We start from the raw sequence: 53,688 nt of genomic DNA, 5'->3' as shown, positions 1-53,688 counted from the left end.
CCGGAGCGGCCGTAGGGCAGCACCGACATGCGGATGACCTCCCAGCGCGTGGCGCCGAGAGCCAGGGCCGCCTCCTCGTGCATCTGCGGGACCTGGCGGAAGATCTCGCGGCTCACGTTGGTGATGATCGGCAGGATCATGATCGCGAGCAGGATGCCGACGGTGAACATCGCGCGGGGCGCGCCGCCGTTCCACTCGAAGATCCCGGTCCAGCCGAGGTACTCGTCCAGCCAGCCGTACAGGCCGCTCATGTGCGGCACCAGTACGAGGGCGCCCCACAGGCCGTAGACGATGGAGGGCACGGCGGCGAGCAGGTCGATCACGTATGCGATGGGGCCGCCGAGCTTGCGCGGGGCGTAGTGCGTGATGAACAGCGCGATGCCGAGCGAGACGGGAACCGCGATGGCGAGCGCGATGATCGACGACACGATGGTGCCGAAGGCCAGGACGGCGATGCCGAACTCCGGCGGGCTGCCGGTGGGGTTCCACTCGAAGGTCGTGAAGAAGTTGGCCTCGTCCTTGCTGATCGCGCTCGCGGCGCGAATGCTCAGGAACACGGCGATGGCCGCCATGACGACGAGCAGGAAGATGCCGGATCCGCGGGAGAACGCGAGGAAGACGCGGTCGCCGGGGCGGGTGGCGGCGCGGGCTGCGCGCTTCTGCTCGGGCGGGGACGGCTGGGGTGCGGGGGGAGGGGTGTCGTTCTTTGTAGATATGTCCATGGGGTTCTCCGGTCTGCGGAGCCTCCGCGTGGGCGGCTCCTGGCGGCGGTGCACCGGACGGTGCGGCCCGCTCCGGGGAGCGGGCCGCACTCGGGTCAGCTCAGGCTGTTGATGGTCTCGCGGACCTCGCTGATGATCTCGTCGGGCATCGGGGCGTAGTCGGCCTCGGTCAGCACGCCCTGGCCGTCCTCGGACGCCATGTAGCCGAGGAAGGACTTGACGGCGGGCAGGGTCTCCGCCTTGTTGCCCTTGTCGCAGGCGATCTCGTAGGTGACCAGCGTGATCGGGTAGGCGCCCTCGGCCTTGGTGGCGTAGTCCAGCTCAAGGGACATGTCCTTGCCGGTGCCGACGCGCTTGGCGGCGGCGATGGCCTTGGTGGCGTTGTCGAGGGTGGCCTCGACCGGCTCGGCGGCACCCGTGTTCAGCTTGACCGTCTTGATGCCGCCCTTGGCGTAGGACAGCTCGAAGTACGAGATGGCGCCCGAGGTCTGCGTCACCTGCTGCGCCACGCCGGAAGAGCCGGACGCGGACTGGCCGCCCTTGGCCTCCCAGGACTTGCCCGGCTCGTACTTCCAGTCGTTCGGAGCCGCGGCGGCGAGATACTTGGTGAAGTTGTCCGTGGTGCCGGACTCGTCCGAGCGGTGGAACGCCTGGATCTTGAGGTCGGGGAGCTTCGCGTCGGGGTTGAGCTTCGCGATGGCCTCGTCGTTCCAGTTGGTGATCTTGCTGTCGAAGATCTTGGCGAGCGTGGCGGAGTCCAGGACGAGGCTGTCGACGCCCGGGACGTTGTAGCCGACCGCGATCGGGCCGCCGACCATCGGCAGGTCGATGGCCTGGCCGCCGTCGGTGCACGCCGTCTTCTTGGACTCGGTGACCTCCTCCGGGTCCAGGGCGGAGTCCGAACCGGCGAACGCGGTCTGGCCCTGGAGGAAGGCGGTGATGCCGGCGCCGGAGCCGGTCGGGTTGTAGTTCACCTGAACGCTCTTGCAGGCCGCGGTGTACTGCTTGACCCAGGCGTCGATCGCGTTCTTCTGCGCGGACGAGCCGGACGCCTGGAGCTGGCCGCTGGCGTCGCCGCAGTCGATGCTGCCGGCGGCCGGGGCGCTCGCGGAGGCGTCGTCGCCGTTGCCGCCGGTGTCGTCGGAGCCGCACGCCGTGAGGGCCAGGGCGCCGGAGACGGCGAGAGCGCCGAGAGCGAGGACGCGCCGGTTCTTGCGCTGAAACTTCACTTGAGGGAGTTCCTTCCAGGAGCCGCCGTCCTGAATTCGGCGGCGTGCGAGGACTGGGTGATGCGGACCCGTCTTCCGAGTGCGGCCCGTCATCGTGCACGGCCGAAATTAGGCAGAACAGGTGAAGGCGCCGATGGGCATAAATGAACGAGGGGTGAACCCCTGGGTACGGCTGGGTGAGGTAACGGAACGCTTACATTGAGGACACGGGTGTATTCCGAGACTTTGTCGGGGTTGAACGGGACTATGCCAGCCGCAGCGATTCCAGCAGGGCGTCCACCAGGTCCCGGTCCCTCGGTTGGGTCAGTCGGCTCCGGGCGGCCGTGGGCGTGAGCCACAGCAGGCGGTCCACCTCGGCGTTGGGCGCGAAGGCGCCGGGGCCCGCCTCGGCCGCCCAGTAGCGGACCACCTTGGGCCGGCCGTTGGCCGGATAACGCATCGTCGGCAGCTCGGCACCGGGCTCGGCGGAGTGCCCCGTCTCCTCCAGCACCTCGCGCAGCGCGCCCGCGAGGGGGGCCTCGCCGCGCTTCAACTTGCCCTTCGGGTGCGACCAGTCGTCGTACTTCGGTCGGTGGACCAGGCATATCTCCAGCTCACCGCCTACCGGCGAACGGCGCCACAGGACACAGCCGGCCGCTTGGACGGTGAGGTCGTCAGCGGAAGTCACCGGGGGTTGCCTCCTTCGGGATTGCCTGTGTTTCAGGGGTTCCCAGGGCGTGGATCAGGGGTGATAAGGGGTGCCCACGGTCTGCATCTGCCAGGACTGCTGGAACGCGAACCGCGCCGCCTCCACCTCGTGCCGCTGGTCGGCGTGCAGCACACCGAGGGCGTACGCCGTGGCGGGGGCGATGCGCGGGGTGCGGGCGGCCTGGGCCGCGGCGGCCGCCGCCTCGGAGGCGTCGCGGTGCCGGTTGAGGGCCTGGCCGGCCGCCAGCAGCCGTACGTCCACCGGAGCCGAGTCGCCGTGCAGGACCTCACGGGCGTAACGGTGCAGGCGCAGCAGCAGGCGGACCTGGTGCCAGGGCGCGTCCTGCGGATGCGGCGCCGGGTCGGGGGAGAGGCCGTGGATCAGGGCCTCGGCGTTGTACGGGTGGCCCGCGGTCACCAGCGGCAGCGCCGCCACCGCGTCGGTGAGCCGCTCCTCGGCCGCGCCCGCCAGGGGGCGCAGGTCGGCGGTGGCCGCGGCCGGGGTGAGCGGGACCTCGCTGGCCAGTACGGCGATGTTGTCGGCGACGGCGTGGAAGCGGGAGGAGCCGAGGGCCTGGAGGGCACTGGAGTGGGCGCGGGTCCGGGCGAGGGTCAGCTGGCGTTCGAGCAGGGCGCCCGCTTTGGCGGCGCCGACGGTGAGGTTGCCGCGTTCCGTGGTGGCCGCCGGGTGGGTGGCGGGACCGGCGTTGACCGGTGCCGCTTTCTGCGGGACGGGTGCCGCCCCGGCGGCACGACTGACCGCAGCCGCGCCGGCTGCGTCGGTACGCCCGCCTGCGGATCCGCCCTCACCGGCCGCCTCCCCGGCGCCGGGCACGCCGAGCACACCCGTCTGTGCCGGCACTGCCGCCGCCCCCGACAGCCGGTGCAGCGCCAGCAGCAGGCGCTCCAGGCGGGCCGCGTAGGCGTGCTCCATCGCCAGCGTGCCGGAGAGCCAGGCCAGTTCGGGACGGATGGCCTCCGACCAGTCGGCGTCCAGCAGCGGGCGGAAGGTGTGCAGGCTGGCGCTGATACGGCGGGCCGAGCGCCGCAGCGCCCGGGCCGCGTCGACGGCATCCTGCGAGCCGTTGTCCCCCGCGCGGGCCTTGGTGCGCGCCGGGGCACCTCCCTCGCCACCGGTCTCCCGGTGCAGGCGCAGGGCTCGCAGGAACTCCGTGGCCTGGGCGCGCAGGTAGCCCGCGAGGGCGTCCCCGGACACATCCCCGGCCGTGGGGTCCGTCGGGTCAAGGTGTTGCTGTGCCACGCCGGCGCCTCCGGGCGTCTATGAGCATCTCCTGGACGTTGCGCAGGGGCTGGCCCTCCGCGTCCGTCGCGTGCCTGGTCCACTCGCCGTCCGGGCCCAGGTGCCAGGACGCGGTGGTGTCGGACATACCGGTCTCCAGGAGCCGGTTCAGTGCGGCACGGTGGGCCGGGTCGGTGACCCTGACCAGGGCCTCGATACGGCGGTCGAGGTTGCGGTGCATCATGTCGGCGCTGCCTATCCACACCTCGGGTTCGCCGCCGTTGCCGAAGCCGAAGACCCGGGAGTGTTCGAGGAAGCGGCCGAGGACGGAGCGGACCCGGATGTTCTCCGACAGTCCGGCCACGCCCGGACGGATCGCGCAGATGCCGCGGACCCAGATGTCGACCGGCACGCCCGCCTGGGACGCGCCGTAGCAGGCGTCGATGAGCGCCTCGTCGACGATGGAGTTGACCTTGATGCGGACGTAGGCGGGGCGCCCGGCACGGTGGTGCTGGACCTCCTTGTTGATCCGTGCGATCAGCCCGTCGCGCAGGGACTTCGGGGCGACCAGCAGCCGCCGGTAGGTCTCCCGCCGCGAGTAGCCGGACAGCCGGTTGAACAGGTCGGACAGGTCCGCGCCGACCTGGGGGTCGGCGGTCAGCAGGCCCAGGTCCTCGTACAGCCGTGCCGTCTTCGGGTGGTAGTTGCCGGTGCCGACGTGGCTGTAGCGCCGCAGCGTCTCGCCCTCCTGGCGGACCACCAGCGACAGTTTGCAGTGCGTCTTCAGACCGACGAGGCCGTAGACGACATGGCAGCCGGCCTCCTCCAGCTTGCGCGCCCACTTGATGTTGGCGTGCTCGTCGAAGCGGGCCTTGATCTCCACCAGCACCAGGACCTGCTTGCCGGCCTCCGCGGCGTCGATGAGCGCGTTGACTATGGGGGAGTCGCCGGAGGTGCGGTACAGGGTCTGCTTGATCGCGAGGACGTCCGGGTCGTCGGCGGCCTGCTCCAGGAAGGCCTGCACGGACGTGGAGAACGAGTCGTAGGGGTGGTGCAGCAGCACGTCCCGGTTGCGCAGGGCCGCGAAGATGTCCGGCGCGGACGCCGACTCGACCTCGGCGAGATCGCGATGGGTGCCCGCGACGAACTTCGGGTACTTCAGCTCGGGCCGGTCGATGGAGGCGATGCGGAAGAGGCCCGTGAGGTCCAGGGGGCCGGTCAGCGGGTAGACCTCGGCCTCGCTGATCTTCAGCTCGCGCACCAGCAGGTCCAGGACCTCCTGGTTGATGTTCTCCTCGACCTCCAGGCGCACCGGCGGGCCGAAGCGGCGCCGCATGAGCTCCTTCTCCAGAGCCTGGAGGAGGTTCTCGGCGTCGTCCTCCTCCACCTCCAGGTCCTCGTTGCGGGTGACCCGGAAGGCGTGGTGCTCCAGCACCTCCATGCCCGGGAAGAGCTCCTCCAGATGCGCGGCGATCACGTCCTCCAGCGGGACGAACCGGCCGGGGGAGGCCTCCAAGAAGCGGGAGAGCAGCGGCGGCACCTTCACGCGGGCGAAGTGCGGCGTGCCGGTGACGGGGTTGCGTACGCGCACGGCCAGGTTCAGCGACAGGCCGGAGATGTAGGGGAACGGGTGGGCCGGGTCGACGGCCAGCGGCGTCAGCACCGGGAAGATCTGGTGCCGGAACAGCGTGAAGAGGCGGGCCTGTTCCTTCTCCGTCAGCTCGTTCCAGCGGACGAGGTGGATGCTCTCCTCGGCGAGCGCGGGCGCGACGTCCTCGTGGTAGCACGCGGCGTGCCGGGCCATCAGCTCGCGCGAGCGGGCCCAGATCATCTCCAGGACCTCGCGGGGCTGGAGCCCGGACGCGGACCGGGTGGCGACACCGGTGGCGATACGGCGCTTCAGTCCGGCCACGCGGACCATGAAGAACTCGTCCAGGTTGCTGGCGAAGATCGCCAGGAAGTTGGCCCGCTCCAGCAGCGGGGTGTTCGGGTCCTCGGCGAGTTCGAGCACGCGCTCGTTGAACGCGAGCCAGCTGCGCTCCCGGTCCAGGAACCGGCCCTGGGGCAACTGGACGCCTTCGATCTCGGTGACCTCGTAGGCGTCGAGATCGGCGTCGATGTCGGGTTCCAGATCGGAGACGACCGCCGAGGTGACCGTGTGCGGGCGGTGCGCCGCAATGGAGCCCACGGAGGGCTGCGCGTGCTGGACACCGGTCTGGGCATTGGAGGACTGGCTCATATGTCCATTGTTCCGCGCATCGAGGCCGATGGGCGCGTCGGAAAGCGCGGGCGGGAGCGTCGCGGGGAGGCGTCGTGCGTCCCCGTTCCTCGCGCTCCCCTGTGCGGGAAGCGAAGGCTCTGGCACGGCGGCGGTCATTGGCGCAGCGTCGCAAGTCCGTCTGAACCAATGGTTACGGAGACATGGCGTGCGGGATAGCGGGGGGCGGCCCGCGGGCGTCCACGTGCCCGGACCGCACGTCCCTCCCCCCGTGGAGGGACGTGCGGCGGAACCTACGGGGTGCGGCGGCGCAGCAGCCGGAACGCGACGAGGGTCGCGGTGGCCGCGACGGCGAGAAGGATGCCGGTCTCGACGAGCTGAAGCGGCCAGAAGTGTGACCGGGGGTGCACGGTCGCACGCGTGGGGGCCCCGGAGGACAGCCACCAGGCCGAACGAATCTGCTCCACGCCGCCCGCCTCGACAAGGGTGACCGTCGGCCACAGGTGCTCGCGGCTGCGCTCCAGCACGTTGTACAGCACGAGCGCGACCGCGAACCCCACCCCCGCGGCGGGCAGCGCCCGGCGCAGCAGCAGGCCGGCGAGCGCGCCGAGTGCGAGACCCGCCAGCGGGTAGGCGACGGCGGTCGGGCCGGTGCCCAGGAAGACGTCCGAGTGGTACCAGTCGCCGACCATGTCGTCGTCCCCCCGCGCCCACACGTGCGCGAGTGCGACCCCACCGGTTCCGGCGGTGATCAGCGCGGCCGGCACGGTGAGCTTGGCGGCCAGCCAGCGGGCCGGGGTGACGGACTGGGTCCAGGCCAGCCGCGCGGTGCCGTTCTCCAGCTCGCGCCCGACGAGCGAGCCGCCCGCCCAGGCGGCCACGCAGAAGATCGAGTACGACAGGCTCGTGGCGATCATGGAGATGACCGCCTGGTAGGTGTCGTCGACGGTGATCGCCTCGGCGGCCGCGCACGAGGGCAGGCCGTCGACGGGCGGCTCGGCGCATCCGATCATTCCCAGGCGGGCCTCGTCACCGATGGCGTGCATCCAGATCAGCGCGGCGACGGCGGCGGTCACGGCCAGGCCCCAGAAGACCAGCGCCGTGCGGTGCACACGCAGCACGACCCAGGCCGGGCCGCGTGGAACCAGGCGTGAGCTGCGGGTGGCCGCGGTCGCCGTCGCGGGGAGCGTAGCGGTCATACGGCGACCCCCGTACGGCGCTTCAGCAGCCGGAAGGCGATCAGGACCACCAGGGCGGTGACCGCGAGGACGATGCCCGTCTCCACCAGCTGGAGGGGCCAGAAGTGGGAGGCGGGGTGGTAGTCGCGGTAGAAGCCGACGATGTCGTGGTCGGCCAGACACTTGGCGTCGTCGATGCACAGGGGGTCCGAGACCCGCGCGCCGGTGGAGGTGAGCGCGCCGTCGCCGAGGACCATGCCGATGTACTCCGGGTAGCCGTCCTCGGCGGTCAGCGTCTCGACCGGCCACAGGTACGGGCGCAGGGTGCCGAGCAGGGACGAGACGAGGACCATGCCGACGACCGCCGTGCCCAGTGCGGGCAGCGCCCGGCGCTGGAGCAGGCCGGCGAGGACGCCGACGGCGAGGCCGAGCAGGACGTACGCCGTGGCGAGGGTGCCGTTGGCCTCGAAGGTGGTGCTCTGGTACCAGTCCCGTGAGCCCATCGCCAGACGCAGCTGTCCGTCCGTGGACCACATCAGCCGGTGCAGCAGCGTGAGCGCGAGGGTGCCGGTGGCGAGCAGGGCGGCCGGCACCGCGAGTTTGGCGGCCAGCCAGCGGGCCGGGGTGACGGACTGGGTCCACGCCAGCTGAGCCGTGCCGTTCTCCAGCTCACGCCCGATCAGCGCCCCGCCCGCCCAGGCCGCGGCGAGGAAGGGTGCGAGGCCGAGCACTCCGGCGCCGAGGCTGTTGAAGGTGTCGTACCGCTTGTAGGCGGGGCCCGTGTAGTCACAGACCAGGACCGGCTGCGCCGAGTCGCACCCCAGCCGCCGGAACTCGGCCCAGGCGGCGTCCGCCCCCGGACCGTACGCCCACAGCAGCGCTCCCGCGCCGAAGGCCACCAGCAGCACCCAGAACCACAGCGCCCAGCGGTGCACCCGCAGCATCGTCCAGAGCAGCCCGCGCGGCCCCCGGGAGGACGTGGCGGCGGTGGACGTCTCGACGGTCGTCACGGCGGTCATACGGCGGCCTCCCGCACGTCGTCGAGGCGCAGGACCGGGGCCTGCGGGGCGCGCAGGTGGGCCAGGACCAGCTCCTCCAGGGTCGGGGCGGTGGCCTGCAGGTCGGTGTCGAGCGGCCCTTGTGGACGTACCAGGGCGGTGAGTTGGCGGCCCGTCGTGCGGGACTCGATCACGGTGTGGGAGTCGAGGGACGTGTCGGCCCGGCCGGTGACGAGGCGGTGGGCGGCGAGCAGGTCGTCCAGCGGGCCGGCGAGGCGGACCCGGCCGGCGCCGAGCAGCAGGAGGTGGTCGCAGGAGCCGTCCAGCTCGGCCACGACGTGCGAGGACATGACAACCGTGGTGCCGTGCTCGGCGGCGTCGGCCATGAGGGTGGCCATCAGCTGGTGCCGGGCCAGCGGGTCGAGGTCGGCCATCGGCTCGTCCAGGAGCAGCAGTTCGGGCCGCTTGCCGAGGGCGAGGGCGAGCGCGACGCGGGTGCGCTGGCCGCCGGAGAGGGTGCGGATCCTGGCGTCCGGTTCGAGTTCGCCCTCGTCGACGATCCGCTCGGCGACCTTCGCGTCCCAGCGGCCGGGGTTGAGCTCACGGCCGAAGCGCAGGGTGTCGGCGACGGTGAGCTGAGAGTGCAGGGGCTTGTCCTGGGCGACGTACGCGAGTCGTTCGCGGACCGCCGCCGGGGCCTGGCCGAGGACGGTGAGGGTGCCGTCGGTGGGGCGGATCAGCCCCGCGGCGAGGGCGAGCAGGGTCGACTTGCCGGCGCCGTTCGGGCCGACCACGGCACACACGCTGCCCGTCGGGAGCCGGAAGTCGCACGCGTCCAGCGCTGCCTTGCGCCGTCGCCCGAACGTCCTGCTCAGCGCTGCCGCCTCGATGGCGGTCCCGGTCATGACTCGTCCCCCTTGAAGTGCGTGTCCAGTACGGAAGTGAAGAGCGCGTCCACGTCGTCGCGGTCCAGCCCGGCCGCGCGGGCCCGTGCGGCCCAGGCGTCCAGCTCGGTGCGCAACGGCGAGTCCGCCGGCGCGGTGTTCAGTCCCCGTCGCACGAACGTGCCGAGCCCCCGTCGTGCCTCGACCAGGCCCTCGCGTTCCAGTTCGCGGTAGGCCTTGAGCACGGTGTTGGGATTGATGGCGGTCGCCTCGACGACCTCGCGGGCCGTCGGCAGCTTGTCGCCCGGCTCCAACAGGCCCAGACGCAGGGCCTGTTTGGTCTGCTGGACGATCTGCACGTAGGTGGCGACGCCGGAGCGCCGGTCGATGCGGTACTCGACCATCCGTTCCACCACCCTTTCACTAATTGAGTAGTGAAAGGGTGGTGCAAAGAAAGGGGCGGCGTCAAGGTCGCCGCCCCTTATGGGAGTTATGTCGGTTGTCCGAGCCCGCTGTCAGGTCTCCGTGCGGTACATCAGGTCCGTCTCGTACGTCGTGAACCCGAGCCGCTCGTACACCGACACCGCCGCCTTGTTGTCCGCGTCGACGTAGAGCATCGCCGTGGGCAGCCCCTGGGCCGCCAGGTGCCGCAGGCCGATCGTCGTCAGGGCCTTGCCCAGACCGCCGCCCTGGGCGCCCGGCCGCACCCCGAGGACGTACACCTCGCCGAGCCCTTCCTCCGCGTGGACCTTCGTCCAGTGGAAGCCGACAAGCTCGCCGTCCCGTTCCGCCAGGAAGAACCCGGCCGGGTCGAACCACGGCTCGGCCTTGCGGTCGTCGAGGTCGCGCTGGACGAGGGAACCCTGCTCGGGGTGGTGGGCGAAGGCGGCGGCGTTCACGGCGAGCCAGGCCGCGTCGTCCTGGCCCGGCACGAAGGTGCGGACCGTGACGCCCTCGGGGAGCACCGGGTCCGGCAGGTTCAGATCGGCCAGCGGGCGGCGCATCTGGCGCAGTTCGCGGAACAGGGTGAGGCCGAGGACCTGGGAGAGATGGCGGGCCGCGGAGTGGCCGCCGTGGGCCCACACCCGCAGCCGCTTGCCGGACGCGCCGAGCAGCGCCGCCCCGAGCGCGCGGCCGTGGCCGTGGCCGCGGTGCGAGGGGTGGACGACGAGTTCGGCGGCCGGGGCTTCCACCGGGTCGGTGTCCTCCAGCTGGGCGTAACCGACGAGTTCGCCGGCGACGGTCAGCAGCAGATGCGAGACGCCCTCGCGCTCTCCCGCCCGTCGCCCGCCGGCACCCTCGAACGAGTCGCTGCCCGACGCCATGTGATGGCGCAGCTGGAGCCGGCCCTGTTCGGACACCGCCTGCTGCCCGTCGTTCCGGGCGGCCTCCGCCAGCAGCTCCAGTACGGCCTCGGTCTGCTCGGGGGTGAGCGCGGAGTAGGTCTCGATGGCACGGGTGGGGAGGGGGCGTGCGGTGTCGTCGCTGGTCATGCGTACGAGGGTAAGGGGCGGTCCGGGCAAAGTCCCGGCACGGAAATCAAGGGCGGCGGCAACCTCAGAAGCAACCAGGCTGTAACCCGGAACCCCCTGTCGCGCTACGCGCGTTGACTCTAGGCTGCCGCCCGACGGGGCCATGTCATTCACGACTCACAGGGGGGCGGATGTCAGCCACATCCCACCAGCACAACCGCAGACGCCGTACGTACGCTCTGGTCGCCACCGCCGCGACGCTCGCCACCGCGGGTGCCCTGGCCGCGGCCCTCCCCGCGACGGCGTCGGCGGGCGAGAGCTCCCAGAAGCACGGCGGCGGTCACCACTTCAGCCGCTACCAGGACGTCCAGCTGCTGTCGTTCAACGACCTGCACGGCAACCTGGAGCCGCCGGCCGGCTCCTCCGGCCGGGTCACCGAACTCCAGGCGGACGGCACGACGAAGACCATCGACGCGGGCGGCGTGGAGTACCTCGCCACCCACCTGCGTCAGGCACGCGAGGGCGAGAAGTACTCCATCACCGCGGCCGGCGGCGACATGGTCGGCGCCTCCCCGCTGATCTCGGGCCTCTTCCACGACGAGCCCACCATCGAGGCGCTGAACAAGCTCGACCTGGACATCACCTCCGTCGGCAACCACGAGTTCGACGAGGGCGCCAAGGAGCTGGCCCGCCTCCAGAACGGCGGCTGCCACCCGACGGCCGGCTGCTACACGGACAAGAAGTTCAAGGGCGCCGACTTCCCCTATCTCGCCGCGAACGTCCTCGACGAGAAGAGCGGGCGTCCGATCCTCCGGCCCTACTGGGTGTGGAAGAAGAAGGACGTCAAGATCGGCTTCATCGGCGTGACCCTGGAGGACACTCCGGGCGTCGTCTCCGCCGAGGGCGTCAAGGGCCTGAAGTTCAAGGACGAGGTCGAGACGATCAACAAGTACGCCAGGGTGCTCCAGCGCCAGGGCGTGAAGTCGATCGTCGCGCTGATCCACGAGGGCGGGCAGCCGGCCTCCGGCGCGTACAACTACAACTGCGACTCCCCGGGCGCCGGCGACGGCATCTCCGGCCCGATCGCCGACATCGCCGAGAACATCACGCCGTCCGTGGACGCGCTGGTGACGGGCCACACGCACGCGGCCTACGTCTGCACGATCCCCGACCCCTCGGGCAAGCCCCGCATGGTCACCTCGGCCGCGTCCTTCGGCCGCCTCTACACCGACACGACGCTGACGTACGACCGCTTCACCGGCGACATCGCCCGTACGGCCGTGAAGTCCGCGAACCGCGTGGTCACCCGGGACGTCCCCAAGGCGCCCGACATGACCGAGCTGATCTCGAAGTGGAACACCCTCGCGGCGCCCATCGGCAACCGTGCGATCGGCCACATCTCCGCGGACATCCCCAACGCCGGCACCGAGTCCCCGCTCGGTGACCTGATCGCGGACGCGCAGCTCGCGTACGGCAAGGAGCTGGACCCGGAGACCGACCTGGCGCTGATGAACCCCGGCGGCATCCGGGCGCCGCTGACCTACGCGGCCAAGGGCAGCGAGGGCGACGGCGTGGTGACCTACGCCGAGGGCTTCACGGTGCAGCCGTTCTCCAACACGGTCAACCTCCAGGACCTCACCGGCGCGCAGCTGATCCAGGTGCTCAAGGAGCAGGTCAGCGGCACGAACGCGGCCTCCCCGAAGATCCTCCAGATCTCCTCGGGCCTCACCTACACGCTGGACCTGACGAAGTCGGGCGCGGACCGTGTGGTGACGGACTCCATCAAGCTGAACGGTGCGGCGATCGACCCGGCGGCCACCTACCGCGTCGCGATGAACAACTTCCTCGCGGGCGGCGGCGACGGCTTCACCACGCTGGGCCAGGGCACCAACGACCTCGTCGGCACGGACGACCTGACGGTGCTGGAGAAGTACCTGACGGCCAACTCCTCGGCGACGAACCCGATCCAGCCGCCGGCGGCGGACCGGATCACCGTGGTGCAGTAGTTCAAGAACGAAGTTTGTGACCTGGCGTGAACTAGATCGCAAACCTTCGGTAGCGGTTGCGGGTGGGGGGCGTGTACATGGTCGGATGGGCCGATGCGTTCCCCCCACCACATAACGGCGCATCCCTATCGAAACCCGTATGACGAACTCGGCAGTGCGGACCGTGGTCCGCTGGATGAGTTCCTCGTCGAGGACGTGGATCTGGAAGGGACCCAGGACGACCCCTGGGTCCCGCCCAACCACCGCAAGGGCAGCCGGCGCAAGCGGCGCGGTCGCCTCGCGGGCCTCCCCTTCGCGATGAAGGCGGTCGTCGGGATCCTCGTCGTCGCCGCCTTCCTCACCCTCGCCGACCGCTGGGCGCTGCTGTACGCCGAGCGCAGAGCGGCGGACACTCTCAAGACCCGGCTGAAGCTCACGGCCGCTCCCGAGGTCGAGATCGCCGGCTTCCCCTTCCTCACCCAGCTCGCCGACGAACGGCTGGACTCGGTCAAGGTGACCGTCCCCGACGTCGCCGCCGACCGGATCTCGCTGGCCCAGGTGACGGCGACGGCGAAGGACGTACGGCTGGACACCGACGGCCTGGCCTCGGTGCGCGGCGCCGACGTCCCCCACCTGGAGGGCGACGTCCTGCTCTCCTTCGCCGACCTGAACCGCGAACTCGGCGCGTCCCAGGTGACGTTCACCGGGGAGGGACGCGACCGGGTCCGGGCGCGGGGCACCCTGCCGGTCGCCGGGCACGACCTGCGGCTGCGGGCCGAGGCCCGGATCGTGCGCAGCGGCGACCGCGGCATCGCCACGCACATCGGCGGGATGCGCCTGGACATCGGCGACCTGGCCACGTACCGGCCCGGCGCCCGCACCTCCGAGGGCCTGCACCTCAGCCGCGAGTCGGTGACCCGCCTCTCCCACGAGACCCGCAAGGCGAAGGCGCTGCTGTCCGTCCCGGCGGTGGTACGGCGGCTGGGCGTACCCGACTCCCTCGTCCGCGAGGCGTTGCGCAACGAGTCCAAGCTCACCGACCTGGTCGGCACCCCGCGCTTCCTGCACCGGGCGATGCGCCTGAACCTGATCGACCTGGCCCTGGACCACCCCCGGCTCCTCGCCCTCCTGGGCTTCGACCCCGCCCTCCTGGACGCCCTGCCCCGCCTCACCCGCCCGGTCCTCACCGACCGGCTCTCCCTGGGCTTCCGCCTGCCGGAACCCCCGAGCGGCCGGGTGGCGCTGCGGGACGTGCGGGTGGAGAAGGACGGGATCAGGGTGCGCCTGGAGGGCGCGGACCTGGCGGTGGGGCGCTGATCGCTGTGCGCTTGCACGTCCGGGTGAAGTGGGTCGGGAAACCGGGCACACCCCGTCCTAGTGCGGCTATGGTGAATCTATGGCGGAAACGACGACCATTCAGGTGACCCGACAGGCCCGCGATCACCTCGCACAGGTGGCCAAGGAGCGGGGGATGACTTTGGGGCAGCTTGTCGAGCAGCTGGCCTCGGAACAGCGGACGGCTGAGCAGATCGCCGAGCGCGTGGCGGCCGACCGGCAGGTCGTCCGTGACGTGATCGGCCTCGACATCAGCGATGAGGAGTTCGACAAGGCACCCGATGTGCTGGGCAACATTTACCGGATCGCCGCGGAGAAGGCCCGCATGGCGCATGGGGCTGCTGCGTGATCATTCTCGACACCGGCGCCACCCGTGCCCTCGCACAAGGTCACAAGACGCTGAACATTCTCGCCGGGAACATGGCCCGCACGCCGGGTGACCTGCTCCGCGTACCCGCTGTCTGTCTCACGCAGGTGGAATCGGAAGACGCGGGCGCCGCGGGGCGGGTGCTCGCTTTCTCCTCGGTCGTTGTCGATTCCCTGGACACCGTAGCGTCGGTGAGCGTCGGCACGATGATCCGGGACGGCTTCGGCGGCGCCGATACCTGTCACGCCCTGTACTGCGCCTTGCCACGACCCGAGTTCAACGGGATGTCGATCCTGCTCACCGACCAGGAGGAGGACTACCCACCCGGTGTGGTGACCGTCGACATCGACTCCCCCGGCATGCTCGGCTTCCACTGACTCCGAGCACGCCGGGTCCGGTCGTCAGGAGACCCGGTGGACGCGCTGGGTCGTCAGTTCGTAACGGGCGCCGACGATGGCGAGCTCACCGGACGTCACCTTCGCCGCGAGGTCGGGCTCGGCGGCGAGCCGGGCGCGGACGGCGCGGACGTTGACGTCGATGGTCGAGTCGACGCGGGCGTCGCCCTCCTGCGTGTGATCTATGTTCGGGGCTATCTGGTCGGCGATGTACTGGATATGGGCCGGCAGCGGCTCCCCCGACTCGTCCGCCTCGACGGCGGCCTTCACCGCGCCGCACGACTGGTGCCCGAGCACCAGCACCAGCGGTATGTCCAGCTCCAGCACCCCGTAGGCGACGCTGCCGAGCACGGCCTCGTCCAGCACCTCGCCCGCGGAGCGCACGGTCATCAGGTCACCGAGCCCCTGGTCGAAGACCAGCTCCGGCGGTACGCGCGAGTCGATGCAGCCGAGGACGACGGCGAACGGATGCTGACCCGACGTCAGGCTCTGCCGCACCGCGGGCGACTCGTCGGGGTGGCGCTCGCGGAAGGTGCGCCAGCGCCGGTTGCCCGCGGCGAGCTCACGCAGGGCCTCGTCGGGGGTGCCGGGCCGGTGACGGGAGGGGGTGGTGGGGGTGGCGTGGGCCGTGGCCGTGCCGAGGGCGGCGGTGGCCCCCAGCGCCGTGGCCCCGGTCAGCCCGGCCCGCAGCAGTCCGCGGCGGGTGGGAGCAGGAAGGGTCTTCACGGCAGGGAACGTACGCTCGCAATATCAAGCAGATGTTCGCGTTGCTGAATCATGGCCGGGAGCGGGGAACTCATGATCGACCGTTGGTCGATTCTTGACGTTGTCAGGCGCCCGCCTTGACCTACCTCACCGCTCGTAGCCTCCGGGCCTCGGCTCGGGGTCGGGGATACGTCGGCCTCGGCTGACCGCGACACGGAGCACGTCGTCCAGCGACTCCACGGCCCGGGAGAGCGCGAAGCGGATCGCGCGTTCACCGGCAGCGGGGTCGGCGAGGACGGCCTTGGCACCGGCCACCACCTGCTCGCCCGAGCCGAGTTGGGCCGCTTCGATGTCGTTGGCGAGCCGGGAGAGCGTGCTGTGGTCGCTGTCGGCGCTGAGATAGCAGGGGTTGCCGTCGGGGGTGGTCCAGGGGAGCAGCCGGAGCGCGCGGCCGCTCACCGGGAGACCGCCACCGGGCGGACGGGCCGCGGGGCGGCGTCGATGCCGTAGGCGGCGACCCAGAGGGTGCGACGGCGTTGCAGGATCCGCTCGCGCTCACAGGGGCAGATGCGGGCGGGGCGCCGGGGCTGTACGGCCAACAACCTTGGTTCGGACGGAGGTTGGGGTGGGACCGCCCGGTGTCGTCCCTGGCTCGGCATCAGTACCCGTACGAGTGGAGTCAGTAGCGATCCGATGAGCCGGGCGGTACGTTCGCGCATGTCGGCGGTCTCTCCTTCAGGGCACGCGTCGGCCACGCCCCCGAGCCGAGTGCCATCGGCTGCGGGGGTCTTGTCATGGCGGACAGGTCTGACGAGCGGTGATCACCGTTCGTGTCTTGATGGTCACAGGTGGGACGTACGCTGCGGAAGAGGTTCGGTGTTGTCTGGCGCGCAGACAACGGTGAGGGGTGACGTGGGCGAAAAGGTTGACGCTGAGCCGGTATCCGGGCGGGCGATGCTGGGGCAGACGCTCAGAGTTCTGCGGGAGAAGGCCGGGAAGTCGCTGGGGCAGTTGGCCGACGAGACCGGGTACGAGAAGAGCTACCTGAGCCGGCTGGAGTCCGGGGAGCGGGTGTCCAAGGTGACGGTCATGGAGGACCTGGACGGGTACTACGGCACCGGTGACCTGCTGTTGAGCCACTGGAAGGCGGCTCGGCTGGACGCGTTCAAGGACCGGTACAAGGAGTACATGGCGCTGGAGGCGACGGCCCGGATCATGTGGGTGTTCTCGCCGGGGATTCCAGGTCTTTTGCAGACCGAGGAGTTTGCACGGGGGGTGTTGTCTGGGGCTCAGACAACGGCTGACGGCGATGAGGTCGTCGAGGAGCAGGTGGCGGCTCGGCTCGGACGGCAGTACCTGCTGAGGCAGAGGCCGGAGCCGGAAGTCCGGCTCATCATGGACGAGTTCGCGCTTCGACGGCCTGCTGCCAGCGGCAAGACCTGGCACGACCAGCTGCTTCATCTTGAGGCTGCGGCTCTGTGGCCCAACATGACGCTCCAGGTACTGCCGTTCTCGGCGGGAGCGCACCACCATATGGTCGGGTCGTTGACCCTGCTCTGGCAGAGGGACGGAAGTGCCGTTGCCTACAAGGAGGGCAACGGGTGCAGCCGCTTGATCGAGGATCAGGACGAGGTTCTGCGGCAGCGATTGTCCTACGATCGGCTGCGCGACCTGGCGCTGTCCCCGTCGGATTCGTCGGCGTTCATCAGGGGCGTACTGGAGGAGCACAGATCATGACGCGCACCCCCGATCTCAGCACTGTCGTGTGGCGCAAGTCGAGCTACAGCGAGGGGGGCGCCAATGACTGCCTCGAAGTCTCCGACGACCACCCCGGCATAGTCCCCGTCCGGGACAGCAAGCGCCCGGACGACGGCGCTCTGATCTTCTCTGCATCGTCCTGGTCCGCGTTCATGGCGGGCGTCAAGCGCGGGGCGGATCTGCACGCCGTCGGGTGATGTGGGCGGGAAACCGGGACGCACGTGGGTTCGGGCGGTCACGGTGATCCCATGGCAGAGATCACGACCACCAACGCCTCGGCGGTTCGACCATTCACCACCGATGCGCCTCGGCATCCGAGAGGCTCCGCTCCGGCTCGGCTGTCTCCGGCGGAGCCGGTTCGCGGACGAACCGCGCCGGGACGGTGAGCGCGGATATGGTCGTAGACACGGCACGTCGAAGGAGGAAACCGATCATGGCGTCCCACGCTGCGGAACCCGATGCGGTCGTCCCTCCCATGCCCGAGCGGACCCCGAACGCGCTGCGCAGGGCCATCGCCGAGAACGCCCCCCAACTGCTGCCCGACTTCGACGCGCACTGGAAGCGGGCGATCGGCGACGCATACAACCTCGCTCCGGTGCCTGCGTTCCTCGCCCGTTGGTGGTGTGAGTATGCGATCGCCCGTGATCCGCAGCTGGACGCCCACGTGATCGAGCTCCAGCACCGCGCCGCTGAGTCGACCGACATCGCTGAGGCCAAGGCCCTTCTCGACGAGGTGGCGAAGATCCGCTACAGCACGCGGAATGTGGAGCCCGGGGAGTGACAGAAGAGTTCATGGGGCCGCCTTGGCAGATGGATTGGCGGCTCGATGCCCTCGCAGGCCGTGATGCGCTGCCCGAGCATGTGCGGAAACTGCTTGACGAGGCCCGCGCGGAGCTGGTCACCGCGAAGGACCCGTATTTTCGGGGGATCGACGGCGATGCTGCTCTGCCTTCAGCCATGTACGTCGAGCCGGTGCGGTCCAGCGATCCGAAGGGGCCGCGCATCCTGAGCTTCGACAACCACAACGGCTGGATGATCTATACCTTCATCCGCCGTCCCGAGGATCCGCAGATCCTGGTGTACGAGGTCTTCTGGCAGGGGAGCGCCCCGCCAACACCGCCCCCGACGGGAGAGTAGGCGCTCCGGCCAGTTATCCCCACCGTCTGGTCAGACAACGTCCGGCGGCGGCGTAGGCGCCCCCGGCAGTCGTACCGTCGCCACCGTGCCGCCGCCGTCCGCGTGGGAGAGGGTGACCTGGCCGCCGGCCTGCTCGACAGTGCGGGCCACGATCGACAGGCCGAGCCCCGACCCCGGCAGGGCCCGGGCGCTCGGGGAGCGCCAGAAGCGGTCGAAGACGTAGGGGAGTTCGTCGGCGGGGATGCCGGGACCGTGGTCGCGGACGGTCAGGACGCCGTCGTGCAAGGCGACCTCGACCGTGCCGGACTCGGGGCTGAACTTCACCGCGTTGTCGAGGATGTTGACCACCGCGCGTTCGAGGGCCGCCGGTTCCGCCCGGACGTACCAGGGCTGGATGTCGGCGGTGATCGTCAGCTCGGGGCCGCGGAGCCGGGCCCGGCGCAGGGCCGCCTCGACCGTGTCCTCCAGCGAGATCACCTGGACGCGCTCACCGCGCTGCCCCTCCGAGCGGGACAGCTCCTGCAAGTCGCCGATGAGCGCCGCGAGTTCGGTCATCTGCGCCTTCACCGATGCCAGCAGGGCCTTGCGGTCCGCCTCGGGGATGGGGCGGCCGGTCTCCTCGCTGCGGGTGAGGAGTTCGATGTTGGTGCGCAGTGACGTCAGGGGCGTACGGAGTTCGTGGCCCGCGTCCGCGATCAGCTGTTGCTGGAGCTCACGGGAGCTGGCCAACGCCGAGGTCATGGAGTTGAAGGAGCGCGAGAGACGGGCCACCTCGTCCTCGGCGTCGTCCTCCACCGGGATACGGATGTTCAGGTCCTCGGTGCGGGCGACGTGTTCCACGGCTTCCGTGAGCTTGTCGACGGGGCGGAGCCCGGCACGGGCCACGGCGAGACCGGCGGCGCCCGCGCCGAGCACTCCTACGCCGGAGACGAGGAGGAGGATGAGGGCGAGGTCGTTGAGGGTGGACTCGGTGCCTTTGAGGGGGACCGCGAGCTGCAGGGCGACCCCCCGCCCGTCACTCCCGTCCACGCCCAGGTACCGGGTCAGCACGCGTACGTCGTTGCCGTCATCGTCGGTGCCGTTGCGGAAGTAGAAGTCGCTGCCGTTCGCAGCCTTGATCACGTCCTGGTCGGAGCCGGTGACCTTGATCGTGCCCGGAGAGTTCTGGTCGACGCAGGGGTCGCCCTCCTCCTTGATGGCCTGGACGTAGTCGTTCCGGCCCGGGAACACCTGGGTGTTCTCCTGGGGGTCCTGTGTACAGCTCCGCAGGAGCGAGCCGACCGTGCCGGGGTTTCGCGCCATTTCCTTCAGGTCGCCGTTGAGCTGCTCGTACAGCTTCCCCTGCACAATGAACCAACAGGTCACCGAAACCGCCGCCACCGCGAACGCCACCGCCGCCGCCACCAGCAGCGCCAGTCGGGACCGGATCGGCAGGGAGCGGAACCGGCGCAGGACCTTGCTCACTCGGCGCCGCCCTGTCGCAGGACATAGCCCACGCCCCGCACCGTGTGCACGAGCCGCGGCTCGCCGCCCGCCTCGGTCTTGCGGCGCAGGTACATGACGTACACGTCGAGCGAGTTCGACGACGGCTCGAAGTCGAAGCCCCAGACCGCCTTCAGGATCTGCTCGCGCGTCAGCACCTGGCGCGGATGCGCCATGAACATCTCCAGCAGCGTGAACTCGGTACGGGTCAGCTCCACCGGCCGCCCGGCCCGGGTGACCTCCCGCGTCGCGAGGTCCATGCGCAGGTCGGCGAAGGTCAGCGCCTCGTCCTCGTCGACCGCCCCGGCCCCGGCCGCCGCCGCGTACGAGCTGCGCCGCAGCAGCGCGCGGACCCGGGCGAACAGCTCGTCCAGTTCGAACGGCTTGACGAGGTAGTCGTCGGCCCCGGCGTCCAGCCCGGTGACGCGGTCGCCGACCGTGTCGCGGGCCGTCAGCATCAGGATCGGCGTGGTGTCACCGGCGCCGCGGATGCGGCGGGCGGCGGTCAGGCCGTCCATGCGGGGCATCTGGATGTCGAGGACGACGAGGTCGGGCCGGTAGACGGTCGCCTTCTCCAGCGCGTCCGCGCCGTCGACCGCGACCTCGGTGTCGTACCCCTCGAAGGCGAGGCTGCGCTGAAGTGCTTCGCGTACCGCGGGTTCGTCGTCGACGATCAGGATGCGCTGGGGGTCACGGTCGCCATCGGCGGGGCTCATGGGCTCGGGTCCTCGGGTGCGGTGGGAACGGGGGGCTGGCCGGGGGAGGGCCGATCGGCTCGAACGCCTTCAGCCTCGCACGTTCTCAGCCTCGTACGGTACGGCGGCGGGTGCGGGTGCCGGCCGTGCGACGACCCGCGCGGGGGCGGGCGGTCGCCAGCTCCGGCGCCCGGGACGGAGCCGTCGGCGCGTGCAGGGCGCCGGCGACCTCCAGGGCCAGGGCGAGGTCGGCCGGGCCGACGCGGGTCGCGGTGTGCTGCGCCTGCTTGATCATGACGTGCTCCTTCAGTTCTGCGAGCCCGAGCGCAAGGTGTCGAGGTCGGCCTTGACCGTGTTGATCGGGATCGCGAAGCCGAGGCCCACGCTGCCCGCGTCGGACGAGCCCGAGCCGGCCGCCGAGTACATCGCCGAGTTGATGCCGATGATGTTGCCGTTCATGTCGATCAGCGCGCCGCCGGAGTTGCCGGGGTTCAGGGACGCGTCGGTCTGGAGCGCCTTGTACGTCGTCGTGGACGAGCCGGTGTCGCCGTTGAACTGCCGACCTCCGAACTCGAACGGCCACTGCCCGTTGCCGCCGCCCCCCTGCTGCTGCCCCTCGTCCGTGGAGACGGTGACGTCACGGTTGAGCGCGGAGACGATGCCGCTGGTGACGGTGCCGGTCAGGCCCTCGGGAGAGCCGATCGCCACGACCTCGTCGCCGACCTGGACCCCGTCGGAGTTGCCGAGGGTGGCCGCCGTCAGCCCGGAGGCGTTCTGCAGCTTGATCAGCGCCAGGTCCTTGCTGCTGTCGGTGCCCACGACGTCGGCCGTGTACGACTTGCCGTCGCTCGTCGTCACCTTGACCTGGGAGGCGCCGGAGACGACGTGGTTGTTGGTGATGATCTCGCCGTCGCCGGTGATGATCACGCCGGAGCCGGTGGAGGAACCGGCGTTGGACTGGGCGTTGATCTCGACGATGCTCGGGCTGACCGCCTTGGCGACCCCGGAGACCGTGCCCTTCTGGCTGGAGGGGACGACGTTGGCGCTGGTGGAGCTGGAGGCGGCGACGGTGTCGTTGCCGGTGAGCTCCTGGATGCCGTAGGCCGTGCCGCCGCCGATCGCCGCGGCGACGATGGCCACGGCGGCGAGGAGGGCGACGGGCCCGCGGGGCCGGCGCCGCGACCTGGGCGACTGGGCGACCGGCTCGGTGAGGAGGGTGGTGGGGGCTTCGCCGGCAGTGGCCCGGTGCGTCGGCTGGTGTGCCGGCGGGGGCGGCCACTCGGGGTTCACGGGAGAGGAGGCGTGCTGCTGGGCGCCCTGGTACGGGTTCTGGTGATCGCCGCTGCGGCGGAAGCTCTCGGTCATGACAACGAGCTTGTCGCCCGACCATGAGAGCTTCCTGAGTGCCGGCTGAGAAGCCCGGCAGAAGGTCGTATGCCCGATGTAAAGACGCCTCTGGCGGCGGCCCGAGCCTTCTCAGAATGGCTTCATGGAAGCGCCCCGTCAGGGGCGCGGGGAACTGCGCGACCAGCCACACACAACCGGCAGCCGCCACATCACAGGGCTCCCCGAGCCCTCACGCGCACCCGCACGACCGCCGCGCGACCAGCCGCGACGGAAACACCTTCAACCGCTCCCGCCGCGAACCCGCGACCCGCAACCCGTCGTCCAGCACCAGATCCACCGCGGCCCGAGCCATGGCCGAGCGGTCCGACGCGATCGTCGTGAGCGGCGGATCAGCCAGCGCCGCCTCCTTGATGTCGTCGAACCCGGCGACGGCCAGCTCCCCCGGCACATCGATCCGCAGCTCGCGCGCCGCGCGCAGCACGCCGATGGCCTGGTCGTCGGTGGAGCAGAAGATCGCGGGCGGACGCTTCGGCCCGGCCAGCAGGTCCAGCGCTATGCGGTACGCGTCGTAGCGGTTGTACGGCGCCTCGAACAGCCGCCCCTCCGTGGGGATCCCCGCCTCCGCCATCGCGCGCCGCCAGCCCTCGACGTGGTCGGAGACCGGGTCGCCGACCGCCGGGGTCTCCGCGGTGCCGCCCATACAGGCGACGTAGTCGTAGCCGTGCTCGATCAGGTGGCGTACGGCGAGCTGGGCGCCGCCCAGGTCGTCGGTGACGACGGCGACGTCGTCGATGGCCTCGGGCCGCTCGTGGAGCAGGACGACCCGGGCGTCCCAGGCCTCGATCTCGGCGGCGGCCAGGTCGTTCAGCGCGTGCGAGACGAGGATGAGCCCTGAGACCCGCATGCCGAGGAACGCCCGCAGATAGTGGACCTCGCGCTCGCCGACATAGTCGGAGTTGCCGACGAGGACCATCTTTCCGCGCTCGGCGGCGGCCCACTCGACCGCGTGGGCCATCTCCCCGAAGAAGGGCTGGCGCGCGTCCGGGACGATCAGGCCTATGAGATCCGTGCGCCGCGAGGCCATCGCCTGGGCGACCCGGTCGGGCCGGTAGCCCAGTTCCTTGATCGCGGCGAGAACGCGCTCGCGCGTGGCCGGGGCGACCGGCCGGGGTCCGTTGTTGATGACATAACTGACGACGGCAGTCGACGTACCTGCCAGCCGCGCAACGTCATCGCGAGTCACCTTGGCCACGCGCGGAGTCTACGCGGATGGACCCCTTCTGGGCAGGGCGTGAAGGAGCTCCCTTGGCGCCCTGCGGTCGCTCTCCCGGTGCGAAAGGGACGCCCGGAAGCGGTGCCCGGGCGTCCGTCCCGCCTTTCTACGCCTCGGCCCGGACCTCGGCGCCCTCCCGGGCGTCCGCCTCGTCCGCATCTTCCGGCTTTGCCTGGGCTGCCTTGGCCTTTGCCTCCTCGGCGGCCCGGTCGACCTTCTCCGGGGTAACGAATCGATAACCGACGTTGCGGACGGTTCCGATCAGCGACTCGTGCTCGGGCCCGAGCTTGGCGCGCAGCCGTCGTACGTGGACGTCGACCGTGCGGGTGCCGCCGAAGTAGTCGTAGCCCCAGACCTCCTGGAGCAGCTGGGCGCGGGTGAAGACGCGGCCCGGGTGCTGGGCGAGGTACTTCAGGAGCTCGAACTCCTTGAAGGTGAGGTCGAGGACGCGGCCCTTGAGCTTGGCGGAGTACGTCGCCTCGTCGACCGACAGGTCGCCGTTGCGGATCTCCATGGGGGAGTCGTCGTTGACGATCTGCTGGCGGCCCATGGCGAGCCGCAGCCGTGCCTCGACCTCGGCCGGGCCGGCGGTGTCCAGCAGGACGTCGTCGATGCCCCAGTCGGCGGTGACGGCGGCCAGGCCGCCCTCGGTGACGACGAGGACGAGCGGACAGCCGGGGCCGGTCGAGCGCAGCAGCTGACACAGGCTGCGCACCTGAGGGAGGTCGCGGCGGCCGTCCACGAGGATGATGTCGGCGCCCGGGGTGTCGACGAGGGCGGGTCCTTCGGCCGGGGCCACCCGCACGTTGTGCAGGAGCAGGCCGAGTGCCGGGAGCACCTCCGTCGACGGCTGGAGGGCGTTGGTCAGGAGCAGCAGAGAACTCATACGTCTGGTTCCTCCTCGGTCCCTGCGAGGACGTGGGCGGTACGGATCTGCTCTGCGATCCCGAAGGCCCCGTACACCTGCGGTTTCCCGCTTCGTATACAACGCTTCCGAAAGCACAAAAGGACCCGGGGGCTGCGCTGCCCGAGTCCTCTGTCCAGCAGAATAGCCGACATGGGCGCTGACACGGCAGGTCATGTGGCACGATCTACGGTTCGTCCGAACTCTGAGACGACCAGACGTACACCTATGCGGACGTTTCTGTACACCGACGACGGGGTGACGATCGATTCCGTATACGACCCTGCGGCGGTCGTATACGACGCCTCCCGTCCATCTTCCGGTGACCTGGCGTTCGTCGTCGCCCACGGCTTCACCGGCGACGTGGACAAGCCCCATGTGCGGCGGGTGGCGGAGGCCCTCACCCCGCACGGCGCTGTCGTCACCTTCTCCTTCCGCGGCCACGGCGCGTCCGGCGGGCGCTCCACGGTCGGGGACCGCGAGGTGCTCGACCTGGCCGCCGCGGTGCGCTGGGCCCGCGAGCTCGGGCACCCGCGCGTGGCGACCGTCGGCTTCTCCATGGGCGGCTCGGTGGTGCTGCGGCACGCGGCGCTGTACGGCCGTACGGGTGTGGGCGACGCCGAGATCGGGTCGTCCGGCCGGGGCGGGGCGGGCACGGACGCGGTGGTGTCGGTGAGTGCTCCCGCGCGCTGGTACTACCGGGGCACGCCCCGGATGCGCCGGCTGCACTGGCTGGTGACCCGGCCCGAGGGGCGTCTGGTGAGCCGGTACGGATTCCGTACCCGGATCCATCACCGCGGCTGGGACCCGGTGCCGATGTCGCCGGTGCAGGCGGCGGGGCACATCGCCCCGACGCCGCTGCTGATCGTGCACGGCGACGTCGACGGCTACTTCCCGCTCGACCACCCCCGCATGCTGGCCGACGCGGCCGGTGACCACGGCGAACTCTGGCTGGAGCCCGGCATGGGTCACGCCGAGCACGCGGCCGCCGACGACCTGCTGGCCCGGATCGGGGACTGGGCCGCCGGCCGGGCGGGCTAGCCTGGTCGCTGCTCACCGGCCGGCGCTTCCCGGCGGTGATCACGTCGATCGATTGAGGAACAGATGGCAAAGGTCACGGTGCGCTACTGGGCCGCCGCGAAGGCCGCCGCCCAGGTCGCCGAGGAGCCGTACGACGCGGCCACGCTCGCCGAGGCGCTCGACGCGGTGCGTGCGCGACACCCCGGGGAACTGACGCGCGTACTGCTGCGATGCTCGTTCCTCGTCGACGGTGACCCCGTGGGCACCCGCGGACATGAGACGGTACGGCTGGCCGACGGCGGCACGGTCGAGGTGCTCCCGCCGTTCGCAGGAGGGTGAGATGACCAACCAGCCGTATGAGGGCGAGAACGAGGGCTACGACCCCTACCGGCGGCAGGTGCCGCAGGGGTGGCCGGCCCAGCAGCAGCCGTACGACGATCCGCAGGCGGCCCAGCAGTACACGCAGCAGTGGCAGGGGCAGACCTGGGAGACCCAGGTGCACCAGCCGGTGACGCCGGCCCCGGAGGAGGAGACGGCCGGTCTGCCGCCGCAGGACGGCACGGCGGGGCCGTACGCCGGCTACCAGGGCGCCGGGCAGTACCAGGGCGGGGACCAGCAGGGCGCGTATGCCTCCGGCTATCAGACGGGCGGCTGGGACGGCACGGGCCAGGTTCATGCCGGACAGCAGCAGGCGCACGCCGGGCAGCAGTACGGCGGGCCGCAGCAGCAGGCTCATGCCGGGCAGCAGCACGTCCAGGCTCAGCCGCACGCGCACGCGCACGCGCACGCACAGCCCCAGCCCCAGCCCCAGGCGCCTCGGTCCGGCTCCGAGGCCGGGCAGGGCGACCAGGACGGCTACGGCCCCGCGACCCTCGCCGGGAACTCCCGGGTCACCGACGCCCAGCGGGCCCGGCAGGAGGGCCGTTCCCCGATCATCGAACCGGGGATGCAGCCGGCCGGGCTCACGGCGCTGCTCGGGCTGCTGCTCGCGGTGGCGGCGGCGATCGGGCCGTACGCACTGCTCGTGCCCTTGGTCGCCCTCCAGGCCGTGACGGCGGCCGGCTGGTTCCGGCTGAACGGCATGTGGCCCGCCCGGCAGGGCATCGCGCTCGCCTTCGCGGGGGCGGTCACGGCGGACATCGCGCTGCTCGCCTCCGACCATGCGCCCGCGGCCATCCTGGGCACGCTCGGCGTCTGGGTCCTGCTGACCCTGGTCCTCCAGCTCCGCTCGCACGCCGACCCGGACGAGCGGATGTACGGCCTGATGGCGACGGTGGCCTCGGCGGCCCTGTCGATCGTCGCGGCCGGATATCTCGCGGCCGAGGCGGACGCGGTGACCGTCGGCGCGGTGGCGGTCGCCGTCGCGGTCGTGGTCCGCGCGCTGCCGTTGCCGGCACCGGCGTCCGTGGCGGCCGCGCTGCTCGCGGGCGTGGGCGCCGGGGCCGTGGTCGGCGCGATGACCGGGGTCGGGTCCGGCGGGGCGCTGCTCGGCGGGGGCGCGGCGCTCTGCGCGCTCATCGGGCACCGTGTCGCCAGCTACGACTACCCCTCGCGCTTCGTCCACTTCACGGCGGGCGTCGCCCTGCCGCTGGCCGCCGCGGCGCCCGCGGTGTACGTCCTCGGGCGGGCGCTGGGCTGAGACGCAAGGGCCCGGCCTGTCACAGGTGATCGACAATCTCGCGGCCGGGCCGCACCCCGGGGTTACCCTCGCGCTGGACGGCCACCCGGTCGTCCGAAGACCGTCGTCGTCCGTCACCCGAGTGGTCGGCGACCGCTCAGGTGGGGGGAAGACCACAACATGCGTGCCCTGCGGATCCTGCTCATAGTCGTCGTGATCCTGGGCGGCCTGTTCGTGCTGGCCGACCGGCTCGCCGTCGGGTTCGCCGAGGACGAGGTCGCCGCGAAGGTCCAGAGCCGCGAGAACCTCGCCGCCGCCCCTGACGTGTCCATCAAGGGCTTCCCGTTCCTCACCCAGGTCGCGAGCGGCTCGCTGGACGACGTCGAGCTCGGCATGAAGGGCTTCGAGGCCACCGCCGGCGCCGAGGGCAAGTCGATCCGGATCGACGACCTCAAGGCGAACATGAAGGGCGTCGAGTTCTCCGGCGACTACAGCTCCGCCACCGCCGCGACCGCGACCGGCACCGCGTCCGTGAGCTACGCGGAACTGCTGAAGACGGCGAAGTCCGAGCCCACCCAGGTCGCCCCCGGCGTCACCGCCAGCGTCGTCGGCCTGTCCGACGGCGGCAGCGGCAAGATCAAGGTCGCCGTCGAGGCCACCGTCCTCGGCACCAAGCTGCCCGAGCCGGTCTACGTCCTGAGCTCGGTCTCCGCCCAGGGCGACACCGTGCGGGTGAAGGCCGACACCCTGCCGAACTTCGGCGGCGCCGAGATCGCCGAGAGCCGCGCCCGCGCGATCACCGACTTCGAGCAGAAGATCGACGGGCTGCCCGGCGGTATCCAGCTCGACGGCGTCCAGGCGGCGAAGGACGGCGTCGAGATCACGGTGAAGGGTTCGGACGTCCGCCTCGCCGGGTAGTACGGCGCGGGCGGTGGACAAAGGACGCGCGTCCAATTGGCGAGACGGCGTCGTCCGTACCGTAGATGTGACACGCGGAGCAGGCGGCCGGAAGCCGTGCCGCGGCAGCCCCCACGGCTTCTCCATCCCACATCCCGGACGATCGTGTCTCAGAATACGACACACCGGTGACACGCCCGCCTGTCGCTCCCTACGATCGAGGTCATGAAGCGACAGGCGGATCTCACGAAGCGGCGGGCAGTAGACCTCTGCCGCGTTGCCGCCATGCTCTGTCGCCCCTTCTGAGCGGAAGCTCCGACTTCCGCGTTTCCCCCCGCCCTGACCAGGGCACAGGTGCGCCGTCCCGGCATGAGCCCGCGCACCCCCTCGCACTCGCACGCCCCGCCGCAACTGCCCCGGAGGAGAGAAGAGCATGAGCCGCAGCGACGTCCTCGTCGACGCCGACTGGGTCCAGGAGAACCTGGACAACCCCGCGATCGCGATCGTGGAGGTGGACGAAGACACGTCCGCCTACGAGAAGAACCACATCAAGAACGCGATCCGCATCGACTGGACCAAGGACCTGCAGGACCCGGTCCGCCGTGACTTCATCGACCAGGAGGGCTTCGAGAAGCTCCTGTCGGCGAAGGGCATCGCCAACGACACGCTGGTGATCCTCTACGGCGGCAACAACAACTGGTTCGCGTCCTACGCCTACTGGTACTTCAAGCTCTACGGCCACGAGAACGTCAAGCTTCTCGACGGCGGCCGCAAGAAGTGGGAGCTGGACGCCCGCGAGCTGGTCGAGGAGGTCCCGGAGCGTGCCGAGACCGTCTACAAGGCCAAGCCGCAGAACACCGCCATCCGCGCCTTCCGCGACGACGTCGTGGCGGCCATCGGTTCGCAGAACCTCGTCGACGTCCGTTCGCCCGACGAGTTCTCCGGCAAGCTGCTCGCCCCGGCCCACCTGCCGCAGGAGCAGTCGCAGCGTCCGGGCCACGTCCCGTCCGCCCGCAACATCCCGTGGTCGAAGAACGCCAACGACGACGGCACCTTCAAGTCGGACGACGAGCTCAAGGAGCTCTACGCCGAGGAGCAGGTCGACCTGGCGAAGGACACCATCGCCTACTGCCGTATCGGTGAGCGCTCCGCGCTGACCTGGTTCGTGCTGCACGAGCTGCTCGGCGTGGAGAACGTCAAGAACTACGACGGCTCCTGGACCGAGTACGGCAGCCTGGTCGGCGTCCCGATCGAGCTCGGCGCCAACAAGTAACCAACCCTCGCAGGCAAACCCGACCGGCCTTCCTTCCGGTCAGACCCCAATCTGGAGAAAGACATGTGTGGAGCGAAGGCCGGCGGCCCCGACGCCTCGACGATCAAGCCCGGTGAGACCACCATCCAGGGTCAGGTGACCAAGGACGGCGAGCCGGTCGTCGGTTACGTCCGACTGCTGGACTCGACCGGCGAGTTCACCGCGGAGGTCCCCACCTCCGCCACGGGCCAGTTCCGCTTCTACGCGGCGGAGGGCACCTGGACCGTCCGCGCCCTGGTCCCCGGCGCCACCGCCGACCGCACGGTCGTCGCGCAGCACGGCGGCCTCGCGGAGGTCGCGATCGCGGTCTGAGGCGACTTTCGGTCCTGAAGGGCCGCATCCCGTGGGTTGGACGCCGGGGATGCGGCCCTTCGGCATGCCCGCGGCCTCTCGGCCGCGGGCCTACGCTGGATGTATGTACGCGCGGCGACGTCACCTCTACTTCGCCATGATGGGGACGTGCATCGCCCTCTTCGTCCTGGCGTGGGGCGTGGTGCGCCTGTGGTCGATCCCGGTGGCCGTGGGCATGTGCGTGGTCGCCATGGTCATCCCGCCGCTCGCCGCGATGGTCGCCAACCGGCGGGGGCCGGAGGACCGCTGGTGGGACGACCCCTCCGGCGACCCGAAGTCCGACGAGTGGTGGGACGAGCTGGACGGCAAGAAGCGCCCCCACCCGTGAGCGCCTCCACCCGCAAGCGCCCCACCCCGTAGGGGCCGTCTCAGTAGACGAGCGCCTGCGTCCCGTCCGCCATCGCCTCCTGCACGAAGACCTGCGCGCCCGCGATACGGACGCCCTCGATGACGTCCTTCTCCGTGATGTCCCGGCGGGCCGCGCACTGGGTGCACAGGGTGAGCCGGCCGGCCGCGAGGACGGCGTCGATGAGGTCGGGGAGCGGGGCCGCGTGCGGCAGTTCGAACTCGGCGGCCCGGCCCGGGAGGGCGAACCAGGCGGACTCGCCGGTCAGCCAGAGGGAGACGTCCACGCCACTGGCCACGGCCACCGCCGCGACCGTGAACGCCTGTGAGCAGCGTTCGGGGGCATCGGCCCCCGCCGTCACCTTGATCACCAGCTTCTTCGCCATGGCTGAATCGTAATCAAGCCTCCTACAACCTCGGGCGTCACCCGTGGGTCACCTGTGCGCCATACGGAAAGCGCACTCACGTTCTGTGGGGGACGTCTTGGAAGCACCCGAAGAAGAGATCTCTGACGAAGTGGGAGAGGTGGGACAGGTCAAACGCCGCCGACGCGGTCGTACGACGCTGCTGATCGCTGGAGCCGCCGTGCTCGGGCTCGTCGCCGGGACGTGTGCCGGCTACCTCATTCAGGCCGGCCGCGCGCCCACGAAGCTGCCCCCGCTCTCCCAGCCGACGCTGACCCAGGCCAGGGGCGAGGCGCCCGAGCGGCTGTCCGCCGCCCAGGACGCCCGGGTGCGGACCGAGGGCGACCTGCGCAAGCTGCTGCTGAAGAAACCGGCCGGGGCCAAGGACGTCGACTGGCTGGAGGGCGAGGACGGCTGGATGGACATGGCCGCCTACGCAGACACCTTCGAGGACCCGGACGGAGTCTTCGACGAGCTCGTCGCCGCCGAGTTCCGCCGCGCGGCCGTCACCGGCTGGTCCGTCGGCTCCTCGTACACCGTGGAGATCCGACTGGTCCAGTACCGGCAGGAGGAGCACCGCAGCGCGGCCGGTGCGGTCAAGGAAGAGCAGTACTGGCTGGAGTCCCAGGACACCGAGAACCGGCCGATCCCCGGCACCGGGAACGGCATGGTATACGTCCACGACAAGCCCGAGGCCGAGCCGGGCTACCTGCCGATGTACTCGGCGGAAGCGCACGCCTCGCGTGGTGACATCGCCCTGCAGATCTGGCTCTACGGCACCAGGCCGATCAAGCAGAAGACTGTCATGGACCTGGCCGAGCGACAGATGGAGCGGCTGTGAGTGACAACCAGAACGAGGCCGTTCCGGTCGAGCCCGCCCCCGAGCCACTGCCCGCCCCCGTCGCCCCGCCCGCCGAGAAGCCCCGCCGCAAGGGCCGTGTCGCCGCGCTGGCCGGGTCCCTGCTGCTGGTCGGAGCCGTCGTCGTGGGCGTCGGACACACTGTCGTGACCGTGCGCGACGCCGATCTGGACGCGGGAGCCCCGCTGTGGAAGCTCCCGGCCGGAAAGGCCGGTGACACCAAGGCGGCGAGCGCGTCCGGGCTGGCCGGGATGCTGGTGCCGTACGGCACCGACGGCTGGGTCCGTGGGCCGGACCTCGGAGAGTTCGGCTCGGACGCGTCGCTCAGCGGACCCCAGGCCATGGCGCTGCAGCGGGAGTCGCTGAGCGATCTGCCCCGGTCGCAGCGGCGGAAGCTGGAGAAGGAGTTCGACAAGCTGCGGCTGAAGGGCATGGCGATGCGCAGCTACCTCAGCGTGAGCGCCGCCGATGACGGCGACGGGGCCATCGCCCTGTCCATCGTGCTGAGCCAGATGGAGAACTCGGCCGCGGTCCGGAACATGGCGACGGTCCAGAGCGAGTTCCTGGAGGCCCTGGACATCTTCCGCAAGGGCCCCGCGATCAAGGGCCACAAGAACGCCAGGTGCTTCCTGCCGCCCAAGGACGCCGACAGCGCACTCGACGCCATGTTCTGCTCCGCCTATGTCGGAAACATCCTGGTCACCGCCACAGCGGAGGCGGGGAAGCCACTCGACACCAAGGAGGCCGCGGTGCTGCTGCGCACCCAGCTCGACCGCATCGCCGAGCCGGGAGAGGCCGTATGAGCGAGACGAGCCGGAAGGCCGGGCAGCAGCCGCCCGTGGATCCCGTCCTGCCCGGGGAACCGCTGCTCACACCGCCCGCCCCGGACGGGCCCCCGGCGGCGAAGGACCGCCGTGTCCTGCGCGCCGTCCTGCGCTGGACCGCGGCCGTCGTCGCCTGCGCGGCGGTCGGGGCCGGTTCGGCGTACGGGATCACGCGGATGGAGCGGACGGACGTACCGGGCCTGGCGACCGAGTCGGACGGGCGCTGGGAGTACCCGAGGCTGACGAAGCCGCCGCTGCCCTCCGGCAGCCCGGGACCCCTCGCCGAGGCGAACACCGGCGGCGCCCACTACGCCGATCTGCGCGCCTTGGTGCTGCCCGCCCCCGAGGGCGCTCAGGAGGACAAGGCGCTACGGGGTGCGGCCGGCTGGCTGGCGACCGGGGACTTCCTCGCGGAGTACCGGGACAAGGAGGAGCGCGCGGAGCTGCGGCAGAAGCTCGTCGACAACGGGCTGCGCCATGTCGCCGCCCGCGGCTGGACCACAAAGGACGGCACGCACACCCGCGTCTACCTGCTGCACTTCGGCACCGCGGCGGTCACGGACGGCCTGTTCACCGAGCTTGCCGTGTTCAGCGGCCCGACCTACACCGTGCGCGGCACCGACCCCTTCGCGTCCGGCTTCGACGAGGGCTTCGCGAAGGTGCCCCTGCCGGACGGCACCGGGCGGATGGCCTACGTCGAGCTCGCACCGGGCGCCGAACAGGTCCGCCAGGCGTATGTGAGCGCCGGTGACGTCCTCGCGGTGATCATCCAGTCCCGGAAGGGCAAGGCGCACGCCGTTCCCTTCCAGCAGACGGTGGTGCTGCAGACCCAACTGCTCGGCTGACCCCGCGCGGGTCCGTGAGGGCGTACCTCACAAGAAGGGCCGGTCCCCGGCCGCGTAAGCTGGGGCCCGGCCCTGTACGTACCGCTCAACCTCCGCTCATCGAGGAGCACCCCGTGGAGATCTTCTTCGAAGCCCTGCTGGCCCTGGTCTGCGTCGGCGTCCTCGCCTTCGCCGGCCTGACCGTGAAGAAGCTGTACCAGGGCCAGCGCTGACCCACGTCTAGGAAACGCCGCTCATGATCGAGATTCCGTCCGACCTCCACAAGGACCTCGTCCCGCTCGCCTTCCTGCTCGGCAACTGGGCCGGCGCCGGCGTGCACGACTTCCCGGGCTCCGAGAAGTGCAACTTCGGGCAGGAGGTCACCTACACGCACGACGGCCGTGACTTCCTGGAGTACCAGTCCCACACCTGGGTGCTGGACAACGACGGGAACAAGGTCCGTCCCCTGGAGTCCGAGCACGGCTTCTGGCGCATCGACGCCGACCGCAAGGTCGAGGTGACGATGGTCCGCGACGACGGCGTCGTCGAGATCTGGTACGGCGAGATGGCCGACAAGAAGCCCCAGATCGACCTGGTCACGGACGCCGTGGCCCGCACGGCCGCCTCCGGTCCCTACAGCGGCGGCAAGCGGCTGTACGGCTACGTCAAGAGCGACCTGATGTGGGTCGGCGAGAAGCAGACCCCCGAGGTCGAGCTGCGCCCCTACATGTCGGCCCACCTGAAGAAGGTCGTCACCCCGGAGGACGTCGAGCGCTGGGCCAAGGCCCTGCCGGACGACATGCCGGACGACGGCATCGCCTTCTTCAAGTAGGTGCCCGACTTTCAGAAGCCGGCATCCGGCGAAGTGGCTCTAGACTTTCCGGTGTGGTGAGCACCGACTGGAAGAGCGACCTCAGGCAGCGCGGCTACCGGCTGACGCCGCAGCGTCAGCTTGTCCTGGAAGCCGTGGACACCCTTGAGCACGCGACCCCCGACGACATCCTCGTGGAAGTGAGGAAGACGGCGTCGGGGGTCAACATCTCCACCGTGTACCGCACCCTGGAGCTCCTGGAGGAGCTCGGGCTGGTCAGCCACGCCCACCTCGGGCACGGCGCGCCGACGTACCACCTCGCGGACCGCCACCACCACATCCACCTGGTCTGCCGCGACTGCACGAACGTCATCGAGGCCGACGTGTCGGTGGCCGCCGAGTTCACGGCCAAACTGCGCCGCGAGTTCGGCTTCGACACGGACATGAAGCACTTCGCGATCTTCGGCCGGTGCAAGGACTGCGCGCACAAGGGCGCGAACGGCAAGACTTCAACTACCGAGTCGTAGGCTTGTGCCCATGAAGAGCCCCCTGCTGACCCTGCCCGGCGCCGTCCCCGCCGAGGGCGTGGACGAAGGTGTCGCCGCCCACTACGGCGATCTGTTCCGCGAGCAGCGCGCCCTCGCCGACGGCACCGGCTTCGTCGACCTGTCGCACCGCGGAGTGGTCGCCGTCACCGGCGACGACCGGTTGGCCTGGCTGCACCTGCTGCTCACCCAGCACGTCAGCGAGCTGCCCACGGGCGAGGCCACCGAGGCGCTGATCCTCTCCGCGCACGGCCACATCGAGCACGCGCTGTATCTGGTCGACGACGGCACCACCGTCTGGGCCCATGTCGAGCCCGGCACCCAGGAGGCGCTGATCGCCTACCTGGAGTCGATGAAGTTCTTCTACCAGGTCGAAGTCGCCGACCGCACGGACGACTTCGCGATCGTGCACCTGCCCGCCGGGTCCATCGCGGAGGTGCCCGAGGGCGTGGTCGTACGCGAGACGGCGTACGGCCGTGACCTGTTCCTGCCGCGGGCCGACCTGGAGTCCTACGCCGAGAAGGCGGGCCCGGCGGCCGGCATCCTCGCCCACGAGGCCCTGCGCGTCGAGCAGCACCGCCCGCGCCTGGGCTTCGAGACCGACCACCGCACGATCCCGCACGAGCTGGGCTGGATCGGCACGGCGGTGCATCTGCAGAAGGGCTGCTACCGCGGCCAGGAGACGGTCGCCCGGGTGCAGAACCTCGGCAAGCCCCCGCGCCGCCTGGTCTTCCTGCACCTGGACGGCAGCGAGGTCCACCTGCCGGCCCCCGGCACCGAGATCCACCTCGCGGACGAGGGCCCCGACGGCCGCAAGATCGGCTTCATCACGACGTCCGTAAGGCACCACGAGCTCGGTCCGGTCGCGCTGGCGCTGGTCAAGCGGAACGTGGCGCCGGACGCGCGGCTGGTGGCGGGGGACACCGCGGCGGCGCAGGAAGTCGTCGTCGAGCCGTAGCGCGGACCTCCCGGGTCCTCAGATCTCCACAAGCACGGTGAACGGGCCGTCGTTCGTCAGGGACACCCGCATCTTGGCGCCGAACCGGCCCGTCGCCACCGTGGCGCCCAGGGCGCGCAGTTGGGCGACGACCTCGTCCACGAGCGGCTCGGCGACATCGCCCGGGGCGGCCGCGTTCCAGGTGGGCCGGCGGCCCTTGCGGGCGTCGCCGTACAGGGTGAACTGGCTGATGACGAGGAGCGGGGCGTCGATGTCGCTGCACGACTTCTCGTCGTCCAGCATGCGGATCGACCAGAGTTTGCGGGCGAGTTGGGCCGCCTTCTCCTTGGTGTCCTCGTGCGTGACGCCGACGAGGACACAGAGCCCCTCGCCGGTGATCTCGCCGACCGTCTCGCCGCCCACGACGACACTCGCGCCGTCCACCCTCTGCACCACAGCTCGCATGGCGCCATCATGCCGTGTGCGCGGACGTGCCTCATAAGGGGCTTCTTTTTTGCTCCTTAACCCCCCATCTGGGGCTGTTCATGGTCACTCGGTCACATAGGTGCCACTTGTGATGGCACCATGCTCCTCACACGCCGGTCGAGGGGACGGTAGAGGCATATGAGCACACCGAGTACCGAGCAACCGCCCGGGGCTGTCGTGTCGACCCACGCGGCCCGGCTGGACGGTCTGCGTCCGCCCACACAGCGCACCGCCGACGATCCGGGCCCCGGCCCGCACGCACGGCCGGCCGTCGAGCCGACCGAGCACGACCTGACCGTGCTCAGTCTGCCCGAACTGCGCACCCTGCGGCGGTACGCCCAGCGCGACGAGGCGGACCTGAGTTACGTACGACGGCTGTTGCAGGGGCGGATCGACATTCTGCGGGCGGAGCTGGCGTGGCGCTCCCCCGCGGGCGCGGCGTCCGTCGTGGACCGCCTCCCGGAGATCCTCGCCGACGCCCCGGCCCGCCAGCGCTCCTCCGCCCGGCATGTGACGCTGGGGACTCCGCAGAGCGAGGAGTACCGGCGGCTGGCGGCCGAGATGCTGGCCGAGGTGGAGCTGTCCGACCTCCAGGCCCGCACGGACGCCGAGCTGACCACCGCGATGGGGCGCCTCGTGCGCTACGAGCAGGAGGTGTCGGGCCGCCGCCAGCTCCTGCAGCGGACGGCGGACGAGTGCAGCACGGAGATCGCCCGCCGGTACCGGGACGGCGAGGCACAGGTGGACGACCTGCTGACGTAGCCGGGGCGGGGCGGCGGCCGCGGAAACTCATCCACAGGCTGTGGAAGATTCGCCGGATCGGGTGGGCCGGGTGACGGGTTGACGGCGGTCGGCCGGCCGTCGGGGCGTCGGGGCGGCCGGCGCCGGGCGGGCTGCCTGCCGGTCCGGCGCCGGGGGAAAATTCGGCGACACCCCGCGCCCGCCGACCTACCGTGGCCCCATGAGCCGTCCCGTACCCCACATCGACGTCCGCTCGATCACCGAGGCCGACATTCCGGACTGGAGCCGGGCCCTGAACACGGGCTTTCTGCGGACGCCGGGCGTCGCCGAGACGGAGGTCGCGGACCGGGCGTCGTACATCGTCCCGTCCCGCACCCTCGGTGCCTTCGACGCCGGCCGCTGCGTCGCCACCTTCCGTTCCTTCGCCCAGGAACTCACCGCCGTCGGCGGCGCCACCGTCCCCGCCGACGCCATCTCGAACGTCACCGTCACCCCGACCCACCGCCGCCGCGGCCTGCTCAACCGGATGATGGCCCACGACCTCGCGGCCGCGAAGGAGCGCGGGGACGTCGTGGCGACGCTGATCGCCGCCGAGTACCCGATCTACGGCCGCTACGGCTTCGGCCCCGCCACCTGGGCCGCCGAGTGGACCGTCGACGTCCCCCGCGCCGGCCTCGACCCCCGATGGGCCGGCCCCGAGGACGGCGGCCGTATCGACATCGTGGACAGCGCGGACGTACGCAAGATCGGCCCGGAGCTGCACGAGCGGGTCCGCCTGGCGCAGCCGGGTGCCATCGACCGGGGCGAGCGGTGGTGGCAGGTCGCCACCGGGGCGGTGCGCCCGGACCGGTCCCCGTGGACGGAGCCGTTCTTCGCCGTGTACCGCTCGGCGGGCGGCGAGGCCGAGGGGCTGGTGTCGTACCTGGCGGACGACAAGTGGGGCGACGGCAAGCAGCCGCTCAACACGGCGTCCGTGAAGTGGCTGATCGCGGCGACGCCGCAGGCCGAGCGCGACCTGTGGCGCTACCTGTGCTCGATCGACTGGATCACGACGGTCAAGAGCGGCTGGCGGGCCCCCGACGACCTGCTGCCCTTCTTCCTCCCCGACCCGCGCGCGGCCAGGATCACGACGCTGGCGGACTGGCTGTGGGTGCGGGTCCTGGATGTCGTACGGGCTCTGGAGGCGCGTACGTACGAGGGCCGGGGCACGCTGGTGCTGGAGGTCGTGGACGGGGCCGGGCTGGCCGGTGGGCGCTACCGGCTTCAGGCGGCGGCGGACGGGGCGTCCTGCGCGCCGACCACGGCCGCGGCGGACCTCACCCTCGATATCGCCGAACTGGGCGCCCTGTGGCTGGGCGACGAGTCCGCCGTACGGCTCGCCGCGCTGGGGCGGGTCCGGGAAGAACGAGCGGGCGCCGCCAAGGTGGCCGACGCCCTGCTGCGTACGTCCAGGCGGGCTTGGTGCCCGGACATGTTCTGAGACTCCTCTCTCCCGACGACGGGTCTGCTCATCCGTAGCGAGCTGTTCAGTTGTGGCTGTGCGGTCGATGTTCAGTTGTCGGTGTGGAGTTGTGACTGTGCTGACCGACCGGGCTCCCGGCTCCCCTCCGGAAGGGAGCCCGGGCGGCCGAACCTGGTCCCCGGGGCCTTCTCGCGAAGACCTAATGGGCGAGCAGCATGACGAGGATCACCGCGCCGATGCCGCCGATCATGGTGTTCTTTGCCTTGATACCGATGGACAGGGCGAGGAAGGCGATGATGCCCATCGGCCCGTACTTCCACTGGATGAGTTGCTCGAATCCAATGACGAGCGCGGCGACGGCGAGGTAGACGAGCGGCATGCAGGTCTCCCTTCGGGGACGATGGTCGACAGAACCGATGCTTGTGGCCAACACTCTTGAAGCTTGACCATGTTGCTTAAGTTGGCGACCAACTTCACTGTACTTATCACCGCTTGGAAGCGACTCATAACCACCTTCCCTGGAACTGCCTAAAGATGGCGGGAAGTTGTAGTGTTTGGCCGTGGAGCCGAAACACGCCTCCGTCAATGGACGGAAGAGTTCACAGCGGCCACAGAAGTCACACCGGGAGGTGGCCGACGAGCTGCGCGCCCGGATCACCTCGGGCGAGTTGCGGCCCGGCCAGCGCATGCCCACCCAGGCCAAGCTGGCCGACGAGTTCGGAGTCGAGCGCGGAGCCGTACGGCAAGCGCTGCGCATCCTTCAGTCGGAGCATCTGCTCACCAATGTCTCCAAGGGTGCCCCGGCCACCGTCGCCCCCGACCTCGGCAAGGCGCTGACCGGCCCCGGAGCACCGCCGGCGCCCACCATGGTGGCCCTCGCGCCGCGGATCGCGTCCGCCTTCGCGGCCCCGCACGTGGAGATCGACGCGCTGTGCCTCACCGCGGTCTCCCTCACGCTCGCCATCGGCGAACCGCTCCGTCAGATCCACGCCGGACAGCTGAAACCGGCCAAGGTCGACTTCCGGGTGCTGCTGCCGAGCCGGGACATCCCGCTCGCCTTCCCGACGCCCGTGAACGACTCCGCCGACGATGTCGACGTACAGCTGCGCCGCCGCTGGCTCGCCCAGCGCAACGCCCAGGGGCAGGTGCTCCGGCACAACCTGCTCGCGCTGCGCGCCACTCACGGCATCGACGTGCGGGTCACCTTCCGGGCGCTGCCGTTCACGCCGCCGGTGAAGCTGTACCTGCTCAACGGCACGGAGGCGCTGTTCGCCTACTACACGCTGAGCCGCCGCGAGGTGGAGATCGGGCAGCAGCATCTGGAGATGTACGACGCTCCGGGCATCCGGTCGACGCTGTTCGCCTTCGAGCAGGGGGCCGGGCTGCGGGACATGACGTTCGTGGAGCAGTCGCACGTGTGGTTCAACGCGCTGTGGGAGACGATCAGTTCGGAGCTTGTGCTCACGAGCTGATCGTCCCCCACAACGTTTGACCTGTGTGTTCGTCGCTGTCGCGGCGCGCGTGACGGCCCCCGGGACGCGCGTGGATCACAGGGCGGGTCCCGAGACGAGGATCGCGAGGACGACGGCCCCTATGGAACTGACAGCAGGGTTCTTGGCCTTGATGCCTATGGTGAGCAGCAGTAGGCCGATGATGCCGGTGGCGCCGTACTTCCACTGGAGGGTCTGCTCGACGCCTACGACGAAGACGGCGGAGAGGAGTGCGAGAACGGGCATCGGTGTTTCCCCCTTCGGGCTCCTGGGAATGGAAGGATTACTTCCGCCAACTCAACCAACTTGACGCCAACTCTGACTAAGTTGTCCCCACTTGGCCCCTACTTTGAAACAAGCTACAAACAACTCCCACTAGATGGGTGCGAGTTGTAGCGTTTTGGTCGTGACCCAGGAGAACGTGGCAGTGAACGGCAGCAGGAGACTCTCGCCCCAGGAGATCGCCGACGTCCTGCGCGAGCGGATCCGTGTCGGGGAGCTCAAGGCGGGCGACCGCCTGCCCACGCAGGCCGAGTTGGCCGAGGAGTTCGGCGTGGAACGGGGCACCGTACGCCAGGCCCTGCGCGCGCTCCAGGAGGACGGTCTCCTGACCAACGTCAGCAAGGGCAGCCCGCCCCGGATCGCCCTGCCCACGCCCACGCGGGGTGCCCCCCAGCCGACGATGGTCAGTCTGGCGCCCCGCCTGACGGAGGCGTTCGCCGTACCGCACGTCCGCGTGGACGTCGTCTGCCACACCTCCGAGACCCTGATGCTGGCCCTCGGCGAACCCCTGCGCCTCATCCACGAGGGCTCGATCCAACCGGAGTCGATCGACGTCCGCATCCTGCTGCCCTCCCGGGACATCCACCTTGCCTTCCCGGTCTCGGTGGAGGGCGGCGAGGGCGACGACCCGGTCCACAAGCGCTGGCTGGAGATGCGCAACGCCCAGGCGCAGGTGCTGCGGCACAACCTCCAGGCCATGCGTGCCACGCACGGCGTCGACGTCCGTGTCACCTTCCGGGCGCTGCCGTTCACCCCGCCGGTCAAGCTGTACCTCCTGAACGACGAGGAGGCCCTGATCGGCTACTACGTCCTCGCCGAACGGCAGGAGGAGTACGAGAGCCGGACGCTGGACATGTATGACGCGCTGGGCTCGACGTCCCTTCTCTTCTCCTTCATGAAGCAGGCCGGACAGCGTGACGCCGCGTTCGTGGAGGAATCCCAGAAGTGGTTCGACGCCCTCTGGGAAACCATCACGACGGACCTGACACTCTCCTAGTGACTTCTGATACGACGCAGACTGAATCCGTGACCGCAGAGACCGAGAACGACACCGAACAGCTCCGGGAACTGATCACACGCGCTCGCGTCGTGCTCTGGGACTTCGACGGACCGATATGCCGGTTGTTCGCCGGGCACAAGGCCGAGCGGGTGGCGATCGACCTGGTGGACTGGCTCGAGGGCCGCGGACTGCACGGACTGCTGACGGAGGACGAACGGCAGTCACTGGACCCGCACGTCGTCCTGCGCGCCGTCGACCGCCGCCACCCCGGCAGTGACCTGGTCGCGGAACTGGAGGAACGTCTCACCCAGGAGGAACTCCGGGCGACCTCCTCCGCGATGCCCACCGCGTACGCCGACCCGCTGATCCGCACCTGGACGGCGGTCGGATCCCGGCTGGCGATTGCCACCAACAACTCCCCCCGAGTGGTGCGTGCCTACTTGGAGAGCCGCGGGCTGCTGTCCTGCTTCAGCCCCCACGTCTACGGCCGCACGCAGAACCTGCACCAGCTCAAGCCGGACCCGCACTGCCTCAACCGGGGCCTCAGCGCCATGGGCGCGGCCCCCTCCGCCGCCCTGATGATCGGCGACACCCCCTCCGACCTCATCGCCGCCGACAGCGCCGGCGTCCCCTTCCTGGGCTACGCGCGTAACGCCCGCAAGGAGAAACTGCTGCGCGAGGCCGGGGCCACGGTCGTGGTGGATTCGCTGTGGGCGGTCTTGCGGTCGGTGCGGGCGGCTCAGGCCTGAATCATCAGCAGCGTGAACATCACCGCGGCCCCGACCGCCAGGCCGACCTGCCGCGCCCGGACGCCCACCCCCACCGCGAACAGCAGCACCACACCCACCGCGCCAAGTCGAGCCTGTGCCTCCATGCCCAGGAACAGCTCTAACAGCGCCCTGGAGACTTGAAGCAGGAGCATTCCCCCCACATCCCTTCCGGTTCCGCGCAACACCTCAACTAGCCGTCCAATTGGACTGGTTGACCTGTGGGTGGTCTGCCCGGCCGAGGAGATCCCTTAACCAACCGGTCTGTGTTGTGGGCTGGTTGACTGGATTTCCGGTTTGGTTTGCGAGTGGACTGAAAGCGGTACGGTCAACATGTGGCTGCACAGAAGAGCGGCGGCAAGGAGTTCCAGCGGGTCGCCGACGAGTTGCGTGCCCGGATGGCCGACGGGGAGTACCCGTTGCACTCCACCCTGCCCTCGCAGCGAATCCTGACCAAGGAGTTCCGTGTCTCCCGGGACACCGTCCAGCGGGCGCTGAGGGAACTGGCGGGCGAGGGCTGGATCGAATCGCGGCAGGGCAGCGGGTCCCGGGTGATCAAGGCTCAGCGCATACAGTCCCCGACACCCAAGGCCACCAGGTCGCGCCGGGGCATCACGCTCGAGTCCCTCATCAGCGAGGTGTTCGAGCAGCCCGAAGTGACGATGGACGTCTACACGTTGACGTCCGAATCCCTGTACTGGCGCATCCAGCAGCAGGCCGACCGGATCCGCGGCCGCTCCATCAGCCCCCGGCGCATCACCCTGCGCATGCTCCTGCCCGCCGAGGAGCAGCCGCTGCCCTACCCCCGCGTCAAGGACGACAAGGACGACCCGCGGCTGAGCGTCCGGCTGCACGAGATCACGGAGCGGCACACACAGTTGCTGCGGCAGTCGCTCGCGGCTCTCAAGACCGAGGGATGGGTGCCGTCGGTCGACGTGGAGATCCGGCGGGCGCCGCTCACGCCGGCCTTCAAGCTCTACCTGTTCAACGGCGCCGAGGCGCTGCATGGTCTCTACGAGGTGATCGAGCGGAAGATCGAGCTGGAATCCGGCGAGGAAATCACCGCGCTCGATGTGCTCGGCCTCGGCGCCACGCTCACCCACCATGTGAAGGACGACGACCGGAACTCGTCGGGGACCGTCTTCGTGGAGAGCATGCAGAAGTGGTTCGACTCGGTCTGGGAGCTGCTGGCCGAGTAGTTCCGCATGGTGCACATGAGACCTACGGATTACTGAGGGGCCCCGGAGGCAGTCGTCGCCGGGGTGCTGTAGCATGCCCGCACCGATTGAGCAACCGTTCCCGTTCGTGCGTAAGTGATGGCGAATAAGCCAAACTTCGAACGGCCTCGCGAAGGCTTCGTGCAAGAGAGTGATGGGCGACCCATAGTGCCCACTCGCGTCTCACCATGTCGTGCGGGGCAGAACACCACGTGTTTACCGTTTGGCATACCGTCCTCATTCTCACCCGGAGCGGCCAGTGGGCGTACCTCCCCTTCCCCGTCCCGTGCACGGGGGGCGCTCCACGTACGAGGCCGTCATTCAGGAGTTCGTGGGGCAGGCCGCAACGCTGGGGCAGACGAGCAGCGGCCACCACAACCGGAACTACGTGTTGCCGGTCTCCGGCTCCGTGGCCTGGCTGACGGGCCTCGACGCCGGTACCTCCGTGACCGTACGTGTGCGGCGCGCCGACGCGCTGCCCGTCGTGATCAGGACCTGGAGTGACGAGGCACAGATCCTCGACGCCATCAGGGGGGTTCTGCCGCACGCGCCACGTTGCCTGGTCAAAGGCAACGGCTTCGCCATCCACAGCTATGTGGAAGGCATGCCGCTGTCCAGTGTCTGCGGGGACGGCAAACCCGTCGACACCCTGCTGGTGAAGGCGCTGGCCGGCCTGCTCGCCCAGATGGCGCAGGTGCGGCGGGGCGCGCTCCCGCCGCTGCCGGCTGTCTGGCCGCGCAATCACACGGACAGCACGGGATTCCTGCAGACGCTGGCCCGGCTCGCCGACCGGCAGATCCGGCAGCCCAATTGGCAGGCATTCGGTGGCCTGTTCGCGGCGCTCGGCATCCCCGAGGACGCCCTGATCCGGTTCGCCGAGCGGGTGCCCGCCATGGCTCGGCGGCCGTACAGCCTGCTCCACGCCGACCTGCATCGGGACAACCTCATCGTCACGTACAGCGGTGCCCCGCCCCTCATCTGCGTCGACTGGGAGCTGGCCACCTACGGCGACCCCGTGCACGACCTGGCGACCCACCTGGTACGGATGCAATACCCGGCACATCAGTGGACCGAGGTCGTCGACGCGTGGATCGAGGCCATGCAGGACGTGCGTCCCGCGGCCGTCAACGGGGTGGCAAAGGATCTGCGCCGCTATCTCGCCTTCGAGCGGGCCCAGTCGGTCTACCCGGACGTGATGCGGGCCGCACGATCGCTGGAGGAGTCGTTCACCCAGAAGAGGCTCGACGAGGCGACCGCGGAGGTACGCCGGGCGTTGGAGGCCGCGCAGGAGCCGCTGCGGCTCGTCAGCGTGCCGAGCGAGGGGGAGATCGAGCGGGCCCTGTTCCGCTGGCTGGCGTCACGCAGTGACGGTGACATCAGCGGCCGGGACTGGATCGCGAAGGCGTTTGACTGGAATCCGGACCGCCGGGTCCCGGAGCGCAGCGACTTTCCCGCCTCCGCCGTGCGGGAGGCCCTGCTCGCGGAGGGTGCCGCGCAGGCGGGCCGTGTGTTCAAGGGAACCGCGCACCTCAACTCGGTCGTTTCGGTGTCCGGCTTCGATTCCCCCGTGGTCGTGCGGCGCAGGCTGCCGGGCGTCTGCCGTCGGGAACCCAGCTTCCTCAGCGAGCACGCCGTGCTCCGTGCGATCGAGGAGGCGCCCGTGAAGGTGGCGGCGCCGAAGATCCTTGCACTGGGCGAGGGCTACCCGCGCGATCACTTCGCCATTCACACCTACGTCGGGTCGGGCGACAAGCCTCCGAGCCATCCCGTGCACGGCCTGCTGCCGCACGAGGCGGACGGCCTGGTCGACCAGTTGTGCGCGCTGACAAGGGTGGACTTCAAGCAGGTCGATCCGGCCGCCGGTGAAGGCATGTTCTTCCAGTGGCTCAAGAAGCAACTCGTCTCATTGGTCGGAGAGCTGCCGAGGGAGTCACAGCAACTGGCTCGATACCTCGGGCTGCCCGACGCCGGCCGGCTGCGGGAGATACTGATCCGCTTCGAGGTGAGCGACCGCAAGCCGGCTCTGCTGCACGGCGACCTCAATCCCTGGAATCTCGTGCGCCGTGACGACCCTCTGGCGCTGACCATCATCGACTGGGAGATGGCGCTGGTCGGCGATCCCCTCTACGACCTGGTCCGGCACATGCACCTCACCCCGACCCGGACGGAGATCCGGGACCGGATGTTCCACCGCTGGGAGCGCACACTGCCGAGGGAGCGCACCCATGACTGGGAACGTGACTGGCGCGTCTACCGCGGCATCGAGATCGTCCGCTCCGCCTACGTGGACCTGGACCGCCTGGTCACCGGTGCGAGCCTGGACGCGCCCAACGTGCGCCGGGCGGTGGACTCCTACCCGATGACGCTGGCCGCGGCCACCGCGTTCCTGGGCCTGCCCGTCCGCCTGACGGCCAACCCGTATCTTGCCCGAGCCCTGGCATAGGGGCACCATGTCCTCACCCAAAAGCTGTCGGTCCAAGGGCATATGACGGCCCGTCGGGCTGCATTGCCGGGAGGTGGGTCGGGATGCCCAGCGGGGGGAGCGGTCCGGGCGGGGACGGGGTGGGGCGGCGGCTGAGGCGGTATCAGGAGCGCTTCGAACCGGTGGTGACGCGCGTCCTGCTGATCGGCGTCTTCGGCATCGGCCTGACCGCACAGTTCGTCAAGCCGGTCGGTGACGCCCTGGAGGGCAAGGCCTACCTCGGCGGCGCCCTGCTCAGCCTGGTCGGCTATGTGTTGTACGACGCGGTCCGGGAACTGTCCTCTTCGGTGCGTGTGCCGACTCGTGCCCTGGTCAACTCCAGCCAACTGGGCGGATTCGTCAGCGAGGCATTCCAGGCCCGGCGAGTGGAGATCAGCTTCCTCGGCTACACCGGCGAGACCCTGTACAACGAGCTGTACCACCGGTTGGAGGGCCTCTTCGACAACCCGGGGCCCACCAGGAGCGTGTCGGTGCGGATGCTGGTGCCGGACTTCGGGCAACCGATGACCGTGCCCTCAAGGGTCGGCGACGACGCCGTACCGGTGGACGACCCGGCCTTCCGGGACCGTATGATCCGACGCTGCCAGGAGTACGACGACATTCTGTCGGACCTGGCCAGACGACTGAGCGCCACCGGCAGGCTGACCGTCCAGTGCGAGTACCGCTGCTACCCCGGTATCCCGCGGGACAAGATCTGCCTCTTCAACCGCGTCCAGGTGCTGCACGGCCTCTACGACGTCTCGGCCCGGATGCGGCTGCACGAGATGGGGCCGGAGTTCTACGACCCCAAGGGCTACCGGACCGATCTCAACGTGTGGTCGCGAGAGGGCACCGCTGCCGCCGAGGCGGCCGTCACCACCTGGATCAAGCACTTCGACGACCTCTGGTCGCTGGCGAAGCGGCCGGACTGGCCGCAGCGGGCGGCTGCCTGAGACCGCCGGTCGCGGTGCGGCCACGCGTAGGCTCACGGCCATGAGCGACAACGGCATCTCCGAGCCCGGCCTGCGCGAGCGCAAGAAGCGGCGGATGTACGAGACCGTGTCCGAGACCGCCATCCGGCTCTTCGTGGAGAAGGGCTTCGACGCCGTCTCCGTCGCCGAGGTGGCCGCCGCCGCCGAGATCTCCAAACCGACGTTGTTCCGGTACTTCCCGGCGAAGGAGGACCTCGTCCTGTACCGGATCGCCGATCACGAGAACGAGGCCGCGCGGGTCGTGCGGGAGGGACCCGCGCCGGTCGAGGCGCTGCGGAGGCATTTTCTCGACGGGATCGAGCGGTGCGATCCGATCACCGGGCTCAACGATCATCCCGCGGTGCTCGCCTTCCACTCGCTGGTGTACGGGACGCCGGCCCTCGTCGCCCGCATGTACGCCTACCTGGAGCGCTCGGAGGCCGCGCTCGCCGAGGCGCTCGGCGGAGGGCTCGACGCGCGGCTGGCGGCCGGGCAGATCGTCGCCGTGCAGCGGATCCTCGCGCAGGAGAACTGGCGGCGGATCTCGGCGGGGGAGCCGGTGGCCGAGGTGAAGAAGGACGCGGTGACGGCGGCGGAGCGGGCGTTCGGGCTGCTGGAGGCCGGGTTGCCGCCCTCGGTCGCCGCGACGAGCACGCCTGAGGCTCGGTAAATAATTTAACTCGGTCACGTTTTTTCGCTACGCTTCCTGGAATGACGTCCACCGACCCCGCCCTCCGGCACACCCTCATCCGCGAACGCGCCCACCACGACCGCTGCCGCACCGCCCTCGCCGGCATGGTCGAGGGCGCCGACGAGCAGGTCGTCATCGGTGAGAACGCCTCCGCGTCGGGCGCCGACGCCGAAGTCCTCGGCCACCGGCTGCGCAGCCAGGCCAAGGCGCTGCACGAACTGCCCGAAGGGCCGCTGTTCTTCGGCCGGCTGGACTATGGCGGCGACGAGCACCGGGCACTGCACATCGGGCGCCTCCGGATCACCGAGCACCCCGCCGAGCCGCCCCTCGTCGTCGACTGGCGCGCCCCCGTCTCCCGCGCCTTCTACCAGGCCTCCGCCCGCGACCCGCAGGGCGTCGCCGTACGGCGACGGTTCGGCTGGGCTCCCGGCAGCCGCGGCGAGTCCGGCGACCTGACCGGCCTGGAGGACGAGCACCTCGACCGGGGCGAGTCCGGGACGAGGGCGAGCGAGATCGTCGCCCGCGAGATCGAACGCCCCCGCGTCGGCCCCATGCGCGACATCGCCGCCACCATCCAGCCCGACCAGGACGATCTCGTACGGGGCGACCTCGCCGTCTCCCTCTGCGTGCAGGGCGCCCCGGGCACCGGCAAGACCGCCGTCGGCCTGCACCGTGCCGCGTACCTGCTCTACACCCACCCGCAGCGCATCCGGCGAGGCGGACTGCTGATCCTCGGACCCAACCGGACCTTCCTGTCGTACATCTCCGAGGTGCTGCCCGCGCTCGGCGAGACCGGCGTACGTCAGTCCACCCTGCGGGACGAGATCGCCCGGCATCCGGTCAAGGGCGTCGACGGGAGGGACGCGGCCGTCGTCAAGCACGACGGGCGGATGGCGGAGGTGCTGCGGCGGGCGCTGTACGCGAGGGTGGGCGCGGACCAGTCCGGTGCCGTGGAGATTCCCGACGGGTCGTACCGGTGGCGGGTCCCGGAGGGCCGGCTGTCGCGGATCCTGGCCGGGGTGCGGGACGAGGAGCCGCCGTACGCCGTGGGGCGGGAGCGGGTGCGGACGCGGATCGTGCGCGTCGTCCAGGAGCAGGCCGAGCGCCGCGGCGGGCCGCCGGGTGCCGCGTGGGTGCGGAAGATCTCGCGGGCACGGGCGGTCGGGGCGTACGTCGACGCCGTATGGCCACGGGTGCGGCCCGAGGAGGTCGTGGCTCGACTCTTCACGGAACCGGCGGAGTTGGAGGCGGCCGCCGACGGGGTCCTCGACGGCGGCGAGCAGAAGGCGCTGCTCTGGAGCAGGCCGCCCCGGTCGTGGAAGTCGGCCCGCTGGTCCGCCGCCGACCTCGTGCTCCTCGACGAGGTGGCCGGGCTCATCGAACATCCGCAGGGGTACGGCCATGTCGTCGTCGACGAGGCGCAGGACCTGTCGCCGATGGAGTGCCGGGCGATCGCGCGGCGGGCCGCGTTCGGGTCGGTGACCGTGCTGGGGGATCTGGCTCAGGGGACCACCCCGTGGGCCGCGCGGTCCTGGCGGACGGTGCTCGGGCACCTCGGGAAACCGGACGCGGCGGTCGTGCCGCTCACGACCGGGTTCCGGGTGCCGGCGGTGGTGCTGGAGCTGGCCGACCGGCTGCTGGAGCGGATGGACGTGGAGGTACCGGCGGCCCGCTCGCTGCGCGGGGACGGCGAACTGCGGTTCCGGCGGGCCGACGGCGATCTGCCGGGCGCGGTCGTGGGGGCCGTACGGGACGCGCTGGGCCGGGAGGGGTCCGTGGGGGTCGTCGCGGCCGACGCGGACGTGGCCCGGGTGCGCGAGGCGCTGGGCGCCGCCGGGATCGAGGCCGGGGACGCGGAGGAAGCGGGGGCGCGGGTGGCCGTCGTAGCGGCGAGCGTGGTGAAGGGGTTGGAGTACGACCATGTCGTCGCCGTGGAACCGGCGGCGATCGTGGAGGCGGAGGAGCGGGGGCTGCATCGGCTGTACGTGGTGGTGACGCGGGCGGTCGCGGGGTTGGAGGTGGTGCATGGGAGGCCGTTGCCGTTCTGAGCGGGGCGCGGGCCACGGCCGGCCATGCACCGTCGTCCCTACGCGGCCCCGGCGTCCAGAATCGGGATCAACTGCTCCTCCTCGTACGTCAGATGTGCCTCCAGCTCAGTCGTGAGGCGCTCCACCTCCCGGCGGGCCGTGTCCGGATCGGCGTTCTCGTCGCCCACGACCCGGCGCAGGTCCTCGACCAGCCCGGCGATCCGGTCGTGCTCGTCCCGCAGCCGGGCCAGCGCGGGCGCGAGCTCGGGGTGGCGGTCCTCCAGGAACGGGAACATGGCGAGACCCTCGCCGGTGTGGTGGTTGTGGAGCCCGGCGCAGAAGGTGAGGCAGTTGACGCGGAGTTGGGCGCCGAGGGTGCCCGTCGCAGTGCCATTTGCACTGCCCGTCGTGCTCCCTTCGCCTCCCGCCTCGCTCATCTCCGTCATCTCCCTCCGGATCAGCGCGAGTTCGCGGCGGAACGCGTCGTGGACGACGCGGAGCGCCTCGCCCATGGACGACGCGTTGATGTTCCCGGGGCCGCCCTCGGCCAGGCTGTGCAGGGCGATCACCGGGATCACCCGTTCCGTCTTCTCCTGGTACGCCGCCCAGCCCGGGTCCGCCTCCACGGCCCGTGCGAAGACCCGGTCCCGCTCCTCGCCCTCGAGTACGACCGCCCGCGCCTCGTAGGTGAACGCGCCGCTCTCCACGGTGACCCGCGGGTCGGCGACGAGGTTGTGGAACCACGCCGGGTGCCGGGATGCGCCCGCGGCCGAGGCGATGATCAGGACGCGGTCGTCGCTGTCGGGCAGGTAGCCGACGGGGGTGGTGTGGGGGCGGCCGGTGCGGGCGCCGGTGGTGGTGAGCAGAAGGAGCCGGGCGCCTTCGAAGTAGCCGCCGACGCGGCCCTTGTTGGCGCGGAATTCCTCGATGACCTGCTGATTGAAGTCGTTGGGCATGCTCAGGTTTCTCTGTCTCTTTCTCTTCGGTGGTTCCGTGCGGCGGGTTCCGTACGGAAGGGGGAGGCGAAGAGAAAAGAGAGGCGGACTCCTGGCCCGCCGCCACGACCTCACTCAGAGGCCGGGCAACACCCAACTCGCTCACGGCACAAGGCCGACCCGGCAGTCATACCGGTGACACTAGCGCAGTCGCCCCGCAGGGGGTGATCCTGTTTTTCGATGATCCTCTTCCTGGATGTCGACGGGACGCTCATCCCCTTCGGGGCGGAGCGGCCGTACCCGCGGTACGAGCCGCCCCGCACCCTGCCCGACCCGCCCGCGCACCCCTTGCTCACGCGCGTCACCCCCGCCCTCGGCGCCCGCCTGGAGCGGCTCGCGGAGCTCGGCTGCGAACTGGTGTGGGCCACGACCTGGCTGGACGACGCGAACGCCGCCCTCGCGCCCTGGCTCGGGCTGTCCCCGCTCAGGCTGGTGGACTGGCCCGACGAGGACGCGGAACCGTGGCTCGGGCCCCGCGCCCCGCACTGGAAGACCCGGCCACTGGTGGCCTGGGCGGCGGGCAGCCCCTTCGTCTGGGTCGACGACGAGATCTCCGACGTCGACCGGGCCTACGTGGCCGCCCACCACCCCTCACCCGCCCTGCTCCACCGTGTCGACCACCGCCTCGGACTCACCGACCACGACTTCGCCGCGTTGGAGGAGTGGATCACCACCACGGGGGGCATCGGTGGGGGCGCCGCGGGTGGGGGTGCCGCAGGTGGAGGGGTCACCGGCGAGGGCGGCACAGGTGGGGGGATCACAGGTGGAGGGGTCACAGGTGGGGGCGCCGCAGGTGGAGGGGGCACCGGCGGGGGCGGCACAGGTGGGGGCGCCGCAGGTGGAGGGATCACCCGTGGAGGCGCCACCGATGGGAGCGCCACAGGTGGGGGCATCACCGGCGGGAACGGCCCAGCAGCTCGGTGACCCGCATGAAGCCGTCCGTCCCATGACCGAGCCCGATGACCCGGCGGGCCTGGCCCTCGGCGGCGCGGATCACGGCCGCCTCGATGCCGTGGGACTCGGAGGTCTGCGCGATATGGGCCATCGAGGAGACGGCGGAGGTGATCGGGTTGAGCTCGCCGGAGTACCTGTCGTCGTCGACGTCCGCCGCGAACTCCTCGAACAGCGGCGGCAGGATCGCGCCGATGCCCTGGGCGAAGGGGGCCAACTCCCGCGCGGTGACGCCCTCGGCCCGTGCCACGGCCAGGGCGTGCGCGTAGCCGGCCATCGCCGTCCAGAAGATGTCGAGCAGGGCGATGTCGTAGGCGGCGGCCCGGCCGATGTCCGTGCCGAGGTGGGTGTGCGTGCCGCCGAGCGCGTCCAGGACGGGGCGGTGCTCGCCGTACAGCTCCTCGGGGCCGCTGAGCAGGAACACCGCCTCGGGGGTGCCGATGGTCGTGGCCGGCGTCATGATCGCGCCGTCCAGGTAGCGGATGCCGTGCCCGGCGGCCCACTCGGCCGTGTCCCGGGCGCGGGCCGGGGTGTCGGCCGTCAGGTTCACGAGCGTGCGGCCCTTCAGCGCGGCGGCGACGGCGTCCTGACGCAGGACGGCGTCGGAGGCGTCGTAGTTCACCACGCACACGACGGTCAGCGCACTGGCGGCGACCGCCTCCGCCGGGGTCGGGGCCGCCGTCGCGCCCCGGCCGACGAGCTCCCGGTCCCGACCCGGCGTGCGGTTCCACACGGTCACCCGCAGCCCCGCGTCCAGAAACGCAGCGGCCAGCGCCCCGCCCATCGGCCCCAGCCCGAGGACGGTGACGGTGACGGTGTCGGTGCCGGCGGAATCGTGATCGTAGGTCGGCATGGGCTCAACTCCCTGTAAAGTGATGATAGTTGGATGAATTAATGACAAAAGGGGTGGCGAAATGACGCGTCGGCGCCAGGATCCGAACGTCTGCGGAGTGACCGCCGCGATCGCGGTGATCGACGGCAAGTGGAAGACGCTGCTGCTGTGGCTGCTGGAGTCCGGCCCGCACCGCCCCGCGGAGCTGCGCCGCCGGGCACCCGGCCTCAGCGAGAAGGTGCTGACCGAGGCGCTTCGGGAGATGGAGTCGGACGGACTGGTGCACCGTCAGGTGCACGACGTACTGCCGCTGAAGACCGTCTACTCCCTGACCGACTTCGGCCGCGAACTGGCCGAGGCGCTCGCCCCGCTCGCCGACTGGGGCCACCGCCGCCTGGAGCGGCTGACCGAGACCCAGCCGGCCTACTGACCTGCACGCCACCTCCGTCCGCCGCCGCGTCGATCACCCACATCAAGGGTCAGACGGCGGGGGCGCGCTGCCAAGTAGGCACAAATATGTGGGTACGACGGTCAGCCTGAGCGGCTACGACGGTCGCTGTCGTCCCGCGCCACGGCTACGACGGACGCTGTCGTCCCGCGACGCGGCTACGACGGACGCTGTCGTCCCGCGACGCGGCTACGACGGACGCTGTCGTCCCGCGACGCGGCTACGACGGACGCTGTCTCCCCATCGCCACGGTTATGACGGACGCGGTAGCCATCGCCCAGCCCCGCCCCCGGGCTACGACCGACCCAGCTCCTCCCGGAACCCCTGGCGCCACGACGGATAGCGCGGCTCCCAGCCGAGTTCCCGCCTGGCCTTGGCGTTGGAGAACCCGCGCCCCTCGGTCATCATCGTCACCACCACGTCCCCGGCGAGCAGCCGGGCCAGCCACTTGGGCACCCGCAGCGGAGGCTTCGCGCCCGCGCACTCGGCGAGATACGGCAGCCACTCACGGGCCGGCGCCGGCTCGTCGTCGACGATGTTGAACACGCCCCGCGCCCGCTGCTCCACCGCCAGGAGGGTGGCGCTCGCCGCGTCGTCCAGATGCACCCAGGAGCAGTAGCCGGTACCGCCCCCGACCAGCGGGAACTGTCGCTTGCGTACGAGTTCGACCTGGTCGTCGGTGGCGCCGGGCCCGTAGAAGCCGCCGTATCGCAGGACCGTCCCGTCGGCCTTGAGGACGGCTTCCTGGATGTGCCGGACCGCCTCGCCGAGGGCGCGCAGCTTCCCGGTCTCCACGGGCAGCGGGTCCTCCTCGGTCTTCACCCAGCCGCCCTCGCGGACGCCGTTCCAGATGGCGGCGCTCTGCGCGACGACGTGCGGGACGCCGGTCTCCTCCGCGGCGGCCAGTAGATGGTCGGTGCCCTCGGTGCGCAGCCGGTTGGTGGTGGCGAACCATCGGTCGAAGTGCCTGATGTCGGGCTTGCCGGAGTGAGGTACGGAGATCGCCGTCATCTGGTGCACGATCACGTCCGGCCGCGCCGCGGCCACCGCCTCGCCGACCGACATCGCGTCGAGCCCGTCCATCACCACGCCCTGCGCGCCCATCCGCTGCACCAGGGCGAGCTTGGCCGCGCTCGTCGTCGTGGCCGTCACCTGATGCCCCCGCTCCACGAGCCGCGGCACCAGCCGCCGCCCGATGACGCCGGTACCGCCCGCCACGAACACCCGCATGACTCTCACCGTCCCGATCGCGGAATACCTGTGTGAAACCTTGGACGAGCGGACCCGCCCGTTCTGTGACACGGCGATGAGTTCCACGCGCCGAGCCGGTCTCCCCGCATGGGACTCCGTACGGAGGACCCCGGCACGACCACCGGCGACACCCGCGGAACGAACCCCGGAAGGACGTGCGGACCATGCCGACCAGCTCCGCAAACGCCAAGCCGAGGTCAACGGTGTGGAGACGTACTACGAGATCCACGGCGCCGCTCGCGACAGCGGTACGGCTGCTGCCGCTTCGGAGGCCGCGCCGCCCCGGTGTCCCCTGGTGCTCCTGCACGGGGGCGTCACCACCATCGGCATGTCCTTCGGTGCCGTGCTGCCCGCGCTTGCGGCCGACCGGCACATCGTGGCACCCGAGCTCCACGGCGGGCGGCCGGACCCGGCACATCGGCAGCCGGCCGGAACCGCCTACAGCACGCGGAGGTTGGTGAGGGGGATGTTCCACTCGTTCCGCTCGATGTTCCCGTGGCCGTCCCAGTCCGCGGCCGGCACCGCGAACAGCGCCAGCCCGGCGACGACAGCGGCCAGGACGGCGACGACACGACGCTTGGCGATGACACGACGCTTCACGATGCCTCCTCGAAGACGGCGGTACGGCCCACCCTGCGCAGCCCCGACGCCTCCACCCACCCGGACACGCCGCCCGGCCACCGTGTTCAGCCGCTCGGTCGTCAGGAGCGAGCCGACCGGGCCGGCGACAACCACGCGCAGCCCGGCCCGCCTCATCTGCCCGCCGGCAGAGCAAATCTCATCCGCCCATCGACCAGGCCCGCCTCATCTGCCCGCCGGCAGAGCAAGCCTCATCCGCCCATCGACTAGGCCCGCCTC

61 protein-coding genes and 1 pseudogene (1 of these 62 only partly in view) are annotated in these 53,688 nt (G+C 70.6%); 34 read left to right on the top strand and 28 right to left on the bottom strand.

What is annotated here, in order from left to right; translation table 11 throughout:
* The 10 genes from pstC to mshD form a co-directional block, all read right to left on the bottom strand.
* Positions 1 to 722: the 5' portion of a phosphate ABC transporter permease subunit PstC gene (gene pstC / locus AC3ETA_RS35575; RefSeq protein WP_432197015.1), read on the bottom strand. The gene continues 283 nt to the left of window position 1, outside the view; the window shows 722 of its 1,005 coding nt (coding positions 1-722); the start codon lies at positions 720 to 722; its stop codon lies beyond the left edge, outside the window.
* 95 nt (positions 723 to 817) lie between these two features.
* The gene (gene pstS, locus AC3ETA_RS35570) at positions 818 to 1,951 is read right to left on the bottom strand and encodes a phosphate ABC transporter substrate-binding protein PstS (protein ID WP_432197014.1); all 1,134 of its coding nucleotides are present in this window, start codon (positions 1,949 to 1,951) and stop codon (positions 818 to 820) included.
* Positions 1,952 to 2,195: 244 nt separating this feature from the next.
* The gene (locus tag AC3ETA_RS35565) at positions 2,196 to 2,618 is read right to left on the bottom strand and encodes an NUDIX hydrolase (protein ID WP_432197013.1); all 423 of its coding nucleotides are present in this window, start codon (positions 2,616 to 2,618) and stop codon (positions 2,196 to 2,198) included.
* A 54-nt stretch (positions 2,619 to 2,672) separates the two neighbouring features.
* The gene (locus tag AC3ETA_RS35560; protein WP_432197012.1) at positions 2,673 to 3,899 is read right to left on the bottom strand and encodes a CHAD domain-containing protein; all 1,227 of its coding nucleotides are present in this window, start codon (positions 3,897 to 3,899) and stop codon (positions 2,673 to 2,675) included.
* The gene (locus tag AC3ETA_RS35555; RefSeq protein ID WP_432197011.1) at positions 3,880 to 6,255 is read right to left on the bottom strand and encodes an RNA degradosome polyphosphate kinase; all 2,376 of its coding nucleotides are present in this window, start codon (positions 6,253 to 6,255) and stop codon (positions 3,880 to 3,882) included. The genes AC3ETA_RS35560 and AC3ETA_RS35555 overlap by 20 nt, the downstream gene beginning before the upstream one ends.
* A 134-nt stretch (positions 6,256 to 6,389) precedes the next feature.
* Positions 6,390 to 7,295, bottom strand: coding sequence for a hypothetical protein (locus AC3ETA_RS35550; RefSeq protein ID WP_432197010.1), 906 nt, complete (start codon positions 7,293 to 7,295; stop codon positions 6,390 to 6,392).
* A complete protein-coding gene (locus AC3ETA_RS35545; RefSeq protein ID WP_432197009.1) occupies positions 7,292 to 8,293 on the bottom strand; it encodes an ABC transporter permease in 1,002 nt (333 codons plus the stop codon). Before AC3ETA_RS35545 ends, AC3ETA_RS35550 begins: the two co-directional genes overlap by 4 nt.
* Positions 8,290 to 9,177, bottom strand: coding sequence for an ABC transporter ATP-binding protein (locus AC3ETA_RS35540; protein WP_432197008.1), 888 nt, complete (start codon positions 9,175 to 9,177; stop codon positions 8,290 to 8,292). Before AC3ETA_RS35540 ends, AC3ETA_RS35545 begins: the two co-directional genes overlap by 4 nt.
* Complete coding sequence (locus tag AC3ETA_RS35535; protein ID WP_030958763.1) at positions 9,174 to 9,560, bottom strand: GntR family transcriptional regulator; 387 nt, start codon at positions 9,558 to 9,560, stop codon at positions 9,174 to 9,176. The genes AC3ETA_RS35540 and AC3ETA_RS35535 overlap by 4 nt, the downstream gene beginning before the upstream one ends.
* Positions 9,561 to 9,671: 111 nt before the next feature.
* Entirely contained in the window at positions 9,672 to 10,649 is a 978-nt protein-coding gene (mshD, locus tag AC3ETA_RS35530; RefSeq protein ID WP_432197007.1) for a mycothiol synthase, read from the bottom strand.
* 170 nt (positions 10,650 to 10,819) lie between these two features.
* On the opposite strand from mshD, the gene AC3ETA_RS35525 reads away from it, so the two are divergent.
* The 4 genes from AC3ETA_RS35525 (at position 10,820) to AC3ETA_RS35510 (ending at position 14,692) form a co-directional block, all read left to right on the top strand.
* Positions 10,820 to 12,634, top strand: coding sequence for a bifunctional metallophosphatase/5'-nucleotidase (locus AC3ETA_RS35525; protein ID WP_432197006.1), 1,815 nt, complete (start codon positions 10,820 to 10,822; stop codon positions 12,632 to 12,634).
* A gap of 93 nt (positions 12,635 to 12,727) precedes the next feature.
* Positions 12,728 to 13,930 (top strand): LmeA family phospholipid-binding protein, encoded by a 1,203-nt coding sequence (locus tag AC3ETA_RS35520; protein WP_432197005.1) that lies wholly within the window; start codon positions 12,728 to 12,730, stop codon positions 13,928 to 13,930.
* Positions 13,931 to 14,009: 79 nt separating this feature from the next.
* Positions 14,010 to 14,297 (top strand): hypothetical protein, encoded by a 288-nt coding sequence (locus AC3ETA_RS35515; RefSeq protein WP_432197004.1) that lies wholly within the window; start codon positions 14,010 to 14,012, stop codon positions 14,295 to 14,297.
* On the top strand, positions 14,294 to 14,692 hold the full coding sequence (locus AC3ETA_RS35510) for a hypothetical protein (protein WP_432197003.1): 399 nt from the start codon (positions 14,294 to 14,296) through the stop codon (positions 14,690 to 14,692). The genes AC3ETA_RS35515 and AC3ETA_RS35510 overlap by 4 nt, the downstream gene beginning before the upstream one ends.
* Positions 14,693 to 14,716: 24 nt before the next feature.
* Here AC3ETA_RS35510 and AC3ETA_RS35505 read toward each other — a convergent pair whose 3' ends face one another.
* From AC3ETA_RS35505 to AC3ETA_RS35495, 3 genes are all read right to left on the bottom strand, one after another.
* Positions 14,717 to 15,436 (bottom strand): carbonic anhydrase, encoded by a 720-nt coding sequence (locus AC3ETA_RS35505; protein ID WP_432197002.1) that lies wholly within the window; start codon positions 15,434 to 15,436, stop codon positions 14,717 to 14,719.
* 126 nt (positions 15,437 to 15,562) lie between these two features.
* Complete coding sequence (locus AC3ETA_RS35500) at positions 15,563 to 15,874, bottom strand: hypothetical protein (protein ID WP_432197001.1); 312 nt, start codon at positions 15,872 to 15,874, stop codon at positions 15,563 to 15,565.
* Positions 15,871 to 16,014 (bottom strand): hypothetical protein, encoded by a 144-nt coding sequence (locus AC3ETA_RS35495; RefSeq protein WP_432197000.1) that lies wholly within the window; start codon positions 16,012 to 16,014, stop codon positions 15,871 to 15,873. The genes AC3ETA_RS35500 and AC3ETA_RS35495 overlap by 4 nt, the downstream gene beginning before the upstream one ends.
* Positions 16,015 to 16,327: 313 nt before the next feature.
* On the opposite strand from AC3ETA_RS35495, the gene AC3ETA_RS35490 reads away from it, so the two are divergent.
* The 4 genes from AC3ETA_RS35490 to AC3ETA_RS35475 all read left to right on the top strand — a co-directional run bounded on the left by AC3ETA_RS35490 (position 16,328) and on the right by AC3ETA_RS35475 (position 18,310).
* The gene (locus tag AC3ETA_RS35490; protein ID WP_432196999.1) at positions 16,328 to 17,152 is read left to right on the top strand and encodes a helix-turn-helix domain-containing protein; all 825 of its coding nucleotides are present in this window, start codon (positions 16,328 to 16,330) and stop codon (positions 17,150 to 17,152) included.
* Positions 17,149 to 17,370: a DUF397 domain-containing protein gene (locus AC3ETA_RS35485; protein WP_432196998.1), complete on the top strand. Its 222-nt coding sequence runs from the start codon at positions 17,149 to 17,151 to the stop codon at positions 17,368 to 17,370. Before AC3ETA_RS35490 ends, AC3ETA_RS35485 begins: the two co-directional genes overlap by 4 nt.
* 236 nt (positions 17,371 to 17,606) lie before the next feature.
* Positions 17,607 to 17,954, top strand: a complete 348-nt coding sequence (locus AC3ETA_RS35480; protein WP_432196997.1) for a DUF6247 family protein — start codon at positions 17,607 to 17,609, stop codon at positions 17,952 to 17,954.
* On the top strand, positions 17,951 to 18,310 hold the full coding sequence (locus tag AC3ETA_RS35475) for a hypothetical protein (protein ID WP_432196996.1): 360 nt from the start codon (positions 17,951 to 17,953) through the stop codon (positions 18,308 to 18,310). The genes AC3ETA_RS35480 and AC3ETA_RS35475 overlap by 4 nt, the downstream gene beginning before the upstream one ends.
* Before the next feature lie 30 nt (positions 18,311 to 18,340).
* Here the strand turns inward: AC3ETA_RS35475 and AC3ETA_RS35470 are convergent, their stop codons facing one another.
* The 6 genes from AC3ETA_RS35470 to AC3ETA_RS35445 all read right to left on the bottom strand — a co-directional run bounded on the left by AC3ETA_RS35470 (position 18,341) and on the right by AC3ETA_RS35445 (position 23,993).
* Entirely contained in the window at positions 18,341 to 19,774 is a 1,434-nt protein-coding gene (locus AC3ETA_RS35470) for a HAMP domain-containing sensor histidine kinase (RefSeq protein ID WP_432196995.1), read from the bottom strand.
* Positions 19,771 to 20,508: a response regulator transcription factor gene (locus AC3ETA_RS35465; RefSeq protein ID WP_432196994.1), complete on the bottom strand. Its 738-nt coding sequence runs from the start codon at positions 20,506 to 20,508 to the stop codon at positions 19,771 to 19,773. Before AC3ETA_RS35465 ends, AC3ETA_RS35470 begins: the two co-directional genes overlap by 4 nt.
* Before the next feature lie 85 nt (positions 20,509 to 20,593).
* Complete coding sequence (locus AC3ETA_RS35460) at positions 20,594 to 20,782, bottom strand: hypothetical protein (RefSeq protein WP_432196993.1); 189 nt, start codon at positions 20,780 to 20,782, stop codon at positions 20,594 to 20,596.
* Positions 20,783 to 20,793: 11 nt separating this feature from the next.
* Complete coding sequence (locus AC3ETA_RS35455; RefSeq protein ID WP_432196992.1) at positions 20,794 to 21,852, bottom strand: S1C family serine protease; 1,059 nt, start codon at positions 21,850 to 21,852, stop codon at positions 20,794 to 20,796.
* Positions 21,853 to 22,063: 211 nt separating this feature from the next.
* Positions 22,064 to 23,086: a LacI family DNA-binding transcriptional regulator gene (locus AC3ETA_RS35450; RefSeq protein WP_432196991.1), complete on the bottom strand. Its 1,023-nt coding sequence runs from the start codon at positions 23,084 to 23,086 to the stop codon at positions 22,064 to 22,066.
* Positions 23,087 to 23,213: 127 nt separating this feature from the next.
* Positions 23,214 to 23,993, bottom strand: a complete 780-nt coding sequence (locus AC3ETA_RS35445; protein ID WP_432196990.1) for a winged helix-turn-helix transcriptional regulator — start codon at positions 23,991 to 23,993, stop codon at positions 23,214 to 23,216.
* A 171-nt stretch (positions 23,994 to 24,164) separates the two neighbouring features.
* Here AC3ETA_RS35445 and AC3ETA_RS35440 point away from each other — a divergent pair, with 171 nt between their 5' ends.
* The 8 genes from AC3ETA_RS35440 to AC3ETA_RS35405 all read left to right on the top strand — a co-directional run bounded on the left by AC3ETA_RS35440 (position 24,165) and on the right by AC3ETA_RS35405 (position 29,537).
* Positions 24,165 to 25,052, top strand: a complete 888-nt coding sequence (locus tag AC3ETA_RS35440) for an alpha/beta hydrolase (RefSeq protein WP_432196989.1) — start codon at positions 24,165 to 24,167, stop codon at positions 25,050 to 25,052.
* Positions 25,053 to 25,115: 63 nt separating this feature from the next.
* A complete protein-coding gene (locus AC3ETA_RS35435; protein WP_432196988.1) occupies positions 25,116 to 25,370 on the top strand; it encodes a MoaD/ThiS family protein in 255 nt (84 codons plus the stop codon).
* A 1-nt stretch (position 25,371) separates the two neighbouring features.
* Positions 25,372 to 26,670, top strand: coding sequence for a hypothetical protein (locus tag AC3ETA_RS35430; RefSeq protein ID WP_432196987.1), 1,299 nt, complete (start codon positions 25,372 to 25,374; stop codon positions 26,668 to 26,670).
* A 159-nt stretch (positions 26,671 to 26,829) separates the two neighbouring features.
* Positions 26,830 to 27,567: an LmeA family phospholipid-binding protein gene (locus tag AC3ETA_RS35425; RefSeq protein ID WP_432196986.1), complete on the top strand. Its 738-nt coding sequence runs from the start codon at positions 26,830 to 26,832 to the stop codon at positions 27,565 to 27,567.
* 204 nt (positions 27,568 to 27,771) lie between these two features.
* Positions 27,772 to 27,852: an Ms5788A family Cys-rich leader peptide gene (locus tag AC3ETA_RS35420; RefSeq protein WP_350751515.1), complete on the top strand. Its 81-nt coding sequence runs from the start codon at positions 27,772 to 27,774 to the stop codon at positions 27,850 to 27,852.
* 127 nt (positions 27,853 to 27,979) lie between these two features.
* Complete coding sequence (locus AC3ETA_RS35415; RefSeq protein WP_030957142.1) at positions 27,980 to 28,819, top strand: sulfurtransferase; 840 nt, start codon at positions 27,980 to 27,982, stop codon at positions 28,817 to 28,819.
* A 63-nt stretch (positions 28,820 to 28,882) separates the two neighbouring features.
* Positions 28,883 to 29,170: a DUF1416 domain-containing protein gene (locus AC3ETA_RS35410; protein ID WP_030957144.1), complete on the top strand. Its 288-nt coding sequence runs from the start codon at positions 28,883 to 28,885 to the stop codon at positions 29,168 to 29,170.
* Positions 29,171 to 29,273: 103 nt separating this feature from the next.
* Positions 29,274 to 29,537: a DUF3099 domain-containing protein gene (locus tag AC3ETA_RS35405; protein WP_030957146.1), complete on the top strand. Its 264-nt coding sequence runs from the start codon at positions 29,274 to 29,276 to the stop codon at positions 29,535 to 29,537.
* Positions 29,538 to 29,577: 40 nt separating this feature from the next.
* On the opposite strand, the gene AC3ETA_RS35400 is transcribed toward AC3ETA_RS35405, so the two are convergent.
* Positions 29,578 to 29,940: a DsrE family protein gene (locus tag AC3ETA_RS35400; protein ID WP_432196985.1), complete on the bottom strand. Its 363-nt coding sequence runs from the start codon at positions 29,938 to 29,940 to the stop codon at positions 29,578 to 29,580.
* Between the two features lie 139 nt (positions 29,941 to 30,079).
* Here AC3ETA_RS35400 and AC3ETA_RS35395 point away from each other — a divergent pair, with 139 nt between their 5' ends.
* The 6 genes from AC3ETA_RS35395 (at position 30,080) to ygfZ (ending at position 34,779) form a co-directional block, all read left to right on the top strand.
* The gene (locus AC3ETA_RS35395) at positions 30,080 to 30,799 is read left to right on the top strand and encodes a hypothetical protein (protein WP_432196984.1); all 720 of its coding nucleotides are present in this window, start codon (positions 30,080 to 30,082) and stop codon (positions 30,797 to 30,799) included.
* Positions 30,796 to 31,620, top strand: a complete 825-nt coding sequence (locus tag AC3ETA_RS35390) for a hypothetical protein (RefSeq protein ID WP_432196983.1) — start codon at positions 30,796 to 30,798, stop codon at positions 31,618 to 31,620. Before AC3ETA_RS35395 ends, AC3ETA_RS35390 begins: the two co-directional genes overlap by 4 nt.
* Complete coding sequence (locus AC3ETA_RS35385; RefSeq protein ID WP_432196982.1) at positions 31,617 to 32,486, top strand: hypothetical protein; 870 nt, start codon at positions 31,617 to 31,619, stop codon at positions 32,484 to 32,486. The genes AC3ETA_RS35390 and AC3ETA_RS35385 overlap by 4 nt, the downstream gene beginning before the upstream one ends.
* A 235-nt stretch (positions 32,487 to 32,721) precedes the next feature.
* Entirely contained in the window at positions 32,722 to 33,297 is a 576-nt protein-coding gene (locus AC3ETA_RS35380) for a heme-binding beta-barrel domain-containing protein (protein WP_432196981.1), read from the top strand.
* A gap of 53 nt (positions 33,298 to 33,350) precedes the next feature.
* Entirely contained in the window at positions 33,351 to 33,803 is a 453-nt protein-coding gene (locus AC3ETA_RS35375; RefSeq protein ID WP_107906156.1) for a Fur family transcriptional regulator, read from the top strand.
* Between the two features lie 10 nt (positions 33,804 to 33,813).
* Positions 33,814 to 34,779 carry a CAF17-like 4Fe-4S cluster assembly/insertion protein YgfZ gene (gene ygfZ, locus AC3ETA_RS35370; protein WP_432196980.1) on the top strand — a complete coding sequence of 322 codons (966 nt, stop codon included), beginning with the start codon at positions 33,814 to 33,816 and terminating at the stop codon, positions 34,777 to 34,779.
* Between the two features lie 18 nt (positions 34,780 to 34,797).
* Here ygfZ and dtd read toward each other — a convergent pair whose 3' ends face one another.
* A complete protein-coding gene (dtd, locus tag AC3ETA_RS35365) occupies positions 34,798 to 35,223 on the bottom strand; it encodes a D-aminoacyl-tRNA deacylase (protein WP_432196979.1) in 426 nt (141 codons plus the stop codon).
* A 159-nt stretch (positions 35,224 to 35,382) separates the two neighbouring features.
* Between dtd and AC3ETA_RS35360 the strand changes: the two genes are divergently transcribed.
* Positions 35,383 to 36,006, top strand: coding sequence for an RsiG family protein (locus AC3ETA_RS35360; protein WP_432196978.1), 624 nt, complete (start codon positions 35,383 to 35,385; stop codon positions 36,004 to 36,006).
* A gap of 199 nt (positions 36,007 to 36,205) precedes the next feature.
* Positions 36,206 to 37,465, top strand: a complete 1,260-nt coding sequence (locus AC3ETA_RS35355; protein WP_432196977.1) for a GNAT family N-acetyltransferase — start codon at positions 36,206 to 36,208, stop codon at positions 37,463 to 37,465.
* Between the two features lie 181 nt (positions 37,466 to 37,646).
* On the opposite strand, the gene AC3ETA_RS35350 is transcribed toward AC3ETA_RS35355, so the two are convergent.
* Entirely contained in the window at positions 37,647 to 37,826 is a 180-nt protein-coding gene (locus AC3ETA_RS35350; RefSeq protein ID WP_030948647.1) for a hypothetical protein, read from the bottom strand.
* Between the two features lie 175 nt (positions 37,827 to 38,001).
* Here AC3ETA_RS35350 and AC3ETA_RS35345 point away from each other — a divergent pair, with 175 nt between their 5' ends.
* Positions 38,002 to 38,919 carry a winged helix-turn-helix domain-containing protein gene (locus AC3ETA_RS35345; protein WP_432196976.1) on the top strand — a complete coding sequence of 306 codons (918 nt, stop codon included), beginning with the start codon at positions 38,002 to 38,004 and terminating at the stop codon, positions 38,917 to 38,919.
* A gap of 75 nt (positions 38,920 to 38,994) precedes the next feature.
* On the opposite strand, the gene AC3ETA_RS35340 is transcribed toward AC3ETA_RS35345, so the two are convergent.
* Complete coding sequence (locus AC3ETA_RS35340; RefSeq protein ID WP_030948652.1) at positions 38,995 to 39,183, bottom strand: hypothetical protein; 189 nt, start codon at positions 39,181 to 39,183, stop codon at positions 38,995 to 38,997.
* 154 nt (positions 39,184 to 39,337) lie between these two features.
* On the opposite strand from AC3ETA_RS35340, the gene AC3ETA_RS35335 reads away from it, so the two are divergent.
* Together AC3ETA_RS35335 and AC3ETA_RS35330 are read left to right on the top strand one after the other, a co-directional pair.
* Positions 39,338 to 40,216, top strand: a complete 879-nt coding sequence (locus AC3ETA_RS35335) for a winged helix-turn-helix domain-containing protein (RefSeq protein ID WP_432196975.1) — start codon at positions 39,338 to 39,340, stop codon at positions 40,214 to 40,216.
* A 29-nt stretch (positions 40,217 to 40,245) separates the two neighbouring features.
* The gene (locus tag AC3ETA_RS35330; RefSeq protein WP_432196974.1) at positions 40,246 to 40,968 is read left to right on the top strand and encodes an HAD family hydrolase; all 723 of its coding nucleotides are present in this window, start codon (positions 40,246 to 40,248) and stop codon (positions 40,966 to 40,968) included.
* On the opposite strand, the gene AC3ETA_RS35325 is transcribed toward AC3ETA_RS35330, so the two are convergent.
* Positions 40,959 to 41,141 (bottom strand): hypothetical protein, encoded by a 183-nt coding sequence (locus AC3ETA_RS35325; protein WP_432196973.1) that lies wholly within the window; start codon positions 41,139 to 41,141, stop codon positions 40,959 to 40,961. The two genes, AC3ETA_RS35330 and AC3ETA_RS35325, sit on opposite strands and share 10 nt — an antisense overlap.
* 180 nt (positions 41,142 to 41,321) lie before the next feature.
* Here AC3ETA_RS35325 and AC3ETA_RS35320 point away from each other — a divergent pair, with 180 nt between their 5' ends.
* The 5 genes from AC3ETA_RS35320 (at position 41,322) to AC3ETA_RS35300 (ending at position 48,374) form a co-directional block, all read left to right on the top strand.
* Positions 41,322 to 42,185, top strand: coding sequence for a GntR family transcriptional regulator (locus AC3ETA_RS35320; protein ID WP_432196972.1), 864 nt, complete (start codon positions 41,322 to 41,324; stop codon positions 42,183 to 42,185).
* A gap of 277 nt (positions 42,186 to 42,462) precedes the next feature.
* Complete coding sequence (locus AC3ETA_RS35315; protein ID WP_432196971.1) at positions 42,463 to 44,646, top strand: phosphotransferase; 2,184 nt, start codon at positions 42,463 to 42,465, stop codon at positions 44,644 to 44,646.
* Positions 44,647 to 44,729: 83 nt separating this feature from the next.
* On the top strand, positions 44,730 to 45,617 hold the full coding sequence (locus AC3ETA_RS35310) for a hypothetical protein (protein ID WP_432196970.1): 888 nt from the start codon (positions 44,730 to 44,732) through the stop codon (positions 45,615 to 45,617).
* Positions 45,618 to 45,672: 55 nt separating this feature from the next.
* Positions 45,673 to 46,305: a TetR/AcrR family transcriptional regulator gene (locus tag AC3ETA_RS35305; protein WP_432197041.1), complete on the top strand. Its 633-nt coding sequence runs from the start codon at positions 45,673 to 45,675 to the stop codon at positions 46,303 to 46,305.
* 41 nt (positions 46,306 to 46,346) lie between these two features.
* A complete protein-coding gene (locus AC3ETA_RS35300) occupies positions 46,347 to 48,374 on the top strand; it encodes a HelD family protein (RefSeq protein ID WP_432196969.1) in 2,028 nt (675 codons plus the stop codon).
* Positions 48,375 to 48,412: 38 nt separating this feature from the next.
* Here AC3ETA_RS35300 and AC3ETA_RS35295 read toward each other — a convergent pair whose 3' ends face one another.
* Positions 48,413 to 49,309 carry a nitroreductase/quinone reductase family protein gene (locus AC3ETA_RS35295; RefSeq protein ID WP_432196968.1) on the bottom strand — a complete coding sequence of 299 codons (897 nt, stop codon included), beginning with the start codon at positions 49,307 to 49,309 and terminating at the stop codon, positions 48,413 to 48,415.
* A gap of 219 nt (positions 49,310 to 49,528) precedes the next feature.
* On the opposite strand from AC3ETA_RS35295, the pseudogene AC3ETA_RS35290 reads away from it, so the two are divergent.
* A pseudogene (locus AC3ETA_RS35290) lies at positions 49,529 to 50,029 on the top strand (HAD domain-containing protein); the annotation flags it as partial.
* 211 nt (positions 50,030 to 50,240) lie between these two features.
* On the opposite strand, the gene AC3ETA_RS35285 reads toward AC3ETA_RS35290, so the two are convergent.
* Positions 50,241 to 51,152, bottom strand: coding sequence for an NAD(P)-dependent oxidoreductase (locus AC3ETA_RS35285; RefSeq protein WP_432196967.1), 912 nt, complete (start codon positions 51,150 to 51,152; stop codon positions 50,241 to 50,243).
* Between the two features lie 61 nt (positions 51,153 to 51,213).
* Between AC3ETA_RS35285 and AC3ETA_RS35280 the strand changes: the two genes are divergently transcribed.
* Positions 51,214 to 51,561, top strand: a complete 348-nt coding sequence (locus tag AC3ETA_RS35280; protein WP_432196966.1) for a winged helix-turn-helix transcriptional regulator — start codon at positions 51,214 to 51,216, stop codon at positions 51,559 to 51,561.
* Positions 51,562 to 51,873: 312 nt separating this feature from the next.
* Here AC3ETA_RS35280 and AC3ETA_RS35275 read toward each other — a convergent pair whose 3' ends face one another.
* A complete protein-coding gene (locus tag AC3ETA_RS35275) occupies positions 51,874 to 52,809 on the bottom strand; it encodes an NAD-dependent epimerase/dehydratase family protein (protein WP_432196965.1) in 936 nt (311 codons plus the stop codon).
* Between the two features lie 459 nt (positions 52,810 to 53,268).
* Entirely contained in the window at positions 53,269 to 53,430 is a 162-nt protein-coding gene (locus AC3ETA_RS35270) for a hypothetical protein (RefSeq protein WP_432196964.1), read from the bottom strand.
* Positions 53,431 to 53,688 lie beyond the last annotated feature (258 nt).

This window comes from Streptomyces sp. bgisy027, assembly GCF_057710365.1.
Note: the sequence above shows the minus strand (reverse complement) of the source record. Positions and strands in the feature narration are given on the sequence as shown.

Coding starts and splice junctions, on each gene's coding strand:
- AC3ETA_RS35405 (WP_030957146.1), top strand. CDS start 29,274: ATGTACGCGCGGCGACGTCACCTCTACTTCGCCATGATGGGGACGTGC.
- AC3ETA_RS35540 (WP_432197008.1), bottom strand. CDS start 9,177: ATGACCGGGACCGCCATCGAGGCGGCAGCGCTGAGCAGGACGTTCGGG.
- ygfZ (WP_432196980.1), top strand. CDS start 33,814: ATGAAGAGCCCCCTGCTGACCCTGCCCGGCGCCGTCCCCGCCGAGGGC.
- AC3ETA_RS35385 (WP_432196982.1), top strand. CDS start 31,617: ATGAGCGAGACGAGCCGGAAGGCCGGGCAGCAGCCGCCCGTGGATCCC.
- AC3ETA_RS35410 (WP_030957144.1), top strand. CDS start 28,883: ATGTGTGGAGCGAAGGCCGGCGGCCCCGACGCCTCGACGATCAAGCCC.
- AC3ETA_RS35275 (WP_432196965.1), bottom strand. CDS start 52,809: ATGCGGGTGTTCGTGGCGGGCGGTACCGGCGTCATCGGGCGGCGGCTG.
- AC3ETA_RS35520 (WP_432197005.1), top strand. CDS start 12,728: ATGCGTTCCCCCCACCACATAACGGCGCATCCCTATCGAAACCCGTAT.
- AC3ETA_RS35465 (WP_432196994.1), bottom strand. CDS start 20,508: ATGAGCCCCGCCGATGGCGACCGTGACCCCCAGCGCATCCTGATCGTC.
- AC3ETA_RS35300 (WP_432196969.1), top strand. CDS start 46,347: ATGACGTCCACCGACCCCGCCCTCCGGCACACCCTCATCCGCGAACGC.
- AC3ETA_RS35550 (WP_432197010.1), bottom strand. CDS start 7,295: ATGACCGCTACGCTCCCCGCGACGGCGACCGCGGCCACCCGCAGCTCA.
- AC3ETA_RS35415 (WP_030957142.1), top strand. CDS start 27,980: ATGAGCCGCAGCGACGTCCTCGTCGACGCCGACTGGGTCCAGGAGAAC.
- AC3ETA_RS35435 (WP_432196988.1), top strand. CDS start 25,116: ATGGCAAAGGTCACGGTGCGCTACTGGGCCGCCGCGAAGGCCGCCGCC.
- dtd (WP_432196979.1), bottom strand. CDS start 35,223: ATGCGAGCTGTGGTGCAGAGGGTGGACGGCGCGAGTGTCGTCGTGGGC.
- AC3ETA_RS35485 (WP_432196998.1), top strand. CDS start 17,149: ATGACGCGCACCCCCGATCTCAGCACTGTCGTGTGGCGCAAGTCGAGC.
- AC3ETA_RS35455 (WP_432196992.1), bottom strand. CDS start 21,852: ATGACCGAGAGCTTCCGCCGCAGCGGCGATCACCAGAACCCGTACCAG.
- AC3ETA_RS35420 (WP_350751515.1), top strand. CDS start 27,772: ATGAAGCGACAGGCGGATCTCACGAAGCGGCGGGCAGTAGACCTCTGC.
- AC3ETA_RS35400 (WP_432196985.1), bottom strand. CDS start 29,940: ATGGCGAAGAAGCTGGTGATCAAGGTGACGGCGGGGGCCGATGCCCCC.
- AC3ETA_RS35425 (WP_432196986.1), top strand. CDS start 26,830: ATGCGTGCCCTGCGGATCCTGCTCATAGTCGTCGTGATCCTGGGCGGC.
- AC3ETA_RS35535 (WP_030958763.1), bottom strand. CDS start 9,560: ATGGTCGAGTACCGCATCGACCGGCGCTCCGGCGTCGCCACCTACGTG.
- mshD (WP_432197007.1), bottom strand. CDS start 10,649: ATGACCAGCGACGACACCGCACGCCCCCTCCCCACCCGTGCCATCGAG.
- AC3ETA_RS35515 (WP_432197004.1), top strand. CDS start 14,010: ATGGCGGAAACGACGACCATTCAGGTGACCCGACAGGCCCGCGATCAC.
- AC3ETA_RS35460 (WP_432196993.1), bottom strand. CDS start 20,782: ATGATCAAGCAGGCGCAGCACACCGCGACCCGCGTCGGCCCGGCCGAC.
- AC3ETA_RS35380 (WP_432196981.1), top strand. CDS start 32,722: ATGATCGAGATTCCGTCCGACCTCCACAAGGACCTCGTCCCGCTCGCC.
- AC3ETA_RS35440 (WP_432196989.1), top strand. CDS start 24,165: ATGGGCGCTGACACGGCAGGTCATGTGGCACGATCTACGGTTCGTCCG.
- AC3ETA_RS35545 (WP_432197009.1), bottom strand. CDS start 8,293: ATGACCGCCGTGACGACCGTCGAGACGTCCACCGCCGCCACGTCCTCC.
- AC3ETA_RS35360 (WP_432196978.1), top strand. CDS start 35,383: ATGAGCACACCGAGTACCGAGCAACCGCCCGGGGCTGTCGTGTCGACC.
- AC3ETA_RS35325 (WP_432196973.1), bottom strand. CDS start 41,141: ATGCTCCTGCTTCAAGTCTCCAGGGCGCTGTTAGAGCTGTTCCTGGGC.
- AC3ETA_RS35525 (WP_432197006.1), top strand. CDS start 10,820: ATGTCAGCCACATCCCACCAGCACAACCGCAGACGCCGTACGTACGCT.
- AC3ETA_RS35295 (WP_432196968.1), bottom strand. CDS start 49,309: ATGCCCAACGACTTCAATCAGCAGGTCATCGAGGAATTCCGCGCCAAC.
- AC3ETA_RS35310 (WP_432196970.1), top strand. CDS start 44,730: ATGCCCAGCGGGGGGAGCGGTCCGGGCGGGGACGGGGTGGGGCGGCGG.
- AC3ETA_RS35480 (WP_432196997.1), top strand. CDS start 17,607: ATGGCGTCCCACGCTGCGGAACCCGATGCGGTCGTCCCTCCCATGCCC.
- AC3ETA_RS35340 (WP_030948652.1), bottom strand. CDS start 39,183: ATGCCCGTTCTCGCACTCCTCTCCGCCGTCTTCGTCGTAGGCGTCGAG.
- AC3ETA_RS35445 (WP_432196990.1), bottom strand. CDS start 23,993: ATGAGTTCTCTGCTGCTCCTGACCAACGCCCTCCAGCCGTCGACGGAG.
- AC3ETA_RS35350 (WP_030948647.1), bottom strand. CDS start 37,826: ATGCCGCTCGTCTACCTCGCCGTCGCCGCGCTCGTCATTGGATTCGAG.
- AC3ETA_RS35355 (WP_432196977.1), top strand. CDS start 36,206: ATGAGCCGTCCCGTACCCCACATCGACGTCCGCTCGATCACCGAGGCC.
- AC3ETA_RS35555 (WP_432197011.1), bottom strand. CDS start 6,255: ATGACCGCCGCCGTGCCAGAGCCTTCGCTTCCCGCACAGGGGAGCGCG.
- AC3ETA_RS35280 (WP_432196966.1), top strand. CDS start 51,214: ATGACGCGTCGGCGCCAGGATCCGAACGTCTGCGGAGTGACCGCCGCG.
- AC3ETA_RS35285 (WP_432196967.1), bottom strand. CDS start 51,152: ATGCCGACCTACGATCACGATTCCGCCGGCACCGACACCGTCACCGTC.
- AC3ETA_RS35430 (WP_432196987.1), top strand. CDS start 25,372: ATGACCAACCAGCCGTATGAGGGCGAGAACGAGGGCTACGACCCCTAC.